We start from the raw sequence: 56,626 nt of genomic DNA on the forward strand, positions 1-56,626 counted from the left end.
CCAAGATCGCCTTCACCTACACCTACCGCAACCGCATCGAGCTGGCCGAGCTGCTGGACGAGAAATTCGCCGCCGACAGCGCCAAGGCCAAGGCCGCCAAGGAGCAGGCGGAAGCCGCCGCCGAGGCCGCGCTGAACGCCGCCGAAGCCGGCGAGAAGATCGATGCCCCCCTGCCGTCGGTGGCCGAGCTGGTGCGCAAGGACGCCGAGGAGCGCGCGGAATTCACCCTGCGGCTGGCCGAGGGCTGGGACCTGGACGAGCCGTTCACCAAGGAAAAGCTGGTAGAGCTGGAATACCGGTTCCCTGGCACCCTGGGCCTGATCGAGATGACCTACCGCAAGGCGGTCATGGAGCACCGCGCAAAAAACTAGAAGCCCTGGCGCGGAAGTTGTACGAGCGCTTGCCCACGGCCGAGGAGCTGGAGGGCAGCGGTTTCGCGCCAGAGGACTACGAAACTGACCCGGTCGAAATCTGGCCGGAGAACGAGGCAGCCCTCGACCTGTTCATGTCGCTGGGCAGCCAGTGGACCATGGGCCCGAGCGGGCCCGTGGGGCTGAACTACCTGGTGCTGTACGCGACGCTCGACCGGATGGACATACCGCAGGCCGAGCGCAATGCACTGCAGCGCGACGTTCAGCTGATGGAGGCCTACGCGCTGGCCGAAACGCGCAAGAAGCACTGATGCCGCCTACGGGCGGCTTTTTTATTTGGAGTTGGGATGAGCGATACGGTCGGCACTGGCGTCATTGAGCTCTCGGTGGGCACCAGTGGCGTTGAAGCTGGAATGCAGCGGGTGGAAACTGCCTTCACGCAGGGCACCCGCACGATTACCAGCCTCGGTACCGCCGGCACCGCCGCCCTCGATGGCATCGCCGCCAGCAGCAGCACTGCCGCCGCCCGTGTCGACAACGCTACGCGCAGTCTGGCTAGTTCCGTTGAGCGAGCCACCGCTGCTCTGGAGTCCGGCAAGAAGTCGAGCGCCGACTATTTCGAGGCGCTGGCCATCCGTCGCGGCGCCAACATGGACGTGCTGGCGCCCTACATCGCCCAGTTGCGCGAGGTGGAAGTGGCCCAGCAGCGCGCCGCCCAGGCCGCCGAGCAGACCCGCGCCGCCCAGCAGGCCGCCGCCGAAACCGCCCGCACGGAGGCAGCGGCACAGCGGGAGGCTGCCCAGGCGCTGGCCGGCCGCGAATCGTTCCTGGCCGGGCTGCGTGAGCAGATTGCCCTGTACGGCCGCTCGTCCGAAGAAGTGCTGCGCTACCGCGCCGCCGTCGCCGGCGTCTCGGCCCAGGCTGATCCGCTGATCGATCAGCTCCAGAGCCTGCGCGCAGCCCACGAGCAGGTGACTGCCGCCGCCCGCGCTTCGGCCGAGGCCGAGCGCCAAGCGACCCAGGTGCAGGCTGGCCGCGACCAGTTCGTCCAGGGCCTGCAGGAGCAGGCCGAGGCCATCGGCCGCACGCGCGCAGAATTGCTGGAGCTGCGCGCCGCCCAGCTGGGCGTCAGCACGCAGGCTGCACCCTTCATCGCACGCATCCGCGAGGCGGAGCAGGGCCTAAACCGCACCGGCGTCTCGGCGGCGCAGACCGCTGCCGCGTTGCGCGGCGTGCCGGCCCAGTTCACCGACATCGTCACCTCGCTGCAGGGCGGCCAGGCGCCCCTGACCGTCTTCCTGCAGCAGGGCGGCCAGCTTCGGGACATGTTCGGCGGGGCCGGCGCCGCGGCGCGCGCGCTGGGCGGCTACATCGTTGGCCTGGTCAATCCGTTCACCGTGGCTGCCGCCGCGGCTGCGGCGCTGGCCCTAGCCTACAAGCAGGGCAGCGCTGAGGCCGACGAATACCGCCGTGCCCTCGTCATGACAGGCAACGCCGCTGGCACCACCACAGCCCAGCTCGCTGGCATGGCCCAGGCCATCTCCAAGCAGGTCGGCACCCAGGGTGATGCCGCCACCGCGCTGGCCGAGCTGGCCGCCACCGGCCAGGTGGGCGCGGATAACCTGCAGCAATTCGGCGCCACGGCCGTGCGCGCCCAGGAATCGCTGCAGGCCGCGATCAGCGATACCGTCAAGGATTTCGCCGAGTTGGGCAAGTCGCCACTGCAGACCAGCGAAAAGCTGAACGAGAAGTACCACTACCTGACCCTGGCGGTTTACGAGCAGATCAAGGCCCTGGAGCAGCAGGGCCGCAGCGAAGAAGCCGCCACGGTAGCGCAGCAAGCCTACTCCGACATGCTGAACAGCCGGTCCGGCACCATGAAGGAAAACCTGGGCACGCTGGAGAAGGCCTGGAAGGGTGTTGCCGACTTCGCAAAAGACGCCTGGGACAAGATGCTCGACGTGGGCCGCGAGGACTCGTTTGATAAGCAACTGGCCAAGGCTGAGGCCGCCCTGGAGAAGGCCAAGCGCGCCCGCTTCACGTTCGCCGGCGGCGGTGCTGATGGTAAAGCTGACCTCGATAATGCTCAAGCCGAGGTGGACCGTCTCAAGGCCAGGGCCGATGCAGAGAAGCGCTTGGCCGGCATCCAGGCTGATAAAGTCAAGCTGCAGGAGGCTGGCGCCGCTTGGGACAAGGAGGGCGACAAATACCTCACCCGTCGCGAGCAGCTGGAGCGCGACATCATCGCCAGCCGCAATAAGGGCCTAGCGGCCGGCGTCAGCGATGCCGAGATCGCCAAGCGAGAAGTCGAGATCCGCAAGCAGTACGCCGACATCTTCAACGCTGGCATCGACTCCCAGCTGGAAGCCATCAAGCGGCGTGGCACCGTCGAGGACGAGGTCGCGAACCGCTCGCGCACGCTGCTGGAATCGAATAAGGCCGCCGGTCTGGTCACGGAAGAGGACTACCTGCGCGCGGTCGAGCAACTCGACCAGGTCGCCTTCACCAAGCAGAAGGATCGCCTACAGCAGGAGCTGCGCCTGACGGCCGGCAAACAGAACAGCGAGAAGGACCTGGCGGCGCTGCGCGGCCAGATCGCGGACACGGACGAGAAGATCCTGTCCCGCAAGCTGAAGCTGCAGCAGGACCTGGACACTCTCGACACCAACAACACCCGCAAGGCCGCCAACGGCTATGCCGACCTGGTCGACAAGCAAGACGCGGTGGTGCGCTCGCTGCAGCAGCAGGTGCAGGCCCAGCGCGACGCCAATGACCAGATCGGCCTCAACGCTACCGGCGTGGCCGAGCTGACGGCAACCCGTCTGGAAGAGCTGGCGGTCGACCGGGATCTGGCAGCGATCACGGCCGACGGAATTGATCTGTCCGGACGCCTGGGGGACAAGTACCGCGAGGAAGCCAAGGCCCTGCGCGACCTGGCTACGGCCAAGCGGGAGGGCGCCGTCAAGGAGGTTGCCGTCAGCGCCGCCAAGGACGCCGCCGACGCTGCCAAGAAGATGGCGGACGACATCCAGTCTTCGCTGACCGACGCGCTGATGCGCGGATTCGAGAACGGCAAGTCCTTCGCTGAGAACCTGCGCGACACCACCATCGCCATGTTCAAGACCATGGTGCTCCAGCCGACCATCCAGGGCGTAGTGAGCGGCGGGTTCAGCGGCATCACTGGCACCGGCGCCAGCACCAACAGCGCGACGGCCGCGCTGCAGGCCGCCAGCGGCTTGGGTGGCCTGTACAACACCTTCGCCGGGTTGGGCGGCACCGTCAGCACTCTGGGCAACGTTTTTGGCTCGTCGGCCGTCGCCGCGTTCGGCGCTGGTCTGTCTGGCGGTGCCGGCGTCACCGAGGCGATCGCGGCGTACAACGCTGCAGGCCTGACCAGCGTCGGTAGCGCCATGAGCGCCGGCGCCAGCGTCTCGACCGGCATCAGCACCGCCATCGCCGCTATCCCTGGCTGGGGCTGGGCCGCCCTGGGCGCGGCAGCCATCGGCGCCTACCTGCTCAACGATGGCCCGGAACAGAACACCCGCCTCACGTTCACCTCGAACAATACCCCGGGCGCGATATCGATCAACGAGCGCGGCAACGAGGGCAAGAACAGCGACAAGTACATCGCGGGCAGCGGCACGTCCGCTTTCGGCAGCTTCGGCGTGTCGTCCACCTTCTGGGCACCGGCCGAGAGCGAGACGATCCAGTCGTTCATCAAGACCGTCAGCCAGACCGATGACGCGCTGGCCAGCTTCCTGACCACGGCCGAGAAGGCCAGCGTTAGCAGCTACCTGACCGGCAAGAACTACACGGCCAACACCGGCGCCGAGGGCAACATTGGCGCTTCCGGCGAGGAGCTGTCCAAGGTCTTCGCCCAGCGGATCAACAACATCCTGGAGGGCATCGAGCCGGGGCTAGCGTCGCTGGAGTCCGGCTTTACCGGCACGTCCCAGGAGCTGGCCAGCGAGGTCGCCGCGTTGCTGCAGTACCGCGCAGCGCTGAAGGACAGCGGAGAGGCGGTGTTCGGTACCACGGTGACCCTGCAGCAGATTGCCGCGCTCAAGACGCCCACCGAGGCCACCAGCGAGGCCCTGGCCCGCATCACCAACGAGTTTGCCGCCACCAACCAGGTGGCCGCCCTGCTGGGCAAGGACACCGCCACGGCATTCGGTGCCGCCGGCTTGGCCAGCGAGGCCGCGCGCGCCCAGATCATGCTGCTGTCGGGCGGACTGTCCACCTTCACTTCCCAGGCCAGCAGCTACGCCCAGAACTACCTGACCGAGGCCGAACGCTTGGCGCCGGTCAGCAAGGCGCTGGACGCGGCGCTGGCCAGCATGAACCTGACCACGATCCCGCAGACCCGGGACGAGTTCAAGGCCCTGGTCAGCTCCCTGGACCTGTCAAGCGAGGGCGGGCAGAAAACCTATGCCGCGCTGATGAGCGTGCAGGAGGCCTTCGCCCAAGTGCACCCGGCCGCCGAGGCCGTGGCCACCACGGTGAAATCGGCCGCCGACATCGCCAGCGAGGCAGCCGACCTACAGAAACGCCTGAACGAGGCAACGCTCACCACGGCCCAGCTGCAAGACCTAGAGCGCGCCGGCCTAGCCGAGGTCAACCGCACGCTGTACGACAGCGTCATCGCCGCCGAGGCAGCCAAGGCCGCCACCGAAGCCAAGGCGCAGGCCGACCAGGCTGCAGCGGAGGCGCTGGCCAGCACCAATGCCAGTTACCAGCAGCAGATCGACCAGCTGCTGGCGGCGCGCCAGGGCGAGGCCGGCGTGCGCGCCCTTGAGACGGCCGGCATGGCCGACAGCACCATCGCGCTGTACGACCGTCTGGCCGCCCTGAAAGCCGAAGATGCCGCTGCTTCCGCCGCGGCGCAGGCCGCCCAGTCCCTCGCGAGCGCCAATTCCGGCTATCAGCAGCAGATCGACCAGTTGCTGGCCGCCAGGGAGGGGGAGGCCGCTGTACGTGCGCTGGAAACCCGTGGTATGGCCGACAGCACCGTCGCACTGTACGACCGGCTCAAAGCGTTGCAGGCTGAAGATGCGGCCGCAGCCGCAGCCGCCTCCGCACAGCAACAGGCCGCCCAGGCACTCGCGAGCGCCAATGCCAGCTACCAGCAGCAGATCGACCAGCTGCTGGCCGCCCGAGCCGGCGAAGCGGCGGTGCGCGAGCTGGAAATCCGGGGAATGGGTGCGTCGACCGTCGCGCTGTACGACCGGCTGGCCGCGCTGAAAGCAGAGGACGCGGCGCTGGCGGCCAGCGCCGCGGCGGAGCAGAAGCTACGTGATGCTGGCGTCGCCAACGCCCAGGCCGCACAGCAGGCCGCCGCCCAGGCCGCGCAGCAGCTGGCAAGCGACATGGCATCCAAGGAATTGGAGCTGTACAACCTGACGCATACTGCCGCCGAACAGCTGGCGCACTCGCGCGAGCTCGAACTGGCCGCCATGGGCGCCGCGCTGCGCCCGATTCAGCAGCAGATCAATGCTCAGAAGGACCTGGCCAGCGCCGCCACGGCCGCCGCCGCCGAGATCGAGGCCGCCGCCCAAAAAGCCCAGGCGGTGGCCACCGAGCGCGCCGGCATCCAGAGCGCAATCTGGCAACTGACCGGCGACACGGCTGCAATACGGGCTGCCGAACTGGCCGGGCTGGACGCGAGCAACCGTGACCTGAAACAGCAGTACTACGACATGCAGGACAAACTGGCCGCCGACCAGCGGGCCGCCCAGATGGCCCAGCAGATGGCCGATGCCCAGCAGAAGGCAGCCGACGAATCGAAGCGGGCCGCCGAGGCGTTGAAATCGGCGTGGCAGTCCGCTACCGACTCCGTCATGGATGAGGTCAAGCGCATCCGCGGCCTGATCACTGGCAATAGTCCCGAGTCTCTGGCCGATGCCCAAGGCGCTTTCGCCATCGCCACAGCCAAAGCCCGCGCCGGTGATCAGGAGGCGGCCAAGACGCTGCCCGCGCTATCGCAGGCGATGCTGACCTTGGCTGAGGCGCAGGCCGTGACCGAGGCTGATATCCGCCTCGCTCGCGCCCAGGCCGCCGCCAGTCTGACGATGACGGCAGGCTTGCTGGCTGACCAGTATGCGCTGACTGTTCCGAGTTATGACGTCGGAACCGATTACGTGCCCGGCACCGGGCTGGCCCTGATTCACCAGGGCGAAAAGATCATCCCCGCCGCGTACAACAACCCATTCACCCCGCCTGCCAGTAGCGACAGCGACTCGGCCGCCGAGATTCGCGCATTGCGCGCCGTGGTGGTTGAGCTGAAGGCCGAGCTGGCGGAGTTCCGCCGGGAGAACGGAAACGGTCTGTACTCCATCGCGAAAAGTTCGATGACCACAGCGCAAGGTGTGGATGCCGCCATTTCGGGCCAAGCCCCATTTGCAGTGAAGGTAGTCACAGCATGATCATCATCGATCCGGTAGCCATCACCACGTCGGCGCTGGTCTCCACTAATGTCCCTGCCGAAAACCCGCAGTACCGCGCCGATGGCGTCTATGCGCTCGGCGAACTGGTGAACTACGACAGCGGAGAAATCCACAACGTGTATCAGCAGCTCCAAGGCGTGAGCAAAACCGTTGCGATCACGACTGGCACGCCAGCGCTGATTGTTCTGGCCTCCCACGGCCTGGCAGCCGGGCAGCCGGTGAAATTGACCACCACCGGCGGCCTACCCACCGGATTGACCGCCGGCGCGACGTACTACGTGGTCAACCCGACCACCGGTAATTTTCAGCTGGCGGCCACGCCCGGCGGCAGCGCGATTGCGGCGACAGGAGGCCAATCCGGAACCCATACGCTGACGATAAATGCTATCGGTAAGCCGGTCACGGACACGACGTACTGGGGCAAGGTGAGTGCGCGAAACGCCTGGAAGATGTTCGATGAATTCAATAACACGGCGACCGAAAACCCCGAGTCCATCACCGTCGTTCTGGCGCCAGGTGCGATCTGCAGGGGTGCGCTGCTGGTGGTCGAGGGTTCGAGCCTGGAAGTGTCTATGACCGACCCTGTCGATGGACTGGTTCATTCTCAGACGCAGAGCCTGCTGGTGTCGAACAGCGGCAGCAGCTATTACAACTGGATGTTCAACCGGATCGTGCGACGCAAGGTCGCCATCGCGCTGGGCCTGCCCCCATACGCGCGCGGCCAGATCACGATCACCATCCGAAACCCAGGTGGCATTGCCAAGTGCAGCATGTGCCGGATTGGCCCCGTGCTGGACGTGGGGCTGAGCCAATACGGCATCAGCCGCGGCATCAAGGATTACAGCGCGGTCACCATCGCGCCCACCGGTGAGGACGCCACCGTTGTGCGCGGCTTTGCCAGGACGATGAGCCTGGACATCCTGGTCCCCAACGGGGAGGTGGACACGGTAATCGAGATGCTGGAGCAGTACCGGCAGCGCTCGGTCGTCTGGGTCGGCAGCTCCCGTTTCAAGCACACCGCCGTGGTGGGGGTGTTCGAAAGCTTCCAGAACGTCATCCAGGACAACGTGTTTTCGAAATGCTCGGTGTCCATCCGAGGAAAGGTCTAAATGTTCTCTCCAATCTCCCAAATTGTGACCGCACTGCGGTCCATGTCGCAAGAGGTGTTTGACGCGGCCATCGATCAGTTCATGCGCCAGGTGCCTACCACCATCGACCAGATGAACACGCTGGGCTATCAGACCGACCAGAATCGCATTGCGGCCGGTGATAGCGCCACCCTGGCAGCCACGAAGGCCACTGCGGCCGCCGCCAGCGCCGCTGACGCCACTAGCGCAGCTGCTGCCGCCACCGTGGCCGCCAACGTCACGAAATGGGTCAGCGGCACCAACTATGCCGACGGCACCGTGGTCTGGTCTCCCATCACAGGGTATCCATACCGCCGGATCGGCGCCGGCTCCGGCACCACCGACCCGTCGCTCGACACCGCGCACTATGTGCTGCAGCTGTTCGTGCTGGGACTGGGCGGCACGATGCTCACTGGCTCGGCCACCTGGACCGCCAACTCGCGCGGCGCGTTCCACGTCACGCCGACCGAGCCGGGCCTGTACGCGGTCCTGGCCGACGCCACCACCTGCCTGAAATCGGCGCTGCAGCAGTCGGTATACAACGCTGGTGAATATGACTACGGCATCCGCGACGCCGCCGGCAATGTGCTGGGCTGGGTCCGCCCGGGCACCACGGTCATCGTTGGCCTGGCGGATAACTCTACCGTGGCCGGTGTGTGGATGATCTCCGGCATCTCGAAAACAGGGGTGACCGCCCAGGTGTCGATCCCCTCGCTGCAGAGCGGTGGCACCATCCGTCGCGTCACCATCGACAGCGCGCGCACGATGCTGGTCCTGCCGGCAACCACCGGCATCTATGCCGTGGTCTACGATTCGAGCGCTCGCACCTGGACGACCACGCTGGTGCGCACGGGCAGCGGCAATGTCAGTGCAGGCGCGGTGTTGTCAGGGCCTAATCAGGTGCTGCTGGTGAGCACCTACGGCACTGATTTCGAGGCTACGACCCTGACGGTGTCTGGCACATCGGTCACGCCAAATACCGGTGGCACCGCCGCTGTCACGCTGCCGTATTCCAGCGCTAACATCCAGAGCAATCCAGTGGCGGTGGGCTCCAGCTGGGTTCTGCCAATTTACACCGGCGCGAATTGGACAATCCGGGCAATCAGCGTGTCTGGAACCAGTGCGTATGTCGGCGCCGAGGTGGATGCCATATCTACCTTTATGGAGCCACGAATATTCGCTGTCGGTAGCGTGGCGCGCGTTATCAGCAGCACCATAGGGGCAGTGAGCTGCACACCGTACACGGTGTCTGGCACCACGCTATCGCCAGGCACTCAGGCTACGGTGTCGGCCGACACGAATGGCTGCCGTGTGACCATGAACGGCAACGGTAATATCGTCGCACTGTACAGCGCTGGCACCTTACGGGCCGCCATTTTCAAATTGACCGGGACAACCGAGGCCGTAACCAGCGCTGCCGCCGATTCAGCCGTCTATACCGGGGGCAGTGTTGGCGGATTCCTAGGTATCGAGGTAGGCGCGATTAGCGCCAACAAAACGGTGTTCTACCAGCCTGGTGATCGAGTCGGCATCATTACCGACTCTGGCGGCACCGTCAGCGTTGGCACGAACCGCGCCGTGGGCGGCGGGAGCACGTCCCGGGCATTCCTCGGCATGTCCGGCACCACTGCGCGATTTGCGCTCGAAACCCCCGCCGGTGGATCGCACCTGGTTCAGATCGATTGCTCCGGCACCTCGCCCAATGTGCTCGGAGTGGCACAGACCAACCTATCGCTGGCTTCGCCGGGTCCCACTCAGGAGGATGGTAGTCGCAGCCCATTTTTGCTGCTGGCCGGCGCCGGAGCGACCAGCGCAGCCCACACTATCGCCTCGAGCAGTGCTGCCGCCAGGCCGCAGGGCCTATTTTCAGCCAACCGCGTGCGCAGCAACCCTGCGCTTCCGATCATGCCCATGTATGGCGTTGCCGGCGCGGCGAGCAATGAATCCTGGTTCATCGGCACGCTCATTGGCATCAACATTTACCACGTGGAGGCCGCAGCATGATGTCCCTCAACACCGCCAACGGTGCCAGTTTTGGCCCATTCCAAACCGCCCAGCCTGTCGATGGCGGCTGGCTATGCGATGGGATTTTCTATCCCACCGCCGTGATCGGCCCGGCCACCATCAAGCGCGTCGCGCCGCCACCAAATCCCCAACCGGCCAACCCGGCCATTCAATGAAAGTGCCCACATGAGCGAACCCGTCACGGTCACCGCTGCCGCAGTTGCGGCTGCATTCCGCGAATACCTCCCCGGCGCCATGGGCGCGGCCCTGGCCCTGAAATTCCTGGGGCCAGCACTCACCGTCCGGCAGCGCATCACCTCGTTCGCGGCCGGCCTCGTCTGCGCCGCCTACCTGGCGCCGGCCGTCATCGAGTTTTTCCACATCGAGGGCAACCGCGTGCACGCCGGTATTCAGTTCCTGTTCGGCCTGTTCGCCATGGCCACGGCGCGCGAGCTGTTCGTGGAGATCAACAACGCGGACCTGATCGGCGCCCTCAAGCGCCGTTTCCTGGGAGGCGGCCAATGATCCACCTCGCATCCGGCGCCGTCGCCGCGGCCTGCGTCTGGGCCGTCTTGAACCCCCGCCTGCACACGCGGACCTTGGGCACCCTGGCCCTGTCCCTGCTGGGCATCCTCGCAACCATAGTGAGCCTGTCATGAACCTGTCCGAGCATTTCACCCTGGAAGAACTGGTGGCGTCGCAGATCGCAGCGCGGCGCCGAATCGACAACCGACCTGGCCCGGCCATCATCGAGAACCTGCGGCGCGTGGCCGGCGTGCTGGAGCAGGTGAGGGCGGCCGTGGGCCGACCCATCACAGTCTCCAGCGGGTACCGCTGCCCAGCGCTCAATACGGCAGTCGGCGGCGCCAGTAGCAGCGCCCACCTGCAGGGCCTGGCGGCCGACATCACCGTGAGCGGCATGGCGCCCAAGGATCTGGCCAAGGCCATCATCGCGGCCGGCGTGCAGTTCGACCAGCTGATCTACGAGGGCGCCTGGGTGCATATCGGGCTGGCGGCCGGCCCGCTGCGGCAGCAGGTGCTGACCGCGACGTTTGCGCCGGGCGGCGTGGTCTATTCAGCGGGGATTGCGTGAGCGCCCTGGGTGAGCTGGCCGGCGCCGCGGGCGGCAGCCTGGCCTGGCGCGTGGCCACGGCCGTGCTGGCGGGCCTGCTGCTGATCGTCAGCGCTGGCGCCGGTACCGGCTGGTGGCTGGCAGCCTCGGCGCGCGACCAGGCGCTGGCTGATCTGAAAGCGGAGCAGGGCACCAGTGCCGGGCTACGCGCCAGCATCGCTGTGCAGAATGCGGCGGTGGAGGGCATGGCCAGGGCGACGGCGGAGGCAGCGGCGCGCGGCCAGGCTGCCCAGGCGCAGGCCCAGGCCGCCGGCCGGCGCTACGACGCGGCGCTGGCCCAGCTGGCCGGCGCGCGGGCGACCAGCTGCGCGGATGCTATGCCGGTCGTGAATCAGCTGCTGGAGCAGGTGCGATGAGGCGCGGAATCGGCAACTTGCCCAAATTGGCAAGTTTGGCCGCCGCCTTGCTGCTGACCGGCTGCGCCACCCGGCCGCCGCAGCCGGTGGAGGTGAAGGTCCCTGTCGCCGTGCCGTGCGTGACGGCGGCACCAGGGCGGCCGGTCTACGAGTTCGACCGACTGCCGGCCACAGCCAGCGATGGGGAGAAGGTGCTGGCCTTGGCGCGAGACTGGCTGCGCGGACGGAAATACGAGGCCGCACTGGAGGCGGCACTGGCGGGCTGTCTTTGAATAATTATATACACACAAAAAGCCTTGTGCTTCAAAATAGGTGTGTATATAATTCATCCATCACAGCAGACAACCCACCGGAGAACGCCATGACAACCGCAATCGAATTTGCAAAAGACCTTGCCACCAAATTCGCCCATGAGCTCAACGCAGCTCCGCACGAAATGCAGAATTGGGGCAAGCTCGGCAAGGACGACGAACTGCCGGCTGGCGATTACGCTGCCATAGTCTCGCAATTCGGCGAGTGTGATCGTGACACCGAGGTTGCTTACAAAGATGCGTTCAACGCCACCGCCCAGTTCAAACGGGGGCGTCCCTAGCACCATGGCGAGCGGTAGGCGCGTCAACGTCTACCTCGACGCTGTCAGTCTGGCCCGGGCCGCCGAGCTAGGCGACGGCAACGTCAGCGAGGGAATCCGAGCGGCTCTCGCCCAAAGATGATGGTGGCTAAGAGGCGGCTGCGGGCCGGCGGACCAGCCTCACCGCCGCCGGCGGAAACCACTCCTCCACCAGCCCCTCCGGCGTCTCCCATTCCACGCACACCGGATTAACGATGCCCTCGTGCGTGTGATAGGTGCCGGTCGGCGATTTGAGATTGCTGGCCAAGACCACGCCGGGCCGGCCGTACAGACCACCTCATCGCCCTCTTGCAGGTCGACGTCATCCATGGATTTCCTCCCCTATAGGCCGCGCCAGCGCGGCGGCCTGGTTGCGCACGTTGCCTACAGCGCGGTCGCGACAGCCTGCTGGCCTGGAACATGGCTGGCGGCCGCCGCGTCCAGGGCCTGGCCAACCGGCGCGAGTACGAGCGGCGCATGTGCCTGGGGCTGCTGAAATGAGTGCCCTGGGCGAACTGGCCGGCGCCGCCGGCGGCAGCCTGGCCTGGCGCGTTGCCACGGCCTGCTGCTGATCGTCGGCGCCGGCGCCGGTACCGGCTGGGGGCTGGCCGCCGCGGCGCGCGACAAGGCGCTGGCCGACCTGAAGGCGGAGCAGGGCGTCAGCGCCGGCCTGCGCGCCAGCATCACGGTCCAGAACACGGCGGTCGAGGGTATGGCGAAAGCCACGGCCGAGGCGCGGGCGCGCGGGCAGGCTGCCCAGGTCCAGGCCCAAGCGGCCGGCCGGCGCTACGACGCGGCGCTGGCCCAGCTGGCCGGCGCGCGGGCGACCAGCTGCGCAGATGCCATGCCGGCCGTGAATCAGCTGCTGGAGCAGGTGCGATGATGGCGCGCCTGCGGCACCTGCAGATTTTCGCTGCACCCGCAGTTTTCTGGTGCTCCTGCATGCTGGCCGGCTGCGCCACCCGGCCGCCGGCGCCGGTCGAGGTGAAGGTGCCCGTGGTCGTGCCGTGCGTGACGACGGTGCCGGCCCGGCCGGTCTACGAGTTCGACCGGCTGCCGGCCACGGCCAGCGATGGGGAGAAGGTGCTGGCCCCGGCCAAGGACTGGCTCAGGTCGCGGAGATATGAGGCGGAGCTGGAGGCGGCGCTGGATGGGTGTAGCCAGGTGAAATGACAGCATTGTGACAACGAACCACTCAAGACCCGCACTGCGCCTCAAATATGGCGGGTTCGATTCCCGCCGACTCCACCAAATTCAAGGCCCCGGGCGCTGCCCGGGGCTTTTTGGTTTCTGCCTCCAATCAAAGCACCAGTGTCCTGCCCTCCACAGCGCTGCAAAGTCCAAGCTCCAGCAACTCAATCACCCGCGTGGCCTGCGCCGCAGTCACCGGATTAGCGCCCACCCCAAGAATCGCATCCCGCACCCCAGCATAGTAGGCCGGATAATCCCCCGGCACCGTATCGAGTTGCGTGGAATGGCTGACCCCATCTTTCCACAAGGTCAGTGTGGCGGGCGTGGTGTCGCGCCCCCAGTCCGCAGCCGGCGGCCGCCCGCCGGCCTTGAGCACATCCTCCTGCGGATCCAGCCCATGCTTGATGAAGCTGCCCAGCCGCCCATGCACGGCAAAGCGCGGTGCCGGCGCCGCCACCAGCGCGCTGGCGTGCAGCACCACCCGGCGCGCGCCATAGCGCAGCACGGCATGAAAATAATCGTCCGACTTGACCCGCTCGCGCTGGCGGGCCAGGTCCAGCGTAATCGCTTCCGGCGCCCCGAACAATTCCAGCGCCTGATCCAGCAAATGCGAGCCCAGGTCGAACCACAACCCGCTACCCGGTAAATCCTGCTCGCGCCAGCGGTCCCGGACCTCGGGCCGATAGCGGTCGAAATGCGACTCGAAGTGCATGACTTCGCCCAGCACACCGGACGCCAGCACCTGCTTCAGGGTCAGGAAATCCGAATCCCAGCGGCGGTTATGGAATACCGACAGGAACAACCCGGTCTGCTCGGCCTGGAGCCGCAAGGATTCCGCGTCATCCGCCGTCACGGTGAATGGCTTGTCGACCACCACATGCTTGCCGGCAGCCAGCGCCGCCTGGGCCAGCGGGAAGTGCGTCTCGTTCGGGGTGGGAATCACCACCAGGTCGATATCGGCCCGCGCGAACAGCGCCTCTGGAGACGAGACGGCGGCCAGCCCGGGCCAGTCGGCGGCCACCTTGGCCGGATCGCTGCTGGAGATGGCGGCGAGCCGCAATCCCTCCACGCCCGCGATCAGGGGCGCGTGGAAGGTCTTGGTGGCAAAGCCGTAGCCGACGATGCCGGCGTTGAGGGTTCTGGTCATGGATCACACCTGTGGAAGCAAGGTGCTAAGCATACTCCAACGGCAGTGCCGGGATGCGCGCCGCAGCTAGGCCGTCATCGGGCCACCGGCGTACGGCAGGCTGCAAACGCTGCCTTGCCCGGATTTACAAGCCTTTACACATGCGGCGGACACGTTTCCAAGGCGATGCGCTAACATCGCTTACCCCTTACCGAAAGCCCGCAGTGACCGCCCCGAAACTCGAATTACCCGACGTCAGCCTGGTGTGCGTGGAGACCCGCCACCCGCAACTGGCGCGCTACGCCATCGACCGCTGCCGCGCGGCCGCCAACTTCAGGGAATGCCGGCTGCTGGCGCCCAGCCGTTTCGAACTGCCGGACTACATCGAACAAGTCGCCATCGCCCCGATTAACACCGTGGAAGCCTACTCGGACTTCATGCTGCGCGAACTGGGGCGGCACTTCAGCGGCAGCCATGTGCTGGTGGTGCAGTGGGATAGCTTCATCCTGCATGGCGAGCGCTGGGACGCGCGCTTCCTGGGCTACGACTACATCGGCGCGCCGTGGGCGCACCGGCCGGCTGCGGTGGCGGTCGGCAACGGTGGCTTCTCGCTGCGCTCGCGCCGCCTGGTGGACGCCCTGGCCGGCATGGCGTTCGGCCAGGTGCACCCGGAAGACTACGTGATCTGCGAGCAGCGCCGCGCCGAACTGGAGGCGCGCGGCATGCGCTTCGCGCCGCTGGAGGTGGCGCGCCGCTTCGCCTTCGAGACCGTCAGGCCGGATGGTCCCAGCTTCGGTTTCCATGGCCTGTTCAACTTCCACCGCGCGCTGGACGACCGCCAGCTGGAGCAGTGGCTGGCCCTGTGCGACCAGGCCACGCTGCGCACGGAGCCGGCGCGCCGCCTGGTGCGCCACCTGTACCACGACGGCCGCCACGCGATGGCGCTGCGCCTGCTCAGGCGGCGCCTGGGCGGCACCCCCGGCCAGGTGGCCGAGACCCTGCTGCTGGCGGCGCGCTGCCAGTACCACCGTCTCACGGCGCGCGGTCCGGCTGGTGGCATTGCTCAATAGGGCAGGGCGCGCCGCTGACCATGGCCGCTTAGTAGCCCGGCGGCGGATCGAGCGGAATCGGATTGCGCAGGCTGACGTTGATGGCGTTCCAGCCGCGTATCACGGCGATGGCGTAGCTTAGTTCGGCGATCTCGGTGTCGTTGAAATGGTCGCGCAGCAGGGCGAAGTCGGCGTCCGACGGTACCCGCTGCGGAATCGCGTTGACGGCCTCGGCCCAGTTCAGGGCGGCCCGTTCCCGTTCGCTGAAGAATGGCGCCTCGCGCCAGCCGGCCACCGCGTTCAGGTGGCGCGGATCGGCCTCATGCTGGAGCAGGGCGCGCCAGTGCATGTCGATGCACATGCCGCAGCCGTTCTGCTGTGACACGCGCAGGAATACCAGCTCGGCCAGGCGCAGGCCGAGGCTGCTGTTCTTGACCGAGGCCGACAGGTTGATCATGGCTTGCAGCTGGGGCTGGGCCAGCTGGAAGAAGGGGAGACGTGCGCTCATGGTATTGCCTTTCAGGTTGCGGAGCGCGCCCGTTGCGCCCTCCATGCCTGTAAGACGGCCCGCTCAGGCCCCGTGTGACAGCTGCTGCGGCAAGCCCCGCAATTTGTCCGGATTGCGCACCACGTAGACCGCGCTGATGCGGCCATCCCCGATCACGAAGGACTGGGCCGACTCGATCCTGCCATCGACATAGCGCAGCAGGCCGGGCGCGCCATTGACGCGCGCGGCGCGGTACTGTACCCGTCCGGGATGCGCGTGTTCGACCGACCAGAACACGCCGGCGATGCGGGCTGCGCCGTGCAGCACCTTGTGAAAGGAGAGCACCTTGCCGCCGCCGTCCGCCACCAGGGTGACGTCATCGGCCAGCAGCGCCTTCATGGCGGCCCGGTCGCCGCCCTGGGCCGCCTGCATGAAGCTGGCCAGCAGGGCGCGCTGCGCCTGGGGCGCGGGCTGGAAGCGCGGCGTTTGCTGCTGCACGCGCTGACGGGCGCGGTGCACCATCTGGCGGCAGGCCGCTTCGCTCTTGCCCAGCAGGTCGGCCAGGTCGGCGTAATCCTGCTCGAACACCTGGCGCAGCAGGAAGGCGGCGCGCTCCTCGGGGGACAGGCGCTCCAGCACCCACAGCAGGGCGACCGACACTTCGCCGGCCAGTTCGGCGGCCGATTCCGGAGTGTGCTCATCCAGTTCCACCAGCGGTTCCGGCAGCCACCAGCCCACGTATTGTTCGCGCTCGGCCTGGCGCTGCCGCAGGCGGTCGATGGCCAGGCGGGTGGTGACGGTGACCAGCCAGGCCTCGGGCGACTGCAGCGTATCGCGCTCGGCGCCGTGCCAGCGCAGCCAGGCGTCCTGCAGCACGTCCTCGGCGTCGGCGCGGGTGCCCAGCATGCGGTAGGCCAGGGCGTACAGGCGCGGGCGGTGCAGGGTGAAAGTGGTGAGATCGGTCATGGCGGCTCCATTGTAGTGCGGACCATGACCAGACGGACCAGGCGGTCCGTTTGTGACAGCGTACCGCTACTTGTTGCCGATGGCGCGCTGCAGCTCGTCGATATTGGCCGGCTTTACCAGGTGGAAGTCGAAGCCGGCGTCGGCGCTGCGCTTGCGGTCCTGGGGGGCGCCATAGCCGGTATGGGCCACCAGCCGCACTCCGGCCAGCTCCGGCTGTTCGCGCAGCAGGCGCGCCAGGGTGTAGCCATCCATGTCCGGCAGGCCGATATCGAGCACGATGGCGTCCGGGCGCAGCTCCCGGGCCAGGCGCAGGGCCTGGGCCGAATCGGACGCCACTTCCACTTCGCAGCCGAGGGCGCGCATCAGCTCGGCCATGATCTCGACCGAATCGAGGTTGTCGTCCACCAGCAGCAGGCGGCGCTGGCCGCGCTCCGGGGCTGGCCCGGGCGCGGGCGCCGCGGCCGGCGCGGGCGGGGCGCTGGCCTGCACCCGCAGCACCGGCAGCTCGATGATGAAGGTGCTGCCCTGGTCGATGCCGGGACTTTCGGCCAGCACCTGGCCGCCGTGCAGGCGCACCAGGGTGGACACCAGCGACAAGCCTATGCCCAGGCCGTCGTGGGCGCGGTCCGGCGCAAACGCCCCTTGGGTGAACATGTTGAAGATGCGCGGCAGGTTGTAGTCGGTGATGCCGATGCCGTTGTCGTGCACCGCGATGCGCACCCTGCCCTGCTGCGCCAGCGACACCGTCAGCCGCACATGGCCACCCTGCGGGGTGAACTTGGCGGCGTTGTGCAGCAGGTTGCCGATGGCCTGGGCCAGCCGCACCGGGTCGCCGCTCAGCCACACCTGCTCGGGCGGCAGCTGCACCTCCAGCTGGTGCTGGCGCAGTTCCATCATGGGGGCGGCGGTTTCCAGCGCCGGCCCCAGCACCGACCGCAGTTCCAGTTCCACCGGCTTGAGCACCAGCTTGCCCTCGGAAATGCGGGCCACGTCCAGCAAATCGTCCACCAGCCGGCTCAGGTGGTTGACCTGGCGCGTGATCACCTGGCGCGCCTTGTCGTGCACGGCGGTGTCCTGCGGGCTGGCGTTCTGCATCAGGGTGACGGCGTTGCGGATCGGGCTGAGCGGGTTGCGCAGCTCGTGCGCCAGCGTGGCCAGGAAGGCATTCTTGTTCTGGTCGGCCGCGTGCAGCAGTCCTTCCATCTCCTTGCGCGCCGAGATATCGCTGCTGATGCGGGCCAGCCGGTACGGCTGGTCTTGCGCGTCGCGCACCACGAAGGCGCGGTCGCGCACCCAGCGGGTGGCGCCGCCGGCCAGCTGCAGCCGGTACTCCTGTTCGTAAGGCTGGCCGGCCAGGCTGGCCTGCCAGGCCGCGCCCACCGCCTCGCGCTGCTCCGGATGCACGGCTTCCAGCCAGGCGCAGGGACGGGCGCGCAGCTCGCCGTGCGGCTGGCCCCACATGGCGTCGTAGGCGGCGCTCACGTACAGCAGGCCGCCATGGTGCAGGTCGAACATCCAGAACACGTCCTCGATGTTGTCGGTCAGCTGGCGGAAGCGTTCCTCGCTGTCGCGCAGGTCGGCCTGGGTGGCGCGCAGGCGCAGCAGGGCGTTGACGTTGGCGATCAGCTCTTCGGCCTCGATGGGGGCGGCCAGGTAGTTGTCGGCGCCGCCCTCCAGGCCGCGTATCTTGTCGGCGCGCCCGGTCAGGGCGGCCGAAGTCTGCAGCACCAGCACGCTGGCGGTGGGGGCGTCGGACTTGATACGGCGGCACACCTCGATGCCGTTGATGTCCGGCAGCTTGACGTCCAGCAGAACCAGGGCCGGCATCAGGCTCTTGACCATGGCAAGGGCGTCGGTGCCGTTGATGGCTTCGGCCACCTCGAAGCCCGCGCTTTGCAGGATACGGGTCTTGACGTAGCGGGCGCCGTCGTTGTCGTCGACATTCAGGATCAGGGTCGGTTTGGCAGGCATGGCAAAGCTTTCACGTTTCCGGTTGCGCGGCGGCGCTTCCTTGGTACTGGCGCGGCACGGTCAGGAAAAAGGTCGACCCCGCGCCGGGCCGGCTTTCCACGTCCACTGAACCGCCCAGCAGGGTGGCCAGCTTGCGGCACAAGGGTAGCCCGAGTCCGGTTCCCTTGGCGCGCCGTTGCAGCGGGTGTTCGACCTGGCCGAACTCCTCGAAGATCAGGGCGATGTGGTCGGGCGCGATGCCGATGCCGGTGTCGCTCACGGCCAGCCGCAGCTGCTGTGGATCGGGGCTGTCGGCCAGGTACACGCGCACCTGGCCGCGCTCGGTGAATTTCAGGGCGTTGGAGATGAAGTTGCGCAGGATCTGGGTCAGCTTGCCCTCGTCCGACTCCAGCGCCGTATCCGGTACCGTATCCTGCGGCGGCGTGAACACCAGCTCCACCTCGGGATTGGTGGCCAGCGGGCGCAGCATGCCCTTCAATGTGCTGAACAACTCCGGCAGGTTGACCGGGGCTACCTGCACCTCGACCTTGCCGGCCTCGATCTTGGCCAGGTCCAGCAGGTCGTTGACCAGCTCGGACAGGTCGTGGGCGGCGTCGGCGATGTAGCGCACCTGGCGCTCCTGTTCCGGGCTGAGGTCGCCGTCCATGCGGTCCAGCAGCAGCTTGGCCAGGGCCCGGATCGAGCTCAGCGGCGTGCGCAGCTCGTGGCTGGTGTTGGACAGGAAGCGCGACTTCATCTCGTCGGCCTTGCGCAGGCGCTCGGCCTTGTCCTCGATTTCCGCGTACAGGGCCACCACGCCGCGGTTGGTGTCCTCCAGCTCGCGGGTCAGGGCCAGCAAGTCGTCCTGGCGCTCGCGCAGTTCGGCCAGGGCGGTGACCAGTTCGCGGTTCTGCACCTGCAGTTCGGCGTAGCTGCTGTTGCCGGGCGTGGCCACCAGCACCGCCGACATCCCGGCCAGGCGCGCGCCGTCGATGCGCACATGGGGCGGCAGCAGCTTGTGCAGCACGATGCAAAGGCCGCCGCTGTCCAGGCGCTGCACTTCGCAGTCGTCCATCAGGCGCCTGCCGGTGACGATGGCCTCGTCCTGCGCGCTGCCGGTCGCGTAGCCGGCTTCCAGTTCGCGGATGTGTACGCTCAGGGTGTCGCCGCGCGGGCCGGGCTGGATGGCGAACATGGCGCGGCGCGGACCCGCGTGGCCGCTGGCGGCGCGGCCCACGGCGCAGCGCGCCACCTCGGACACGGCGGTGGCGATACGCACCTGGTCCTGCATGCCGAAGCCCAGCAGGCTGGAGACCTGGCGCGCGCGCTGGCGCACCAGCACCACGTCCTCCTCGCCATCGAGGACGACCTGCAGCAGGCGCTGGATGGCGCTCATGGCGCCTCTCCCAGCCGCTCGACCAATACGCAGGCATCGTCGCGGCCGCGGCTGAAGTCGCGCAGCAGCACCCCGGCCGCCAGCGCCGGCGCGGCTCCGTACAGGCCCGGATACTGGGCCAGGTCCCATTGCGTGCTGATGCCGTCGCTGTGCATCACCAGCAGGTCGCCGGGCGCGGCGGCCAGGCTGAATTCCTGCACCTTGCGCATGTTGTGGCCGACGATGCCGTTGTGCGAGATCAGCTGGCGCCGCCCGTGGGCGTCCAGCAGGCAGGCAGTGATGTTGCCGATGCCGGCAAAGCGCAGCTGGCGCGCCTGCGGCTCCCACTGCGCCACCGCCACCGCCGCCCCGCGCGTGGCGCGCAGGGCCAGGTGACAGGCCTCGATGTGGGCGGCGGGCGCGCGGCCCGGCTGCTCGGCCAGGGCGTCCACGGCGGCTTGCGCGGCCTTGGCCGCTTCGCTGCCGTGGCCCAGGCCGTCCACCACCATCAGGGTGGTGGCGCGGCGCTGGCGCGCCACGGCCCAGGCGTCGCCGCTGACATTCTCACCCATCAGGGCCAGGCTGGCGGCGCCGCCGCTGCGGCCTTCCGGCGGCGCGCCGCCGGCCCGGACGCCGGGGATGGCCGGCGCCGCCGCGCCGTGGCCGTCCTGGGCCGGCCCGGTGGAGTCGGCCGGCGCCGCCGCCAGGACTGCGGCCGTCTGCGCGGCCCAGGCCAGGTGGGCCGGCGGCGCCTGCCACACCTGCAGGTGGAAGGCGGCGCCCTTGCCGCGCGGGGCGATGGCGTCGAAGTGGTCGGACAGGCGGCGCAGCGCGCCCAGGCCAGTGCCGGCCGTGCCGGCGCTGGAGACGCCGTCGCGCATGGCCAGCGCCAGGCTGGCGATGCCGGGGCCCTGGTCCAGGGCCAGCACGTCGATCCCGCGCCGCTCGCCCGCTTCGATCACGCGCAGCAGCATCAGCCCCTCGCCGGCATGCTTGACGATGTTGCTGGCGGCCTCGCTCAGCACGATGGCCAGGTGGCCGGCGCGTACCTCGTCCAGGCCGGCTTCGCGGGCCAGGGCGGCGCCTGCGCGGCGCGCCGCCGCCACGTCGCTGCCATGGGTGATGCGCAGGGCGGCGTGCGGCTGGCCGGAGTGATTCAGTTTTTCCATTTGGTGATGGCGACAGCGGTGCCCGCTCCCGCCTGGGTATCGATGTCGAAGTCGTCGACCAGGCGCTTGGCGCCGCCCAGTCCCAGTCCCAGCCCGCCGCCGCTGGTGTAGCCGTCGCGCAGGGCCAGCTGGACGTCGGCGATGCCGGGACCGTCGTCCACGAACACCAGGCGCAGGCCGCGCCGCAGGCCATCGTCCAGGGTCACCATCAGCACCTTGCCGCCGCCGCCATACTTGATGGTGTTGCGCGCCAGTTCGCTGGCGGCCGTCACCAGCTTGGTCTGGTCTACCAGGCTCAGCTTCAGTGCGATGGCGCGCTCGCGCACCAGCTTGCGCAGCCCGACCACGTGTTCGTCCAGGGTCAGCGGCAGGGTGGCGCTGTCCACCACCTGCTGCGGGCGCGGCCGCAGCAGCGGCGTATCGAAGCGTACCTCCGGAGCAGGAGCGGCCATGCCCATGGTTAGCATCATCCGCCCAGCTTCCCGAGCAGCGCCATGCCCTTCTCGACATTGAGGGCAGTCTTCACGCCGGGCAGGGTCAGGCCCAGTTCGACCAGGGTGATGGCCACCGCCGGCTGCATGCCGACCAGCACGGTCTCGGCGTCCAGCACGCGCGCCATGGCGGCCGTGTTGCTGATCATGCGGCCGATGAAGGAATCGACCAGGTCCAGCGCGGAGATGTCGATCAGCACGCCTTTGGCGTGCTCCTGCACGATGCGTTCGGTCAGGTCGTCCTGCAGCGCCATGGCCAGGCGGTCATGCATGTCGACCTGTATCGACACCAGCAAAAGCTTGCCGATGCGCAGTATGGGGATGCGTTCCATTGCCGCCTCAGGATTGCACGATGGAGGCGCCCAGGCGTCCCAGCGCCAGCGTGAAGGCGTCGGCCAGGGTGGCCTTGGTCACCACGTCTTCCAGGTTCACGCCCAGGTGCACGATGGTCTGGGCGATTTGCGGGCGGATCCCGCTGATGATGCAGTCGGCGCCCATCAGGCGGGCGGCGGCGATGGTCTTCATCAGGTGCTGGGCCACCAGGGTGTCCACGGTGGGCACGCCGGTGATGTCGATGATGGCGATGGCGGCGCCGGTCTCGACGATCTTTTCCAGCAGGCTTTCCATCACCACCTGGGTGCGCGAGCTGTCCAGGGTGCCGATCAGGGGCAGGGCCAGCACGTCCTTCCACAGCTTGACCACCGGGGTCGACAGTTCCAGCAGTTCCTGCTGCTGGCGCGCGATGATCTGGTCGCGGCTTTTCTGGAACACTTCCATGGTGTACAGGCCCAGCTTGTCGAGCAGGCTGCTGATGTGCCAGGTGCTGTCCGCCAGGCGTTCGGCCTGGCCGGCGTAGGCGCCGCGCAGCACGGCAAACAGGGCTTGCTTGAGCGAGAACACGAAGGTGGCGGTTTCCGAGGGCGTGGAGCCCTGGCGCGCGCGGGTGGTGGAAATGTCGGCCAGGAGGGCGCGCGTCTCGTCCCAGGCGCGGCCGTCGATGTCGTCCACGCCGCCGCTGCGGATGGCGTCCGGCAGCAGGGCCAGGAACTGGCGGCTGGCCTGGCGCGCGCGCTCGTCGTCGCCGCGGTGCGTGGCGGCCGCCTGGTGTTGCAGCCATTGTTCCAGGATGGCCGCTTCCTGCTGCCGTACCAGTTCGCTCAATTCGTGGGCGCTGTCGCTCATCGTGATCCCTTGTTGATGATAAATTGAAAAGTTTATTATTTTCAATGTATCACGAACGGTGGCAACAGCGGCGTCCTATTGCGTGCCGGTGTCCGTCATTTGGGCTTGATGGGGACGCGCGTGACCAGCACCTCGCCATTGAACAGCCGGCAGTCCAGCACGTGGCTGCGCGACGGCTCGGCCGCCGCCGACTGCAGCTCGTGGTAGGGGCTGCTGCTGTCCCCGGCCCGCAGGTCGATGCGCACCTCCTGCAACTGGTGCATGTCCTGCAGCTCGCGCAGGCGCTGGCGGCGCGCCGTGGTTTCCTTTTCCAGCCGGCCGCGCGGGACCGGTCCCTCGAAGTAGCGTATCAGGGCCGCTTCCGCCACTTCCATGCGGTCGCGCAGCAGGGCGTCGGCCGCCACCGCGTTCTGGTTGGCCGGCCAGGCCGAGGGATCGCCATCGGCGCACTCGATCTCGACGTTCAGGCGCTGTATCAGCAGCAGGGTGTCGTTGTCGTCGCTGACCTGCTGGTGTATCTTTTGCACCGCGGCCAGGCGCGCCTTGGCCAGGCGGCCGGACGGGTCGCGGGTCTGGCCCACGTAGTGCACGGTGCTGGGCAGCTGCAGCTGGTGCGGGTAGTTCTGCAGCACGTCGTGGATGGAAAGCGCCTCTACCAGCCCGCCCCAGTTGAGGGTGACGTAGCGCTCGCTGACCGTTACCGTGGGCTTCTTCAGGGTGGCGGCAAACGGCACCTCCAGCTCGATGGCCAGGGTGTCGCGCTTGTCCGCGCCCAGGATGATGGGCAGGGTGAGCTTGAGCGAGAAGAAGCCCCAGCTGACCTTGCCGGCCGGGTCGAAGCGCACCTTCGGCCGGCTCACCACCAAGTACAGCAGGCGCTTTTCCATGGCCGCCTCCAGGTCGAACTGCAGGCGGCGCAGCTGGCGTCCGACCGGGTCGCGGATGTCGGGCGCCTCGGGAAAGCCGGCGATCAGGTCATACCAGTGGAACTTGGCCTCGGCCACCGTGATGGTCCAGCGCTGCGGCGCCGTGCTGCGTAGCGGCAAATGGGGCAGCAGCTCCTCATGCGGCTCGGGTAGGCTCAGCTCGCCCAGTTCGGCCAGCAGGGCGGCGTCTTCCGGGTCCAGCTGGTCGGCGATGGATGCTTGATCGGGGTGCATGGCGGTCTCCCCCTGCTGGTCTGGTGTCATTGTGCTGCGCATGGGGACAGTATAGTACGCCTTGCGCGATATTTCCATGTGGAAATTGTCTTGTCCCTGTGTTCAGGCCGCCAGGGTGGCGCCGGCGGCCAGGGTTTCCCGTATCAGGGCCAACAGGTCCGCCGGGGTGTCGAGCAGGTGGTCGGCGCCCCAGTCGCGCGGCGCGATGCCGCCGCAATAGCCCCAGGCGCAGGCCACGGTGGCCATGCCGGCCGCGCGTCCGGCCTGGATGTCGCGCAGGTCGTCGCCCACGTACCAGCACTGCTGCGGCGCCAGGCCGAGGCGGCGTGCAGCCTCCAGCAGCGGCGCCGGATGCGGCTTGGGGTGGGCCGTGGTGTCGCCGGAGATGGCGCAGGCGGCGTGGCCCAGGCCGATCAACGGCAGCAGCGGCACGGTGAAGCGGGCGTGCTTGTTGGTCACCACGCCCCAGGCCAGGCCGGCTTGTTCTATGCCGGCCAGCAGTTCCGGCACGCCGTCGAACAGGCGGCTGTGCACGGCGATGGCGGCCTCGTAGTTGGCCAGGAAGGCGTCGCGCAGCTCGGCAAAGCCGTCGTCTTCCGGGCCCAGGCCGAAGGCGGCGCCTATCATGCCGCGCGCGCCGGCCGAGGCGGTGGGACGTAGCAGGGCGTAGTCGGCAGGCTCCAGCCCGCGGTCGCTGCGCAACTGGTTGACGGCGGCGGCCAGGTCGGGCGCAGTGTCGGCCAGGGTGCCGTCCAGGTCGAACAGGATGGCGCTTGGAACAGGGGGCAGGGAGGGCAGGGAAGGCAGGCTCATGCTGGGGCTCATGGTCGGGGAGCGCAGGGGAAGGCGGCGCGCGGCCGCCGGCGTATCACAGGGGACGGCGGGTCGCCATCAGGTAGTTGACGCTGGTGTCGCCGTTCAGCGAGTACACCTTGGTCAGCGGATTGTAGCCCATGCCTTTCAGGCCGGCCACCTCCAGCCCGGCGCTGCGCACGTACTGCGACAGTTCGGCCGGGGTGATGAATTTGCCGTAGTCGTGGGTGCCCTTGGGCAGCAGGCGCAGCACGTATTCGGCGCCGATCACGGCAAACAGATAGGCCTTCAGGTTGCGGTTCAGGGTGGAGAAGAACACCTGGCCGCCCGGCTTGGCCAGGGCGGCGGCCGCGCGCACCACGGCGCCCGGGTCCGGCACGTGCTCCAGCATTTCCATGCAGGTGACCACGTCGAACTGGCCCGGCTCCTGGGCCGCCATGTCCTCGGCCGAGATCAGCTTGTAGCGCACCGCCACGCCCGATTCCAGGCTGTGCAGGTCGGCCACCTTGAGCGCCTTTTCCGACAGGTCGATGCCGGTCACGGTGGCGCCCTTGCGCGCCATGGACTCGCTCAGGATGCCGCCGCCGCAGCCGATGTCGATCACGTTCTTGCCCGCCAGCGGGGCGCGCGCGTTGATCCATTCCAGGCGCAGCGGATTGATTTCGTGCAGGGGACGGAATTCCGAGGTCGGATCCCACCAGCGGTGGGCCAGTTCGGAGAATTTTTGGAGTTCGAGAGGGTCTGCGTTCATAGTCCCGCATCATAGCGGATTTTGCGCGGGGCAGGGAGCACGCGCGGGTGCCGGCCGGGACCGGCAAAAAAAATGCCGCCCGGCCACGAGGGCGCGGGCGGCATATCAGCCAGGCTGTGGATTACTTCGAGGTGCCGACCACTTCGATTTCCACGCGGCGATTCTTGGCGCGGCCTTCGGCGGTCTTGTTATCGGCCACCGGTTGCTTCTCGCCCTTGCCTTCGGTGTAGACGCGGTTGGCGTCCACGCCCTTGGAGACGATGTAGGCCTTGACGGCTTCGGCGCGGCGCACCGACAGCTTCTGGTTGTACTCGTCGGTGCCGACGGAGTCGGTGTGGCCCACGGCGATGATGACTTCCAGGTTGATGCTGCTCAGCTTGCCGGTCAGTTCGTCCAGCTTGGCCTTGCCTTCCGGTTTCAGGACGGCCTTGTCGAAGTCGAAGAAGGCGTCGGCGGCGAAGCTGACTTTCTGTGCGGTCGGGACCGGAGCCGGTTTCGGTGCCGGTGCCGGTGCCGGGGCAGGCGCCGGGGCGGGGGCCGGCGGCGGCGGCGGGGCTACGCACTTGCCGTTTTCCAGTTTCTCGGGTTCCACGCAGATCGGCAGGTCGCAACCGGGCACGGCGTCGGCCGGGGTCCAGTAGCCGGTGCGCCAGCACAGGCCGAACGGATCGCGGGCGATCACGCCGCGCGCGTCCTGCACGTAGGCGCTTTTCGGGGTCGGGGCCTTGATGTCCTGGGTCACGGGAGCGTACGGCGGGGCGGTCGGGGTTTGCGCTACGGCCGCGCCGGCGAAAGCCGCCGACACAGCGAGAATCGAAATCAGTTTATTCATATTTTTCTTCCTTTCGGGGGTGATATCTGCAGAAAACTGCGCGACGTCGTGAAACGTGGCCGGAATTCTACCACGCACCAATCTGGCGCTTGATTTCCGCTTGCGATACAAGCAATTGACTTCTGAACCATTTTGCCACATGCGCCAATTTGGCACAGAACGGACCAACCATGCCCCATTCTGTAGCTTACCAATATGTTGTTTTGTTGCAACGGTAGTCGGCATGGTAATTGACTTATATGTCATGCCGATTACAAGCCTGTCAACAGCGGCGTTCCCGGGGCCAGGAGCAAATAGTGCTGGCGTCCGGACGCCCATGATAAAATCGCCAGCTTGCCGTCCGGTGTTAACCAAGTCACAGATCGATAGTCCCGCCCATGGATCAATTCGCAAAAGAAACAATTCCAATTTCCCTCGAAGAAGAGATGCGCAAGAGCTACCTCGACTACGCCATGAGCGTGATCGTGGGCCGCGCCTTGCCGGATGTGCGCGACGGCCTCAAGCCGGTGCACCGCCGCGTGCTGTACTCCATGCACGAATCGAACTACGTGTGGAACCGCGCCTACGTGAAGTGCGCCCGCGTGGTGGGCGACACCATGGGTAAATACCACCCGCACGGCGACGCCTCGATTTACGATACCCTGGTGCGCATGGCGCAGGACTTCTCGCTGCGCTACATGCTGGTCGATGGCCAAGGCAACTTCGGCTCGGTGGACGGCGACAGCGCCGCTGCCATGCGTTATACCGAGTGCCGCCTGGACAAGATTTCCAGCGAACTGCTGGCCGACATCGAGAAGGACACGGTCGACTTCCAGCCCAACTACGACGGCAAGGAAAAAGAGCCGACGGTGCTGCCGACCCGCATTCCCAACTTGCTGATCAACGGCTCGTCCGGCATCGCGGTGGGCATGGCCACCAACATCCCGCCGCACAACCTGGGCGAAGTGGTCAACGGCGCCCTGCACGTGCTGCGCAACCCGGACTGCTCCATCGACGAGCTGATCGAACTGATCCCGGCGCCCGACTTCCCCACCGGCGGCATCATCTACGGCATTTCCGGCGTGCGTGAAGGCTACCGCACGGGACGTGGCCGCGTGGTCATGCGCGCCAAGACCCACTTCGAGGAATACGGCAAGGATGGCGGGCGCACCGCCATCATCATCGACGAGCTGCCCTACCAGGTCAACAAGAAGTCGCTGCTTGAGCGCATCGCCGAGAACGTGCGCGAGAAGAAGCTGGATGGCATCTCCGAGATCCGCGACGAGTCCGACAAGTCGGGCATGCGGGTGGTCATCGAGCTCAAGCGCGGTGAAGTGCCGGAAGTGGTGCTGAACAACCTGTATAAACAGACCCAGCTGCAGGACACCTTCGGCATGAACATGGTGGCCCTGGTCGATGGCCAGCCGCGCCTGTTGAACCTGAAGGAAATGCTGTCCTGCTTCCTGTCGCACCGCCGCGAAGTGGTGACGCGCCGCACCGTGTTCGAGCTGCGCAAGGCGCGCGAGCGCGGCCACGTGCTGGAAGGCCTGGCCGTGGCGCTGGCCAATATCGACGACTTCATCGCCATCATCAAGGCGGCGCCCACGCCGCCGGTGGCCAAGGCCGGCCTGATGGAGCGCTCCTGGGACTCGTCCCTGGTGCGCGAAATGCTGGCCCGCACCGGCGAGGACAACCCGGGCGGCGTCAACGCCTTCCGCCCCGAGCACCTGCCCAAGCACTACGGCCTGCAAGGCGATGGCATGTACAAGCTGTCCGATGAACAGGCCCAGGAAATCCTGCAGATGCGTCTGCAGCGCCTGACCGGCCTGGAACAGGACAAGATCGTCAACGAATACAAGGACGTGATGGCCGAAATCGCCGACCTGCTGGACATCCTGGCCAAGCCCGAGCGCGTGACCACCATCATCGTCGACGAAATGACGGCGATCAAGAACGAGTTCGGCGACGCCGCCAAGGACCCGCGCCGTTCCAGCATCGAGCACAACGCCACCGACCTGGGCACCGAAGACCTGATCACGCCGCAGGATATGGTGGTGACCCTGTCGCACACCGGCTACATGAAGGCCACCCCGATTTCCGAATACCGCGCCCAGAAGCGCGGCGGACGCGGCAAACAGGCCATGGCCACCAAGGACGAGGACTGGATAGACCAGCTGTTCATCGCCAACACGCACGACTACATCCTGTGCTTCTCCAACCGCGGCCGCCTGTACTGGCTGAAGGTGTGGGAAGTGCCGCAGGGCTCGCGCAACTCGCGCGGCAAGCCCATCGTGAACATGTTCCCGCTGGCCGACAACGAGAAGATCACCGTGGTGCTGCCGCTGTCGGGCGAAAACCGCACCTTCCCCGAAGACCACTACGTGTTCATGTCCACCAGCCTGGGCACCGTGAAGAAAACCCCGCTGACCGATTTCAGCAACCCGCGCAAGGCCGGCATCATCGCGGTCGACCTGGACGAGGGCGACTTCCTGATCGGCGCCGCCCTGACCGACGGCCAGCACGACGTGATGCTGTTCTCGGACGCCGGCAAGGCGGTGCGCTTCGACGAGAACGACGTGCGCCCCATGGGCCGCAACGCGCGCGGCGTGCGCGGCATGAACCTGGAAGAGGGCCAGCGCGTGATCGCACTGCTGGTGGCCGAGAACGAGCAGCAGTCGGTGCTGACCGCGACCGAGAACGGCTACGGCAAGCGCACCCCGATCACCGAGTACACCCGCCATGGACGCGGCACCAAGGGCATGATCGCGATCCAGACCTCCGAACGCAACGGCAAGGTGGTGGCGGCCACCCTGGTCGATTCGTCCGACGAGATCATGCTGATCACCACCGGCGGCGTGCTGATACGCACCCGCGTGGCCGAGATCCGCGAAATGGGCCGCGCCACCCAGGGCGTGACCCTGATCGCGGTGGAAGACGGCACCCGCCTGTCCGGCCTGCAGCGCGTGGTGGAAACCGATATCGACGAAGTCGAGCTGGAACCGGGTCCGGACGCCAGGCCGGAAGACGGCGCAGCCGAGTAAGACGGAGCCATCCCGGGCGTGAGTTCGGGCCAGCGGGGCCAGGTCTGTCGCGTCATGCGGCGCGGACTGGCCCCGTTTTTCTTTTGAGGTGATGAGATGAAAACAATCGTAGCAAGCTTGATCACGTCGCTGGCGCTGATCGGCGCCGTGCCGGCCTTGGCGCAGGCGCAGGCATCCGCACCTGCAGCCGTCGATCCGGCCGCCACCGCCGCCGCCCGGGAACTGTTCGAGGCGATGAACTACCGCACCCTCATGCTGAGCGTGATGCAGCAGATGTCGCAAAACATCGGCGCCTCCATGCGCGCCAGCGCCGAGGCTGCCATCAACAACAATCTCCAGATGAGCGCCGAAGACAAGCAGAAAGCCCTGGCGCGGATGGAAGCCTCAATGCCGCAAGCCATCAGCAGCGTGCAGGACCTGGTCAACGACCCGACGCTGGTGGACGAAATCCTGGCCGAAACCGTGCCTATCTATGCGCGCAACTTCAGTCCCGATGAGCTGAAGCAGATCGCCGCCTTCTACCGCACCCCGGTGGGCGCCAAGATGCTGGCCACCATGCCCAGGCTGATGGGCGAGGGCATGCAGGTCGGCCAGCAGGTAGTCCAGCGCCGCCTCGGCCCGATGCTGCAGAAGATGCAGCAACCAGCCAAGTAACACCTCTCTGATAAGGAATCCAACGTGACTCAGATTTATAACTTCTCCGCCGGTCCTGCCGTCCTGCCCAAGGAAGTGCTGGCCCAGGCTGCCGCCGAAATGCTGCACTGGCATGGCAGCGGCATGTCGGTGATGGAGATGAGCCACCGCGGACCGGAATTCATTTCGATCTACAAGGCAGCCGAGCGCGACCTGCGCGAGCTGCTGGCAGTACCGGACAATTACAAGATATTGTTCATGCAGGGTGGCGGTTTGTCGCAAAACGCCATCGTGCCCCTGAATCTGGTGGGCCACAAGCCGCAGCCAGCCGTCATCGATTTCATCCATACCGGTTCGTGGTCCGGCAAGTCCCTCAAGGAAGCCGCCAAGTACGCCACCGTCAACGTTGCCGCCTCCTCGCAGGCGCAGCGCTACAGCCAGGTTCCGCCGCAGTCGGACTGGAAGCTGACGCCGGGCGCGGCCTACCTGCACATGTGTACCAACGAGACCATAGACGGGGTCGAGTTCGACCTCGACGAGCCCATCGCCACGGACACGCTGCTGGTGGCCGACATGAGCTCGCACATCCTGTCGCGCGTGATCGACGTCTCGAAATACGGTGTGATCTTCGCCGGGGCCCAGAAGAACATTGGCCCGGCCGGGGTCACCATCGTCATCGTGCGCGAGGACTTGCTGGGCAAGGCCTTGCCGGTGTGTCCGTCGGCCTTCGACTGGAAGCTGGTGGCCGATAACGACTCCATGTACAACACCCCGCCCACCTACGGCATCTACATTGCCGGCCTGGTGTTCCAGTGGCTCAAGCGCCAGGGCGGCGTGGCCGAGATGGAGCGCCGCGCCAAACAGAAGGCGGCGCTGCTGTACGCCTGCCTGGACCAGGACGATTTTTACCAGAACCGCGTCGCGCCGGCCAACCGCTCGCGCATGAACGTGCCCTTCTACCTGAAGGATGAAAGCAGGAACGAGGAATTCCTGGCCGGCGCCAAGGCGCGCGGCCTGCTGCAACTGAAGGGCCACAAGTCCGTCGGCGGCATGCGTGCATCGATCTACAACGCCATGCCGCTGGAAGGCGTGCAGGCGCTGGTCGACTACCTGAACGAATTTGCCGGACGCTGACCCATGACAGACAAACTCAAACCGCTGCGCGAACAGATCGACAGCATAGACGCGCAGATCCTGGACCTGCTGAACCGCCGCGCCAGGGTGGCGCAGGAAGTGGGCCACGTGAAGGCCGAGACCAATGCGCCCGTGTTCCGCCCCGAGCGGGAGGCCCAGGTGCTGCGCGGCGTAGCCGAGCGCAACCCCGGCCCCATGGGCGACACGGAAGTGCAGACCATCTTCCGCGAAATCATGTCGGCCTGCCGCTCGCTGGAAAAGCGCGTCACGGTGGCCTTCCTGGGCCCGGCCGGCACCTACAGCGAGCAGGCCGTGTACCAGCAGTTCGGCAGCGCCGTCGACGTGCTGGCCTGCGGTAACATCGACGAAGTGTTCCGCGCCACCGAGGCCGGCACCGCCGAATTCGGCGTGGTCCCGGTGGAAAATTCCACCGAGGGCGCCATCGGCCGCACCCTGGACCTGCTGCTGCACACGCCGCTCAGCATCAGCGGCGAAGTGGCCATCGCGGTGCGCCACAGCCTGCTGACCGGCACCGGCAACATGGAGGGCGTGACCGCCATCTGCGCCCACGCCCAGGCCCTGGCCCAGTGCCAGATCTGGCTCAACAATAACTACCCCGACATCGAGCGCCGCGCCGTGTCGTCCAATGCCGAGGCGGCGCGCATGGCACGCGACGACCATACCATCGCCGCGATTGCCGGCGAGCGGGCCGGGGTGCGCTACGGCCTGGGCACCATCAAGGCCAACATCCAGGACGATCCGCACAACCGCACCCGTTTTGCCGTGATCGGCCAGCTGCAGCCCGGGCCATCCGGCAAGGACCGCACCTCGATCGCGCTGGCCGCCCCGCACAAGGCCGGTTCCGTGTACCGCCTGCTGGAATCGCTTGCGCTGAACAATGTGTCGATGACGCGCTTCGAATCGCGCCCGGCCCGCAACGGCAACTGGGAATACTATTTCTACGTCGACGTGGAAGGCCATGTGCAGGATGCCTCGGTTGCCAAAGCACTGGAGCAGCTGCAAGGCAACGCCGCCTTCTTCAAGGTGCTGGGTTCCTATCCCGTCAGCCTCACTTAACTTATACGGAGACACCATGTCCAACAACTACGGCCCTGACTACGTCCGCGCCATCGCCCCCTATCAGGCCGGCAAACCGATCGCCGAAGTGGCGCGCGAATTCGGCCTGGAGGAGGCCAGCATCGTCAAGCTGGCCTCCAACGAAAATCCGTTCGGCGTGCCGCAATCGGCCCAGCGCGCCATGGCGGCCGCCGCCGCCGAGCTGGGGCGCTACCCGGACGCCAACGGCTTCGACCTGAAAGGCGCGCTGTCGCAGCGCTACGACGTGCCGGCCGACTGGCTCACGCTGGGCAACGGCAGCAACGACATCCTGGAAATCGCCGCCCATGCCTTCGTCGAGCGCGGCCAGTCGGTGGTGTATTCGCAGTATTCGTTTGCCGTGTACGCGCTGGCCACCCAGGGCGTGGGCGCGCGCCACATCGTGGTGCCGGCCAAGAACCATGGCCACGACCTGCCGGCCATGCTGGCCGCCATCGCGGACGATACCCGTTTGCTGTTCATCGCCAATCCGAACAACCCGACCGGCACCTTCATCCCGGCCGCCGAGATCGAGGACTTCCTGTCCAAAGTGCCGGCCCGCGTGGTGGTGGTGCTGGACGAGGCCTACAACGAATTCCTGTCCAAGGAGGATCAGTTCGAGTCGGCCGCGTGGGTCAAGAAGTATTCCAACCTGCTGGTCTCGCGCACCTTCTCCAAGGCCTACGGCCTGGCCGGCCTGCGGGTCGGCTACGCCATTGCCCAGCCGGCGCTGACCGATCTGATGAACCGCATCCGCCAGCCCTTCAACGTCAATTCGCTGGCCCAGGCGGCCGCCATCGCGGCCCTGAACGACAGCGAGTTCCTGGAGCGCGGCGCCGCCAACAACCAGGCCGGCTACCGGCAGCTGGTGGCGGCCTTCGAGCAGCTGGGCCTGGAATATGTGCCTTCGTATGGCAACTTCGTGCTGGTCAAGGTCGGCAATGACCTGGCGGCCGGCGCCCGCGTCAACCTGGCGCTGCTCAAGCAGGGCGTGATCGTGCGCCCGGTCGGCAACTACGGCTTGCCCGAGTGGCTGCGCATCTCCATCGGCCTGCCGGAAGAAAACGCAGCCTTCATCGCGGCCCTGCGCAAGGCGCTGGACCAGGCCCCGGCATGACGCCAGTGCTGAACAAGGTCGTCATCTTCGGCGTCGGCCTGATAGGCGGCTCGTTTGCGCGCGCCCTCAAGCAGGCCGGCGCCGTGCGCACCGTGGTCGGCATGGGCCGCTCCGCTGCTTCCCTGCACAAGGCGCTGGAACTGGGCATCATCGACCAGATCGGCGACGGCATGGCCGCCGCCCTGGACGGCGCCGACCTGGTGCTGCTGGCCGCGCCGGTGGCGCAGACCGGCCGCATCCTGGAAGCCATCGCCCCGCACCTGCAGCCGGGCACGGTGGTCACCGACGCCGGCAGCACCAAGTCCGACGTGGTGGCCGCCGCGCGCGCCGCCCTGGGCGCCAGGGTCGGCCAGTTCGTGCCTGGCCATCCGATTGCCGGGCGCGAGACCAACGGCCCGGAAGCGGCCATCGTCGACCTCTACATCGGCAAGAAGACCGTGATCACGGCGCTGCCGGAAAACAGCGAAGCCGACGTCGAACGGGTGGCGGCCGCCTGGCGCGCCTGCGGCGCCATCATCCACCGCCTGGCGCCGCAGGAGCACGACCAGGTGTTTGCCGCCGTCAGCCATTTGCCGCACTTGCTGGCCTACGGCCTGGTGGACGACATCGCACGCAAGCCGCACGCCGATTTGCTGTTCCAGTACGCGGCCAGCGGCTTCCGCGATTTCACCCGCATTGCCGGTTCCTCGCCGGAGATGTGGCGCGACATCAGCCTGGCCAACCAGGGCGCGCTGCTGAACGAGCTGGATGACTACCTGGCGCAGCTGGGGCGCCTGCGCGCGCTGCTGGCGGCCGGCGACGGCGCCGGGCTGGAAGCCGTGTACGGCAACGCCCAGCGCGCGCGCCACCAGTGGATCAGCGCCATCGAGGCGGCCGAAGCGCCGCAGAACAAGGACCAGGCGGACTAGCCGCCGTCCAAGGAAACCATCATGAACCAACACGAATACCTGGACCTGCAACCGGTCCCCCGCGTGCAGGGCGCCGTGCGCCTGCCCGGCTCCAAGAGCATCTCCAACCGCATCCTGCTGCTGTCGGCCCTGGCGCAGGGCGAGACCGCCATCGTCGACTTGCTGGCGTCGGACGACACCGCCGTCATGCTGGCCGCGCTGCGCTCCCTGGGCGTGCAGTGGACCGAAGAGAAAACCGCCAGCGGCACCATCCACCACGTCAGCGGCGTGGCGGGCGTGCTGCCGAACCGGTCGGCCGACCTGTTCATGGGCAACGCCGGCACCGCCATCCGCCCGCTGACCGCGGCCCTGGCCGTGATCGGCGGCGACTATACCCTGCACGGCGTGCCGCGCATGCACGAGCGCCCCATCGGCGACCTGGTGGACGCCCTGAACGCGGCCGGCACCCGCATCGAGTACACGGGCAACCCGGGCTATCCGCCGCTGCACATCAAACAGGGCAGCATCCATGCGCAGCGCCTGTCGGTGCGCGGCGACGTCTCCAGCCAGTTCCTGACCGCGCTGCTGATGGTGGCGCCGCTGATGGCGCGCGAACACGCCATCACCATCAACGTGACCGGCGAACTGATTTCCAAGCCCTATATCGAGATCACCCTGAACCTGATACGCCGCTACGGCGTCCAGGTGGAGCAGGACGGCTGGGCCGCTTTCACCATACAGCCCGGCCAGGTGTACCAGTCGCCCGGCACCATCCACGTCGAGGGCGATGCTTCCTCGGCCTCCTACTTCCTGGCGGCCGGCGCCATTGCCGGCGGCCCGGTGCGGGTCGAGGGCGTGGGCCGGGACAGCATCCAGGGCGACGTGCGCTTTGCCGCCGCGCTGGAGCAGATGGGCGCCACCATCACCATGGGCGACAACTGGATAGAAGCCAGCGCCAGCGCGCCGCTGAAGGCCATCGACGCCGACTTCAACCACATCCCGGATGCGGCCATGACCATTGCCATTGCCGCCCTGTACGCGGACGGGACCAGCACCCTGCGCAACATCGCCAGCTGGCGTGTCAAGGAAACCGACCGCATCGCGGCCATGGCCACCGAGCTGCGCAAGCTGGGCGCCACGGTGGAGGAGGGACCCGATTACCTGCGTGTCACGCCCCCCGCAACGCTCACGCCTGCTACCATAGACACTTACGACGACCACCGCATGGCGATGTGTTTCTCCCTCGCATCGCTGGATGGCGCATTGCGCAAGGGCACGGCAGTGCGCATCAACGATCCCAAGTGCGTGGGTAAGACCTTCCCCGAGTATTTCGCGGCCTTTGCCGCCATTGCAAAATAGACTACATGGTAACTTCCCAGATCCCCGTCATTGCCATCGACGGCCCCACCGCTTCCGGCAAGGGCACCGTCGCGCACCGGGTGGCCGACAAGCTCGGCTTCCACTACCTGGATTCCGGTGCGCTGTACCGCTTGACGGCGCTGCAGGCCCTGCGGCGCGGCACGGCGCTCAATGACGAGCACGCCCTGGCCAAGCTGGCCGAACACCTGCCGTGCAGTTTCGAGGGCGGCAATATCCTGTTGTCGCAGGAAAACGTCAATGACGCCATCCGGGCCGAGGAAGTGGGCAACACGGCATCGAAAATCGCCACCCTGCCGGCCGTGCGCCATGCGCTGACCGGGTTGCAGCTGAGCTTCCGCCGGGCCCCGGGCCTGGTGGCGGACGGGCGCGACATGGGCTCGGTGATCTTCCCGCACGCACCGCTCAAGGTGTTTTTGACTGCCAGTGTGGCCGCCAGGGCGGGCCGCCGCTATAAGCAATTGATAGACAAGGGATTTTCTGCTAATATGGAAGACCTGCTGATGGATTTGCAGGCGCGGGACGACCGGGATACGAACCGGGCCATCGCGCCGCTGGTCCCCGCAGAGGGGGCGCATGTGCTGGATACCTCGAATATGAACGCCGACGAGGCGGTCGATCAGGTGTTGCGGTGGTATGCGGCCATCGGCAAATAGTTGGTGTTTTCGCAAAGCCTCTGCGTGCGGAAACGTGTGATCAACCTCAACCCAGTTGAAGTCGCATCGTGCGAGCCTTACTGGATAACTTGGAAGTGTTTTTAATATGGAAAGTTTTGCAGCCCTTTTTGAAGAGTCCCTGTCGCGTCAAGACATGCGCTCTGGCGAAGTAATTTCGGCTGAAGTCGTTCGTCTGGATCACAACTTCGTGATCGTCAACGCCGGCCTGAAATCGGAAGCTTTCATCCCCGTCGAAGAATTCAAGAATGACCAGGGCGAACTGGAAGTCAAAGTAGGCGACTTCGTTTCCGTGGCCATCGAATCGCTGGAAAATGGTTTCGGCGATACCATCCTGTCGCGCGACAAGGCCAAGCGCCTGGCTTCGTGGCTGGCTCTGGAAAAAGCAATGGAATCCGGCGAGATCGTCGTCGGTACCGTGAACGGCAAAGTCAAAGGCGGCCTGACCGTCCTGACCAACGGCATCCGCGCCTTCCTGCCGGGTTCGCTGGTCGACACCCGTCCCGTGAAAGACACCACCCCGTTCGAGGGCAAGACCCTGGAATTCAAGGTCATCAAGCTGGATCGCAAGCGTAACAACGTGGTGCTGTCGCGCCGCGCCGTGATCGAAGCTTCCATGGGCGAAGAGCGCCAGAAGCTGATGGAAACCCTGAAAGAAGGCACCGTGGTGACCGGCGTCGTGAAGAACATCACCGACTACGGCGCGTTCGTGGACCTGGGCGGCATCGACGGCCTGCTGCACATCACCGACCTGGCATGGCGCCGCGTGCGTCACCCGTCGGAAGTGCTGACCGTGGGTCAAGAGATCACCGCCAAAGTGCTGAAATACGACCAAGAGAAGAACCGTGTTTCGCTGGGCGTGAAGCAGCTGGGCGACGATCCCTGGACCGGCCTGTCGCGTCGCTACCCGCAAGGCACCCGCCTGTTCGGTAAAGTGACCAACCTGACCGACTACGGCGCGTTCGTGGAAGTGGAACAAGGCATCGAAGGCCTGGTCCACGTGTCGGAAATGGACTGGACCAACAAGAACGTGGCCCCGAACAAGGTCGTGCAGCTGGGCGACGAAGTCGAAGTCATGGTCCTGGAGATCGACGAAGAGCGTCGCCGTATCTCCCTGGGCATGAAGCAGTGCAAGGCCAATCCTTGGGACGACTTCGGCGTGACCCACAAGAAAGGCGACAAAGTGAAGGGCGCCATCAAGTCGATCACCGACTTCGGCGTGTTCATCGGCCTGGCTGGCAACATCGACGGCCTGGTGCACCTGTCCGACCTGTCGTGGACCGAGCCGGGCGAAGAAGCCGTGCGCAAGTTCAAGAAAGGCGACGAGCTGGAAGCCGTGGTCCTGGCCATCGACGTCGAGCGCGAGCGCGTGTCCCTGGGCGTGAAGCAGCTGGAAGGCGACCCGTTCAACAACTTCGCCGCCCTGAACGACAAAGGCTCGCTGGTCTCCGGCACCGTGAAATCGGTGGAGCCGAAAGGCGCCGTGATCCAGCTGTCCGATGAAGTCGAAGGCTACCTGCGCGCTTCGGAAATCTCGCGCGACCGCGTGGAAGATGCCGGCACCCACCTGAAAGTGGGCGACACCGTGGAAGCCCTGGTGATCAACATCGATCGCAAAGCCCGCAGCATCCAGCTGTCGATCAAAGCGAAAGACAATGCTGAAACCGCGGAAGCCATGCAGAAGATGGCCGCCACCGACAGCAACGCCGCCTCCGGCACCACCAGCCTGGGCGCGCTGCTGAAAGCCAAGTTCGACAACAAGAACTAATTCGGCGGCCGCCAGATGACCAAGTCCGAATTGATCAACCGCCTGGCTGAGCGTTACTCTCAGCTGGTGGCCAAAGATGCGGAATACGCCGTCAAGACCATCCTTGATGCGATGACCAACGCCCTGGCGAGCGGTCAGCGCATCGAGATCCGCGGCTTCGGCAGCTTTGCCCTCAACAGCAGGCCGCCGCGCATCGGGCGCAACCCGAAATCGGGCGACAAGGTGATGGTGCCGGAAAAACGGGTACCGCACTTCAAGCCCGGCAAGCAGTTGCGCGAACGGGTAGATGCGATGGTGGGCCAGCCCATCATCGAGGACTGAAGCATCTGGCAGCATCGAGACAAAAAAGCGGCGTCCCTGGATGCCGCTTTTTTTTTGCCGTATTGAGGTTCTGGTGCCATACTGGCGCTCTTCGGAAACAACTGAACAGGAAGCAGGCTAATGAAAGTGATCTCCACCCTGATCGGGTTCGTTCTTTTCGTCTTGTTTTTTGGTTTTGCCCTGAAAAATACGCAGGAAGTGGACCTGCACCTGTTCCTCCACTATGACTTGCGCGGCCCCCTGGTGCTGATGCTGCTGGGCTTTTTCGTGGCCGGCGCCGCCCTCGGCGTACTGGCGCTGACCCCTACCGTGTTCCGCCACCGGCGCGAAACCAGCAAGCACAAGACCACCATCCATACGCTGCAGGCATCGGCCCTGCAAGCCCAGGCGCAGCCGCAGCCGGACGGCGTCAACGCCCAGTGATGGCGGCATCTCCCGTAACACAATCAATAAAACAGCATGGAATTTGAACTCTGGTGGTTATTGGGCATCCCGGTCTTTTTCGGCCTGGGATGGATCGCGGCGCGCGTCGACATACGCCAACTGGTGTCGGAATCGCGCAGCCTGCCGCGCGGCTATTTCAAGGGCCTGAACTTCCTGCTCAACGACCAGCCCGACAAGGCGGTGGACGCCTTCATCGAGATCGTACGCCTGGACCCGGAAACGGCCGATATGCACTTCGCGCTCGGCAACCTGTTCCGCCGCCGCGGCGAGACCGAGCGCGCCATCCGCGTGCACCAGAACCTGCTGGCGCGTCCCGACCTGCCGCAGGAGCAGCACGACCACGCCATGTACGAACTGGGCATGGACTACCTGAAGGCCGGCCTGCTGGACCGCGCCGAGGAAACCTTCAACCGCCTGACCGAGAGCCAGTACGGGGTGCAGGCGCGGCGCGCGTTATTGGAGATCTTCCAGCGCGAGAAGGAGTGGACGCGCGCCATCGACGCCGCCCACGGGCTGCAGGAAGCCGGCGCCGGCTCGCGCCAGAAGGAAATCGCCCAGTTCTACTGCGAGCTGGCGCAGGACGCGCTGGTGCACATGCACCCGGAGCAGGCCAAGCCGCTGCTGGAGAAATCGCTGCAGGCCGACCGCACCAATGTGCGCGCCACCATCCTCACTGGCGACACCCAGCTGGCCGAGGGTGACGTCGAGGGCGCGCTGTTGACCTGGCGCCGCGTCGAGCAGCAAAGCGTGCCGCACGTGGCGCTGGTGGCGCAGCGCCTGATGGATGGCTATCGCAAGGTGGGCCGCCCGCAGGAAGGCGTCAACCTCTTGAAATCCTACCTGGAGCAGGCATCTTCCATCGACCTGATCGAGGTGGTGTACAAGGCCGTGCTGGAACTCGATGGCGTGAGCGCCGCCAAGCAGCTGGTCAGCGAGGAGCTGCGCCGCACGCCGACCCTGCTGGGACTGGACAAGCTGCTGGAAGCGCGCCTGATGGATGCGCCGGCCGCCGTGGTGCCGGAACTGACCATGGTGAAAAACCTGGTGCACGGCTACACCCAGAAGCTGGCGCGCTACCAGTGCAGCCACTGCGGCTTCAAGGCGCGCCAGTTTTACTGGCATTGCCCTGGTTGCAGCCGCTGGGAGACTTACCCGCCGCGCCGCACCGAAGAATTGAATGTGATGAATTAACCCGGTTTTACGCCGCATGGGTAGCTGCCAGATGCCCGTTGCGGTGTAATACCACCTGCGGCCGCCGCGCCGGTGGCCGAGCTCTCTTGTAGGCGACACTATGAAAATCACCATCATTGGCACCGGCTATGTAGGCCTGGTGACCGGGGCCTGCCTGGCCGAACTGGGCAACGACGTGTTCTGCCTGGACGTCGACCAGGCCAAGGTCGACCTGCTCAACAGCGGCGGCATCCCGATCCACGAACCCGGCCTGGCCGACATCGTGGCGCGCAACCGCGCCGCCGGCCGCATGCAGTTCTCCACCGATGTGGCGGCCTCGGTGGCGCACGGCGAGCTGCAGTTCATCGCGGTCGGCACTCCGCCGGACGAGGACGGCTCGGCCGACCTGCAATACGTGCTGGCTGCCGCGCGCAGCATCGGCCGCCACATGACGGGCTTCAAGGTCATCGTCGACAAGTCCACCGTGCCGGTCGGCACCGGCGACCGCGTCAAGGCTGCCGTGCAGGCCGAACTCGATGCGCGCGGCGAGCGCAGCAGCTTTGCCGTGGTGTCCAATCCCGAGTTCCTGAAAGAGGGCGCGGCAGTCGAGGACTTCATGCGTCCGGACCGCATCGTGATTGGCTGCGACTACACGCCCGAGGGTGAACGCGCGCACGCCCTGATGCGCAAGCTGTACAAGCCCTTCAACCGCAACCACGAACGCACCCACTGGATGGATGTGCGCTCGGCCGAATTCACCAAGTATGCGGCCAACGCCATGCTGGCCACCCGCATCTCCTTCATGAACGAGCTGGCCAACCTGGCCGACCGCGTCGGCGTGGACATCGAGGCGGTGCGGCATGGCATCGGTTCCGACCCGCGCATCGGCCACAGCTTCCTGTACGCCGGCGCCGGCTATGGCGGCTCCTGCTTCCCCAAGGACGTGCAGGCGCTGGAGCGCACCGCGCGCCAGTACGACCAGGACTTGCTGATACTGCGCGCGGTGGAAGCCGTCAACGACCGCCAGAAGCTGGTGCTGGGCCAGAAAGTGGCCAAGCGCTTCGGCGAGGACTTGAGCGGCCAGCACTTCGCCCTGTGGGGCCTGGCCTTCAAGCCGAACACCGACGACATGCGCGAAGCGCCGTCGCGCGTGCTGCTGCGCCAGCTGATCGACGCCGGCGCCACGGTGGCGGTGTACGACCCGGTCGCCATGGAAGAAGCCCGGCGCGTGCTGGCGCTGGACTTCACGCCCGATGAGCTGGCGCGCATCCGTTTCGCCGCCGCGCCCATGGATGCGCTGGAGGGCGCCGAGGCGCTCATCATCGTCACCGAATGGAAGGCCTTCCGCAGCCCGGACTTCGACAAGATCAAGGCTGCCCTCAAGCACGCCGTCATCATCGACGGGCGCAACCTGTTCGAGCCGCAGGTGATGGCGGAAGCCGGCTTTGAATACCACGGCATTGGCCGTTCCATTCTCACCCGCGAAGCATGACCATGAGCCCAGCCGTCATTTCCTATACCGCCCCGGCGCTGGACCGGGTGCGCATCCTGGTGGTGGGCGACGTCATGCTGGACCGCTACTGGTTCGGCGATGTCTCGCGCATCTCGCCGGAGGCCCCGGTGCCCATCGTGCGCATCGAGAAGCGCGAGGCGCGCCTGGGCGGCGCCGCCAACGTGGCGCGCAACGCCGCCGCGCTGGGCGCGCACGCGGGCCTCTTGGGCGTGGTCGGCAACGACGAGGCCGGGACCGAGGTGGAGCAGCTGCTGGCCGGCGGCGGCATCCACAGCTACCTCAAGCGCGACGAAGCCATCTCCACCATCATCAAGCTGCGCGTGATCGGGCGCCAGCAGCAGATGGTGCGCATCGACTTCGAGGAAGCGCCCACCGACACCGTGCTGCGCGACAAACTGCTGCAGTTCAAGGCGCTGCTGGCGGACTACGACGTGATCGTCTTGTCCGACTATGCCAAGGGCAGCCTGGTCAACGTGGCCGACATGATCGCCTCGGCCCGCGCGGCCGGCAAGGTGGTGATGGTCGATCCCAAGGGCGACGATTTCTCGCGCTACGCCGGCGCCACCGTGCTGACGCCCAACAAGTCCGAGCTGCGCCGCATCGTGGGTGGCTGGAACAGCGAGGAACAGCTGACCGCCAAGGCCCGGCAGCTGCGCGCCGAGCTGAAACTGGACGCGCTGCTGCTGACCCGCTCGGAAGAGGGCATGACGCTGTACACGGAACAGGACATCTTCCACATCCCGACCGAGGCGCGCGAAGTGTTCGACGTGTCCGGCGCGGGCGACACTGTGATCGCCACCATGGCCGCCATGCTGGGCGCGGGCGCCGGCTGGAACGAGGCGGTGCAGACCGCCAACCGGGCCGGCGGCATCGTGGTCGGCAAGCTGGGCACGGCCACCGTCACGCGCGAAGAACTGTTCGGCTGAGCTGGCGCAACACGGCCTGTTCTTTCGTCGGCCATGCTGTTGGATACGCAGGTCCAGGACGCGCCGCGTCCTGCCTGTTGCCAACCGTTATTGGAGACGACTCATGCTGAAAAAACTGATGCTGGCCGTGGTCACGCTGGTGGCCGCCATGAACCTGGCTTTTGCCCAGGTGGACGTCAACAAGGCCGATGCGGCCGCGCTGGACAGCGTGCGCGGCATCGGCCCGGCCAAGTCCAAGGCCATCCTGGAGGCGCGCGGCAAGGGCGAGTTCAAGGACTGGGCCGACCTGGAAGCGCGTGTCAAAGGCATAGGCGGCAAGAATGCCCCCCGCCTGTCCGAAGCCGGCCTGACGGTCAACGGCAAGTCCAAGGAAGGCGCAGCCCCGGCTGAGGCCAAGGTCAGGAAATAAGTTTGATGCTGTACGGGGAGGGGGCGCTTGTTCCCTCCCTCCGCAACAACCTTACAATCTGATACTTCCCGCATTCCGCTTCGTGAGAAGATAGCCAGTTCAGCAACTGACTTTCACGAGAAGGATGTCCATGACCCCTACCTTTGTTCCACGTCTGCTGGCCGGCGCGCTGACCGCCGCCGCCTTCGCCGCCCAGGCCGCGCCATCCGAACCGGACCCCAACCGCCGCCAGGCCCAGATAGAGCAGATCGTCGCCCAGGTGTCGCCGCAGCGCATCGAGGCCTATATCCGCAAGCTGGTCGGCTTCAAGACCCGCCACACCATGTCCGACACCGTCTCCGACACCGAGGGCATAGGCGCCGCGCGGCGCTGGATCAAGAGCGAGCTGGAACGCTGCGGCGCGGCCCAGGGCGGCCGCCTGCAGGTGACCTTCGATAGCCATATCGCGCCGGTCTCGGCCCGCATCAGCCGCCCAACCGAGATCGTCAACGTGGTCGCCACCCTGCCCGGCGCCCAGGCTGCCTCGGTGGAGCGCATGTACGTGGTCAGCGGCCACTACGATTCGCGCAATACCGACATCATGGACGCCACCGGCTTCGCCCCCGGCGCCAACGACGATGCCTCCGGCACCGCCGCCGTGATGGAAATGGCCTGCGTCATGGCCAAGTACCAGTTCGACGCCACCATCGTGTTCATGGCCGTGGCGGCCGAGGAGCAGGGCTTGCTGGGCGCCGCCCACTGGGCCGAGCAGGCCAGGCAGAAAAATCTGAACATCGCCGGCATGTTCACCAACGATATCATCGGCAGCTCGCGCGACGAGCATGGCAGGGTGGACGACAGCCAGGTGCGCCTGTTTGCCGAAGCCCTGCCGGTGCAGAAAGAAAACAGCGACACCGTGCGCACCCTGGTGCAGACCGGCGGCGAGAACGATTCCCTGTCGCGCCAGCTGGCGCGCGCCGTCAAGGCGGCCGGCGAGCGCTATGTGCCCAACTTCAAGGTCAGCATCATCCAGCGCCGCGACCGCTACCTGCGCGGCGGCGACCATATGCCCTTCCTGGAACGTGGCTATGCGGCCCTGCGCTTCACCGAGCCCAACGAGGACTTCAACCACCAGCACCAGAACGTGCGCACCGAAAACGGCGTGGTGATCGGCGACATGATCGAGTACGACGACTTCAACTACATCGCCAGGGTGGCGCGCGTGAACGCGGCGGCGCTGGCCTCGCTGGCGCTGGCGCCGGCCTCGCCGCAAAAGGTGCAGGTGCGCACGGCCCAGCTGGAAAACGACACCTCGCTGCTGTGGCAGCCCAACACCGAACCCGACCTGGCAGGCTACCGCGTGGTGTGGCGCGAAACCACGGCGGCCGACTGGCAGGGCAGCAAATTCGTCGGCAATGTCACCGAGGTGAAGATGCCGCTGTCGAAGGACAACTACTTCTTCGGCGTGCAGGCGGTCGACAAGGATGGCAACGTCAGCCCCGCAAGCTATCCCACGCCGCTGCGCTGAGCGCAGCCTGGCGTGGCGCGTAGGGCGCGCAGGCGTCAGTCCGGCACGATGCGCCAGATGGTGCCGCTGGCGTCATCGTCCACCAGCAGCGCGCCGTCGGCAGCCACCAGCACGGATGAGGGCCGGCCCCAGACTTCCTTGTCGCTGACGATCCAGCCGGTCACGAAGTCCTGGTAAGCGCCGGTCGGTACGCCATTCTTCATCATCAGGCGCACCACCTTGGAGCCGGTGCGGGTGGCGGCGTTCCAGGAGCCGTGCAGCGCCAGGAACACATCGCTTTCATACTCCTTGGGAAAGGCGTGGCGAGCGCCCGCCGGCGGCAGATAGGGCGCCATGCCCAGCGGCGCCGAGTGCGCCTGCAGCAGCACGTCCGGCGTGCTGACCTTGGCCTTCAGGTCGGGACGCTTGCCCGCCAGGCGCGGATCCTCGTTGGCGCCGATGTAGTACCACGGCCAGCCGTAGAAGCTGCCCGGCGCCACGCGCGTCACGTAATCGGGAGGCAGGCGGTCGCCCAATTCATCGCGCTCGTTCACGCTGCACAGCAACTCGCGCGTGGGCGGGTAGGGCACCATGCCGACGCAGTTGCGCAGGCCGGTGGCGTAGGTGCGGCGCGCGCCGCCTTCGGGATCGAAGGCCAGCACCACGGCGCGGTCCAGTTCATCGCCCCAGGCCGCCCCCACCGCGTATTTGCGCTCCCATTCAGGCAGCGGCAGCGGCGGGGCCGGCGTCATGGTGTCGGCCACATTGGTGGCCGAGCCTATCGAGACGAACATCAGCTTGTCGTCGCTGGAGAACACCAGCGTGCGCGAGCTGTGCGCGCCCTTGGCCTCGGTCAGGCGCGGTACCACCACCTGCGGCGCGGCCTCCGATTTGAGCTGGCCATTTTCGTAGGGGATGCGCAGCACCTGGTTGACGGTGGCCACGTACAAATAGCGCGGTTCGCCGCTGGACGGATAGAAGGCGATGCCGAACGGGCGGTCCAGGCCGGAGGCGAACACGCTGGTGGTGTCGGCCTTCTCGCCGGTCGAGGAGCGGAATACCTTGATCAACCCCTTGCTGGGCACCGACACGAACACGTCGCCGTTGGGCGCCCGTATCATCAAACGGCCCTTGTCCGGGTCTTCGGCGTACAGGTTGATCTTGAAGCCGGGCGGCACGGCGGGCAGGGCGCCGGCGGGACGCGCCACCACCTTGGGCGAGTTGCCCGCGCTGGGCGTGGCGTAGGGCTGGTGCAGTTCGCTGGCTTTCAGGTGGTGCATCTTGCCGGGGCCGTCGTCCATCCACTCCGGGCGGGCGGCCGGCGCGGCGGCTGCCGCAGTCGGTGTCGCTTTCACGGCCTTGAGCGTGGACAGGTAGGCGACCAGCGCCTTGCGGTCGGCCGCGCTGGCGACGTTGAGCGGCATGGTGGTGCCGGGCACTACCTGGGAGGGGTTGGCCAGGAAAGCGTCCAGCGAGGCCGCGCTCCAGGTCTGGCCGGAATCGCCCGCCTTGCTCAGCGCGGCGGAGTAGTTATAACCCTCGGCGCCGCCCAGCTTGCGGCCCAGCAGGCCGCCCAGGCCGGGACCGGCGCCGTTGGCGGCCGTGGTGCTGTGGCAGATGGCGCAGTTGCGCTGGAAGTATTGCTGGCCGGTGGACACGGTGTCCGGCGCCGCGGCTTGCAGCGGGGCGGCCAACAAACCGCCCGCGAGCAAGCTTGCAGACTGCATCAGGTAAGGTTTCATGGTTTTGCAGTTGAGGAGATCAGCGCATAAATGTATGCCATCCGCATGCGGCGCAGGCGCTCAGCCGCATGATTTTTTTAGGCGGTGGCAGGAAGTACGCTACCATGGGCAGATGATCATTCGCACCACTGAAGAACAAGACTGGGAACTCCTGCGCGACGTACGCCTGGCCGCGCTACTGGATGCTCCAACGGCCTTTGGCCTGCGCCACGCCACGGCTGCCGCCTACACCGACGCGCAATGGCGCGACCGCGCCGCCGGCCGCTCGCCGGCCGAATACCTGCTGGCCTTCGTGGACGGAGCGGCGGCCGGCATGGCGGGCCACTACGTTGCCGACAACGGCGAGTGCAACCTGATCGGCATGTGGGTACGGCCTGAATACCGTGGCCATGGCGTGGCGGGCGCGCTGGTCGATCGCGTCAAGTCGCGCGTGGCGGCCTTGGGCCAGCGCCGCATCGTGCTGGACGTCTCGCCCGACAATGCCCGCGCCGCAGCCTTCTACCGCCGCCAGGGCTTCGTCTTCCTGCCGGAATGGGAGCCACTGGACAGCCACCCGCATATCATCGTGCAAAAAATGGAGTGGCTGGCGCCTGCTTAGTGCCGAGCGGTTCGCTTACCTGCACTCTATCCGGACGTCGTTTTGTCCAACATACTTCCCTTTGCGGAAAGTGAAAGAACAGGACTGGATGTGGTCAGCCAACTTCTTCGATAGCTTGACCTGATCGGATTCACCGTAGCTGCATACCAGCCACTTCCCTTGCGAGAATTTGCCATCGAGCTGATAGATGTGGGTCCAGTAGCCCTTGCCCTGGGTCTGCTTGAAGTCCACAAGCTCGCCCAGTTGCTCTGGTGGCCCGCTCATCGGCGCAGCGGAATGAAGATAGAGCGGCGCATCGACGTAAGTATTCCAGCCGGGCGGCGTCCCTGAGATATGTATCGACTTCTGCTCGATGGACTTCGGACAATCGAAAGATGAAGTGGTCGCACCAGGAGCAGCCGGCGCCATCCACAAGCACGCCATGATTCCGACACTCCAATGCGCTTTCATGTGACAAGAGGTTTTCATCCATGCCTCACTCAATAACAAAGAAGGCATCGGCGTTGTCACTCGCGCGAACATAGTTGCCCTTCTTATCTTTTCCCAGCGAGCGTATTAGGCGCACCGATATTTCGGTTTTGCCGTTAGCCTTCCATTGGTCGGCGATGTAGATTCCGTCCACTGTTTGCCCTACATAGAGCGCCGCGTGATTCCCATGGCTATGGTTGGGATAACGGCCTTTGACGAAAGTGGCGATCGCCGTACCGGGTTTGATCGTCGCATTTCCCAGCACTGTTTCGCCTTGCCGCCAATTTGAGGTGACTGGTGCGCCAGCGTAGTGCTGGACCAGTGCCACGCATTGGCGGCTGCCCACGACAGGCTGCCCTTTCAGTTCCGCTGCTTTGGAATAGATGTAAGACACGTCGAGTCTCCTTGTGGTGTGATCAAGGTCTCGAATCTATTGCGGGCCTGTCTCTGGCGCCTTAAGCCAACACAATCGCTGTCGTTGTGGGCAAGCGGCAATTGAGCCGTCTCAAATGCTGGTCAGGATAATTTGACAGACAGCTCGACATCGTCCGCGAACGGAATGGAGAGGTAGCCGGCGGCGGGCGTGTCCAGCGCGTCGCCGGCGCGTATCTCCACCAGGTCGTGCAGGCCCGCCTCTTGCGGGTGCTGGCGGGCGCACGCCACTTTGGACAGCTCGAATTCGCTGGTGATCAGCCGCCCGCCGCCGTTGTCACGCAGGGCAGCCGCCAGGTGGATGGTGGAGATGCCGAGCGAGGCGCCGAATTCTGCATTGGCGTGGTATCGGCATCGGCAAACAGGCGTTCCAGCAGCGGTGCGATGGGCGCGGTGGTCAGGGTGGGTGCAGTTCAAGTACGGCTATAATTTGAAGAATCCTTCATATTTCATATTCGCGTTCCCTGCCTCACTCATGAACACACACCCAAAGACCGTCATCTCCTCGAGCAGGCAGCCCAGGCAGGCCCGATCCGCCGGCCTGGTTTCCACCATCCTGGAATCCGCATCCATTCCGATGCGCTGGCCAAGATGCCGTGCACTTAGCTGTACCGCCTGAACGGGGAGGCCGCATGAAGATCTCGCGCATCCTGCACGCCGGCTATGTGTTCGAATGCGAGGGCACGGTGGTCGCCTTCGACCCGGTGTTCGAGAACCCGTTCAGCCGCAACTGCCACGCATTTCCCGGCGTGCGCTTCGACCAGGAGCAAATCCGCCAGTGGCGCCCGGACGCCGTGTTCATCTCGCACCTGCACGACGACCACTGCTCGCTGGAGAGCCTGGACCTGCTGGAGCGCAGCACGCCCATCTACATGTACTGCCTGTTCGAGGAATTGTTCGCCATGATACGGGCCCTGGGCTTCGCGGAAGTCCACGCGCTGGCCATCGACACGCCGGTGCAGGTGGGGCCATTCGACATCATCCCGCGCAAGGCGCTGGAGTCGGACGTGGATTCCATGTTCCACATCCGCGCCCAGGGACTGAACGTGCTCAACGTGGTCGACGCCTGGATGGACCCGGAAACCCTGCCGCTGCTGGCCGCGCACGCGCCGTGGGACATGGTGCTGTGGCCCTTCCAGACCATGCGCGAGATCGATGTCATCTCGCCCTCACGCTCACTGCCCACATTGCGTACGCTTCCAGAACTGCCGGAGGAGTGGGCAGGGCAGCTGCAGGCGCTGGCCCCGCGCTACGTGGTGCCCAGTTCCTGCCAGTTCGTGCAGGAGCCATGGTCCTGGTACAACCACGCCATGTTCCCCATCACCTACCGCCGGTTCGAACGCGAGCTGGCCGCGATCCTGCCGCGCTCGCGCGTGCTGCGCCTGAATCCCTCGGTGGCGGTGGAGCTGGACGCGCACGGCCTGCATGCGGCCGCGCCGCTGCCGTGGGTGATCCCGGTCGGCGAGCAGGATGTGGACTTCGAATACGATCCCGATACCGTGCCGCCGCCCACGGCCGATATCGCGCGCCGCTTCCCTCCGCTGACGGACGGGCAGCGCGACCGGGTGCTGGATTTCTGCGCCCACGGCCTGCTGGACACCTACCGCGACATGGAACTGCCGCCGGACAGCTACTTCGGGCAGCCGCGCATCTGGCTGCTGACCGTGTACGACCACGAAGGCGGCGCCACCAGCTTCCGTTACCGCGTGCACGGCGACCGCATCGCCCCGGCGGAGGAGGGCGAGCTTGCATGGACCACGGAAATCCCCATGGCCAAGCTGTATGCGGGACTGGCCCTGGGCGAGTCGCTGACCTCCATGTACATGCGCATCAACGACGGCTTGGTGAACGAGGACATCCTGCAGGCCGACGTGGTGGACGACCCGCTGATACGCTGCCTGTTCGATAACGCCATCGGCGCCTACCAGGCAGCGCAGCTCCGGCGCCTGCAAGCTCGGTCTTGACCGGGCCTCCGCCTCAGGCGTTCAGCAGGCGCGGCGCCTGCGCGGCGGCGCGTGCTTCGTGCTCATGGCCTGGCGCCGCGGCGCCGGTCTTGAATGACTTGACCGAATCGGACAGGAAGCTCGCCCGTTCGTCCAGAGCCATCACGGCGGCGGCGATTTCTTCCACCATGGCGGCATTCTCCTGGGTGCTGGCGTCGACTTCCGCCACGGCGCCGGCCAGGCTGCGGATCTGCTCCGACTGGACGCTCGAGGCCGCGCTGATTTGACCGACGATGTCGGACAGCTGCCGTACCGACTGCATGATGTCGCCCATGGCGCCGCCGGCCTGGTTGACGAAGCGGGCGCCATGTTCGACGCTGCCGATGGAAGTCTTGATCAGGTCGCCGATTTCCTTGGCGGCCACGGCGCAGCGCTGGGCCAGGTTGCGTACCTCGGACGCCACGACGGCGAAGCCGCGGCCCTGTTCGCCGGCGCGCGCCGCCTCCACGGCTGCATTGAGCGCCAGGATGTTGGTCTGGAAGGCGATGCCATTGATGACTTCCGTGATCTCGCCGATCAGGCGCGACGAGGCCGTGATCTCGTTCATTTTCTCCATTGCCTGCGTCGCGATGGCGGCGCCCGACTCCGCCGCCTGCAGCGCCTGGGCCGATAGTTCGGTGGCCTGGTGTGCGCTGGCCTGGTTGGACGTGACTTGCCCGGCCAGGGCTTGCATGCTGGCTGCGGTCTGCTGCACGGTGCCGGCAATGCGCGAACCGCGCGCGGCCAGGTCGCTGTTGCCTGCCGCGATTTCAGCGGTGGCGTGGCCGATGGACTCGGCCGACACGCGCACGCCCTGCACGATCACGGCCAGCGCGCCCACGCCCGTGCCGAAGCGGTTCAGCGATTCGGAAATCTCATCGGTGCCGGACGCGGCCGATGGCGGCACCAGGTCGCCCCGGCTGAGCCGCTCGACCCGTTCGGCGATGGTGCGGAAGCCGCTCTGGGCCGACAGGAAGAATGACACCAGGCAGTAGGCGGCCACTGCCAGCGCGGCGGACACGCCCAGCAGCATGCGCAAGCGGTCATTGCGCAAGTCCTGCTGGCGTTCGGCCAGCTCGGCGTCCAGCGCCGCCAGCGCCGTGTCGCGCAGCTTGACCACGTCGGCCAGGGCGGCGTCGGCGTCGTCGAACAGCGACCGGGCCTCGTTGCTGTTGCCGCTCATGATGTCGCGCCGGATGCGCGCCAGGTAGCGCTCGATGGAGGCGAAGCGCCTGGCGTCGATGCGGGCCACCAGGTCGGGACGGGCGGCGCCGGCGCGCGCAATGGCCGCCTGCGCATCCGTGCTGGCCGACTCCACCAGCGTGATGAAGCCCGCCATGCGCAGCCGCAGCGGCCCCAGTTCTTCCGGACGGGCGGCGGCGTAGGCGGCCAGCCCGCGCAGCGGCGCCAGGTGGGTGACCAGCGCAGGCAATTTGTCGGTGCCAGCAATCATCAGGTAGTAGCTGGCCACGTCCGGGTCCAGCGCCAGCTGCGAGCGTTCATCGACTTGTGCTTCGAAGGCGGCAATGGCGGCGTCCAGTTTGCCGTAGCTGGCCGTCACTTGCTCCACTGCCGTGTAGCTGGCGGAACCGGTCTGCCGCCAGTCCTGCCGGATCTGCCGTAGCTGGCCAGCCAGCTGGAATGGGTCATCCTTGGCCAGCGCCTGCTCCAGGCCGTCCAGGGCGGCATCCAGCGCGGCGCCGCTCCCGTCCTGGCCGCCGTCCGGGCCCAATCCCATCAGTGGCAGCAGGGTGTTGCCGCGATGCCGCAGGCTCAGCTCGGCAACCTTGCCGATGGCGTGGAACTGCTCGACGCCAGCGCGCTCGTTGGCCACGAATTCCAGGTCGGCATTGGTCTTGGCCACGTAGAGATAGGTGAGCATGAACAGCGGGATGAGCAGCGTGACAATGATCAATGCAAACTTGGAAGGCATGCGCAGCCTGCGCATGACACGGGTGCCGGGACGGAAGATTGATTTCAACATTGCCTTGAGCCGGCTTGTGGCCGGTCCGTTAGGCAGGCCACCCGGATGCGGTGAAACCTGCGAATTCAGGAATTCCAGGCATGGATAGCCTGGAGCCGCTCGCAGGTTTTGGGCGAGAGTGATGCGATGCCACGTCCAGGGGGGGGCGGGACAACGCATGACAGTCTACTTATAACCTTGGTTTATGGCAATAAAAAGTCACTGTGTCAAGCCTTGGCCTTGTCGGCCGGCAGGTTGGCCAGGAAGTTGTGGATCTGCGCCACCACGGCCGCGCCTTCGCCCACCGCCGCCGCCACCCGCTTGGTGGAACCGGCGCGCACGTCGCCGATGGCGAACACGCCCGGCACGCTGGTTTCCAGCGCGGCGCGCGAGGGCAGGTCGGGCGGATACACGCCTTGGGCGAAGTTGGCCTTGCACTGCGATTTGGTGACGTCGAAGCCGGTGCGGATGAAGCCGTGGCCATCCACGTCCACCCCGCAGTCGCCGAGCCAGCCCGTGTTGGGATCGGCTCCGATGAACAGGAATACGCGGCAGACGTTGTAGTCGCGCTCCTCGCCGCTCTGGTGGTGGCGCACGCGCACCTGCTGCAGGCCATCCTCGTCGCCCTCCAGCGCCACGATCTCGGTATGCGTGTGCAGCACGATGTTGGGGGTGGCGCGGATGCGCTCGATCAGGTAGGACGACATGGTGGCGGCCAGGCCCTCTCCGCGTACCAGCATGTGGATCTTGGAGGCGTGCCCGGACAGGAACACGGCCGCCTGTCCGGCCGAGTTGCCGCCGCCGACCAGGATGATTTCCTGCGTCTTGCACAGCTTGGCCTCGATGGGCGAAGCCCAGTAGTACACGCCCTTGCCCTCGAACTGCTTGAGGTTGGCCAGCGAGGGCCGGCGGTAGCGCGCGCCGCAGGACAGCACCACGGTCCTGGCCTGCAGGCGCGTCAGGCTGCCGCACATTTCCACCTGCAGCGGATAGGTGTCGCAGATCAGGCGCCCGGCCGGCGCCGGTATCGCCACCTCGACCCCGAACTTCTGCGCCTGCACGTAGGCGCGCCCGGCCAGGGCCCGGCCCGAGACCCCGGTGGGGAAGCCCAGGTAGTTCTCGATGCGGGCGCTGGCGGCGGCCTGGCCGCCGTAGGCGCGCGTTTCCAGCGCCAGCACCGACAAGCCTTCCGAGGCCGCGTACACGGCGGTGGCCAGCCCGGCCGGACCGGCGCCCACCACGATCACATCCCACACTTTCTCGCTGCTCAGTTCCGGCAGCATGCCCAGGCAGCGGCCGATATCGACCACGCTGGGATTCTTCTTCACCACGCCGTCGGGGCACACCACCAGCGGCAGTTCCTCCGGCGTCGGGTGGTAGTGCTCCAGCAGCGCGCTGGCCTGGCTGTCATCCTGCGGATCGAGCGCCAGGTAGGGATGGCCGTTGGCCGACAGGAAACTTTGCAGCGCATGGATGCGGCCGTGGCCGCGCGGCCCCACGAGCACCGGGCCGCCGGAGTTCTGCTCGATCAGGCCGACCCGGCGCAGTATCAGGGCGCGCACGATGCGCTCGCCCAGCTCGGCGTGGGCGATCAGCAGGGCGCGCAGCTGGTCGGACGGCACCACCAGCACTTCGACGTCGCCGATGGCGCGGCCATTGCCCAGCGCCGGGCGGCCGGACAGCTGGGCCACTTCGCCGCTGAACTGGCCCGGCGTGTGCACCGTGATCACGGCGGTGTTGCCCAGGCCGTCGTGGCGGCTGATCTCGACCGCGCCGGACAGCACCAGCATCAGGCCGAAGGTGTTGCGGCCGGATTCGAAGGTGGTCTCGCCATCCTTGAACTGGCGCGGGTAGCCGAACGGGCGCATGCGGCGGATGTCGGCCGCCGACAGGGTGGGGAAGATCTGGTGCTTGCGCGATTCATAGTCCAGCATGGGCGCGGGCACCTGTTCGTCGGGCGTGGTCTCGGGGAGGAATTCCAGGGTGGTGGTGGCCATGGGCTGTCCAAAGTGGAAACGGTTGCGGGATGCTGCGGTTACCGGCAGTCTAGCGCATGGCGGGGGCGGACGGCAAAGACTTGCAGGCTGCTTCTGGCCTTAGGCAGAGGGCCGCCAACACGGCGCCCGGCAAGTCGGATTAAAATGTTTACTTTCGCGACACACTCAGACTAGACGATGGCTTACAAAACTGTGGCAGACACGATAGGCAACACCCCGCTGGTGCAGCTGACTCGTATTCCGGGCGCCGCCGCCGCCGCGCGCAACAACATCATCCTCGGCAAGCTGGAGGGCAACAACCCGGCCGGTTCGGTCAAGGACCGCGCCGCCATGTCCATGCTCAAGCGCGCCGAGGAGCGCGGCGACATCAAGCCCGGCGATACCCTGATCGAAGCCACCAGCGGCAACACCGGCATTGCGCTGGCCATGGCGGCCGCCCTGCGCGGCTACAAGATGCTGCTGCTGATGCCGGAAAACCTGAGCGTGGAGCGGCGCCAGAGCATGGCGGCCTACGGCGCCCAGATCATGCTGACGCCCAAGACCGGCGGCATGGAATACGCGCGCGACATGGCCGAGCAGCTGCAGCGCGACGGCAAGGGCGTGATCCTCGACCAGTTCGCCAACCAGGACAATGCGCGCGCCCACTACGACGCCACCGGGCCGGAAATCTGGCGTGACACGGAGGGCCGGGTCACCCATTTCGTGTCGGCCATGGGCACCACCGGCACCATCATGGGCGTGTCGCGCTACCTGAAGGAGCAGAATCCGGACGTGCAGATCATCGGCGCCCAGCCCGAGGATGGCTCGCAGATACCGGGCATACGCAAATGGCCGGAAGCCTATCTGCCCAAGATCTTCGACCGCAGCCGCGTGGACCGGGTGGAATCGGTGAGCCAGGCCGCAGCCGAGCACATGGCGCGCCGCATGGCGGCCGAGGAGGGGATATTCTGCGGGATTTCGGCCGCCGGGGCCTGCGAGATTGCCTTGCGCATCTCTCAAACGGTGGAGAACGCCACCATCGTGTTCATCGTGTGCGACCGGGGCGACCGCTATTTGTCGACCGGGGTGTTCCCGGCCTGACAGGGGGGGCGCCAACGGCGCCGAGCCTGCAGGAAGCGCCGCGCGCGGCCGCCCATCCCCCGCCGGGGACAGGGCGGCCGCGCCGGCCGCCGGGCTTAGCCCTGGCTGGGTTCGCTGCCTTCCTTGGGCTTGAACTGCTTGTCGCTGATGCGGAACTTGTTGCGGCGGTCGCCCATCAGGTAGCGCAGGTCGCGGATGCTCAGGTCGCTGACCTCGTGCATGCGGATCAGCAGCGAGGCGCCGACCGGCAGGCGGTGGTGGCGGATCTTGCTGATCACGGGCGGCGCCACTTCCAGCGCGCGCGACAGGGCTGCGTCGTTTTTCAGGCGCAGGTTTTCAATCAGCGTGTCCAGCAGACGATTCGGGTTGTACTGCAGCAGATCGTCGCCTTCTCCACCTTCGTTGTTCATATCGATGCCGACTTGGTTTGTCATGCTCTGTTCCTTCTTGTAAAGTTGTCTATCTTGCGAAGTGAAACACTCGGAGCTCGCTCTTGCTGCGCTGTTCATCCTTACCAAGGAACGCATTTACACACGGACGGATTCCGGGAGGACAAGTTTCATAATATATACACAATTGTACAACATCATGCAATCTCGTACTCAAAAGCAATAAAAAAATGAGTGTACACGCAGAGTATTGTTGTCTGACTGCAACATTGTGTGAGAATTATACACCGGTTGCCATGATATGCTAGCGGCGCACCTTCTGTGTCTCAGGCAAAGTTAATTGTATTGTAACTGCTAAAAGTTGCCGCACGATTCATTGGAAGCGAACTCAAAGGCAATATTGTCCTTCCAAGTGTTATCTTCAAGATAGCGGTGGCATGGCCCCACGGCAAGATTGCTTACGCTTGCTTACACCTCTCAACCCCGCTCTCAGCCGTCCCGCGCCAGCCGGACTGCGCGTCCCAGTTCCACTACCGACATGGCGTAGAAATAGCTGCGGTTGTATTGGGTGATGGCGAAGAAATTGTCGTTCGCCAACCAGTATTCCGTGGCCTCGGCGCCGTTTTGCAAGTCCACCAGGCCATATTTGCGCTGCTCCGGCGGCGCCACCGACGCCGTCACGCCGGCCGCCGCCAGCTCGGCCGGACTGTAGCTGGCGCTCAGGCCGCGGTTCAGCATGCCTTCCCAGGCGCGGCTGGGCGACACGCTGGCGGCGTACACGACCGGGCCGCTGTGGTCGCGGTTCCAGCCATGGGCCACCAGGAAGGCCGCCACGCTGCCGATGGCGTCGCTGGCCGAGCCCAGCAGGTCGACCTGGCCGCTGCCATCGAAGTCCACCGCATACTTGAGCAGGCTGCCGGGCATGAATTGCGGCATGCCGATCGCGCCCGCGTACGAGCCGCGCAGCGACAGCGGATCGATGCCGGCCTGGCGCGCATACAGCAGGGTGGCTTCCAGTTCGCCCCGGAAGAAGGCCATGCGCTCGGCCTTTTGCGGCGTGTCGGGATAGGCGAAGGCCAGGGTGGTCAAGGCGTCCAGCACGCGGAAGCGGCCGGTATTGCGGCCATACACGGTTTCCACGCCCAGGATGCCGACGATGATTTCGGCCGGCACGCCATACAGGGATTCGGCGCGCGCCAGGGCGTCGGCGTTCTCGTTCCAGAACTTGACCCCGGCGGCGATGCGCACCGGTTCCACGAACAGCTTGCTGTAGGCTTGCCAGTTCTTGGGCTTGCCTGGCGGGGCTGGCTTGATCAGCTGCACCGCCGCGTCCACATAGCGTATCTGCGCCATCAGTGCGTCCAGCTCGGCGCGGGTAAAGCCGTCGCGGGCGGCGATCTCGTCCAGGAAAGCGCC

53 protein-coding genes and 1 pseudogene (2 of these 54 running past the window's edge) are annotated in these 56,626 nt (G+C 66.4%); 33 read left to right on the forward strand and 21 right to left on the reverse strand.

Annotated elements, in window-relative coordinates; genetic code table 11:
• From ACLB1G_RS21955 to ACLB1G_RS22015, 13 genes are all read left to right on the forward strand, one after another.
• Window positions 1–371, forward strand: the 3' portion of a protein-coding gene (locus tag ACLB1G_RS21955; RefSeq protein ID WP_491629376.1) for a phage tail assembly chaperone. Its footprint begins 82 nt before the window's first position; 371 of the gene's 453 nt are visible here — the last part of the coding sequence; its start codon lies off the left edge, out of view; the stop codon is at window positions 369–371.
• Window positions 372–400: 29 nt separating this feature from the next.
• Window positions 401–682 (forward strand): DUF1799 domain-containing protein, encoded by a 282-nt coding sequence (locus ACLB1G_RS21960; RefSeq protein WP_491629377.1) that lies wholly within the window; start codon window positions 401–403, stop codon window positions 680–682.
• A gap of 111 nt (window positions 683–793) precedes the next feature.
• Window positions 794–6,793 (forward strand): phage tail length tape measure family protein, encoded by a 6,000-nt coding sequence (locus ACLB1G_RS21965; protein WP_491629378.1) that lies wholly within the window; start codon window positions 794–796, stop codon window positions 6,791–6,793.
• Window positions 6,790–7,923: a hypothetical protein gene (locus ACLB1G_RS21970; protein WP_491629379.1), complete on the forward strand. Its 1,134-nt coding sequence runs from the start codon at window positions 6,790–6,792 to the stop codon at window positions 7,921–7,923. Before ACLB1G_RS21965 ends, ACLB1G_RS21970 begins: the two co-directional genes overlap by 4 nt.
• Complete coding sequence (locus tag ACLB1G_RS21975) at window positions 7,924–9,945, forward strand: autotransporter outer membrane beta-barrel domain-containing protein (protein WP_491629380.1); 2,022 nt, start codon at window positions 7,924–7,926, stop codon at window positions 9,943–9,945.
• A complete protein-coding gene (locus tag ACLB1G_RS21980) occupies window positions 9,942–10,121 on the forward strand; it encodes a hypothetical protein (protein ID WP_491629381.1) in 180 nt (59 codons plus the stop codon). The genes ACLB1G_RS21975 and ACLB1G_RS21980 overlap by 4 nt, the downstream gene beginning before the upstream one ends.
• Window positions 10,122–10,131: 10 nt before the next feature.
• The gene (locus ACLB1G_RS21985) at window positions 10,132–10,470 is read left to right on the forward strand and encodes a holin (RefSeq protein WP_491629382.1); all 339 of its coding nucleotides are present in this window, start codon (window positions 10,132–10,134) and stop codon (window positions 10,468–10,470) included.
• A gap of 130 nt (window positions 10,471–10,600) precedes the next feature.
• Window positions 10,601–11,038 carry a D-Ala-D-Ala carboxypeptidase family metallohydrolase gene (locus ACLB1G_RS21990; RefSeq protein WP_491629383.1) on the forward strand — a complete coding sequence of 146 codons (438 nt, stop codon included), beginning with the start codon at window positions 10,601–10,603 and terminating at the stop codon, window positions 11,036–11,038.
• The gene (locus ACLB1G_RS21995; protein WP_491629384.1) at window positions 11,035–11,433 is read left to right on the forward strand and encodes a hypothetical protein; all 399 of its coding nucleotides are present in this window, start codon (window positions 11,035–11,037) and stop codon (window positions 11,431–11,433) included. The genes ACLB1G_RS21990 and ACLB1G_RS21995 overlap by 4 nt, the downstream gene beginning before the upstream one ends.
• On the forward strand, window positions 11,430–11,705 hold the full coding sequence (locus ACLB1G_RS22000) for a hypothetical protein (RefSeq protein WP_491629385.1): 276 nt from the start codon (window positions 11,430–11,432) through the stop codon (window positions 11,703–11,705). Before ACLB1G_RS21995 ends, ACLB1G_RS22000 begins: the two co-directional genes overlap by 4 nt.
• Window positions 11,706–11,794: 89 nt before the next feature.
• Window positions 11,795–12,025 carry a hypothetical protein gene (locus ACLB1G_RS22005; protein ID WP_491629386.1) on the forward strand — a complete coding sequence of 77 codons (231 nt, stop codon included), beginning with the start codon at window positions 11,795–11,797 and terminating at the stop codon, window positions 12,023–12,025.
• A gap of 730 nt (window positions 12,026–12,755) precedes the next feature.
• Entirely contained in the window at window positions 12,756–12,926 is a 171-nt protein-coding gene (locus ACLB1G_RS22010) for a hypothetical protein (RefSeq protein WP_491629387.1), read from the forward strand.
• Complete coding sequence (locus ACLB1G_RS22015) at window positions 12,923–13,216, forward strand: hypothetical protein (protein WP_491629388.1); 294 nt, start codon at window positions 12,923–12,925, stop codon at window positions 13,214–13,216. The genes ACLB1G_RS22010 and ACLB1G_RS22015 overlap by 4 nt, the downstream gene beginning before the upstream one ends.
• A gap of 127 nt (window positions 13,217–13,343) precedes the next feature.
• On the opposite strand, the gene ACLB1G_RS22020 is transcribed toward ACLB1G_RS22015, so the two are convergent.
• Window positions 13,344–14,381, reverse strand: a complete 1,038-nt coding sequence (locus tag ACLB1G_RS22020) for an oxidoreductase (RefSeq protein ID WP_491629389.1) — start codon at window positions 14,379–14,381, stop codon at window positions 13,344–13,346.
• 203 nt (window positions 14,382–14,584) lie between these two features.
• On the opposite strand from ACLB1G_RS22020, the gene ACLB1G_RS22025 reads away from it, so the two are divergent.
• Window positions 14,585–15,430, forward strand: a complete 846-nt coding sequence (locus ACLB1G_RS22025) for a DUF5672 family protein (protein WP_491629390.1) — start codon at window positions 14,585–14,587, stop codon at window positions 15,428–15,430.
• Window positions 15,431–15,458: 28 nt separating this feature from the next.
• On the opposite strand, the gene ACLB1G_RS22030 is transcribed toward ACLB1G_RS22025, so the two are convergent.
• The 12 genes from ACLB1G_RS22030 to ompA form a co-directional block, all read right to left on the reverse strand.
• On the reverse strand, window positions 15,459–15,917 hold the full coding sequence (locus ACLB1G_RS22030; RefSeq protein WP_491629391.1) for a carboxymuconolactone decarboxylase family protein: 459 nt from the start codon (window positions 15,915–15,917) through the stop codon (window positions 15,459–15,461).
• 63 nt (window positions 15,918–15,980) lie between these two features.
• Entirely contained in the window at window positions 15,981–16,862 is an 882-nt protein-coding gene (locus ACLB1G_RS22035) for an RNA polymerase sigma-70 factor (protein ID WP_491629392.1), read from the reverse strand.
• A gap of 66 nt (window positions 16,863–16,928) precedes the next feature.
• Window positions 16,929–18,833 (reverse strand): hybrid sensor histidine kinase/response regulator, encoded by a 1,905-nt coding sequence (locus ACLB1G_RS22040; protein WP_491629393.1) that lies wholly within the window; start codon window positions 18,831–18,833, stop codon window positions 16,929–16,931.
• Window positions 18,834–18,843: 10 nt separating this feature from the next.
• Window positions 18,844–20,208 (reverse strand): ATP-binding protein, encoded by a 1,365-nt coding sequence (locus ACLB1G_RS22045; protein ID WP_491629394.1) that lies wholly within the window; start codon window positions 20,206–20,208, stop codon window positions 18,844–18,846.
• Window positions 20,205–21,356 (reverse strand): ATP-binding protein, encoded by a 1,152-nt coding sequence (locus ACLB1G_RS22050; RefSeq protein ID WP_491629395.1) that lies wholly within the window; start codon window positions 21,354–21,356, stop codon window positions 20,205–20,207. The genes ACLB1G_RS22045 and ACLB1G_RS22050 overlap by 4 nt, the downstream gene beginning before the upstream one ends.
• The gene (locus tag ACLB1G_RS22055) at window positions 21,344–21,826 is read right to left on the reverse strand and encodes an anti-sigma regulatory factor (protein ID WP_491629396.1); all 483 of its coding nucleotides are present in this window, start codon (window positions 21,824–21,826) and stop codon (window positions 21,344–21,346) included. The genes ACLB1G_RS22050 and ACLB1G_RS22055 overlap by 13 nt, the downstream gene beginning before the upstream one ends.
• On the reverse strand, window positions 21,823–22,179 hold the full coding sequence (locus tag ACLB1G_RS22060) for an STAS domain-containing protein (protein WP_491629397.1): 357 nt from the start codon (window positions 22,177–22,179) through the stop codon (window positions 21,823–21,825). The genes ACLB1G_RS22055 and ACLB1G_RS22060 overlap by 4 nt, the downstream gene beginning before the upstream one ends.
• A 7-nt stretch (window positions 22,180–22,186) precedes the next feature.
• A complete protein-coding gene (locus ACLB1G_RS22065) occupies window positions 22,187–23,029 on the reverse strand; it encodes an STAS domain-containing protein (protein ID WP_491629398.1) in 843 nt (280 codons plus the stop codon).
• Between the two features lie 95 nt (window positions 23,030–23,124).
• The gene (locus ACLB1G_RS22070; protein WP_491629399.1) at window positions 23,125–24,189 is read right to left on the reverse strand and encodes a hypothetical protein; all 1,065 of its coding nucleotides are present in this window, start codon (window positions 24,187–24,189) and stop codon (window positions 23,125–23,127) included.
• Window positions 24,190–24,291: 102 nt separating this feature from the next.
• Window positions 24,292–25,002, reverse strand: a complete 711-nt coding sequence (locus ACLB1G_RS22075; protein ID WP_491629400.1) for an HAD family hydrolase — start codon at window positions 25,000–25,002, stop codon at window positions 24,292–24,294.
• Window positions 25,003–25,057: 55 nt separating this feature from the next.
• Window positions 25,058–25,753 carry a bifunctional 2-polyprenyl-6-hydroxyphenol methylase/3-demethylubiquinol 3-O-methyltransferase UbiG gene (ubiG, locus tag ACLB1G_RS22080; protein ID WP_491629401.1) on the reverse strand — a complete coding sequence of 232 codons (696 nt, stop codon included), beginning with the start codon at window positions 25,751–25,753 and terminating at the stop codon, window positions 25,058–25,060.
• A 121-nt stretch (window positions 25,754–25,874) separates the two neighbouring features.
• The gene (ompA, locus tag ACLB1G_RS22085) at window positions 25,875–26,585 is read right to left on the reverse strand and encodes an outer membrane protein OmpA (protein ID WP_491629402.1); all 711 of its coding nucleotides are present in this window, start codon (window positions 26,583–26,585) and stop codon (window positions 25,875–25,877) included.
• 377 nt (window positions 26,586–26,962) lie between these two features.
• Between ompA and gyrA the strand changes: the two genes are divergently transcribed.
• From gyrA to ACLB1G_RS22165, 16 genes are all read left to right on the forward strand, one after another.
• Window positions 26,963–29,605: a DNA gyrase subunit A gene (gyrA, locus tag ACLB1G_RS22090; RefSeq protein WP_491629403.1), complete on the forward strand. Its 2,643-nt coding sequence runs from the start codon at window positions 26,963–26,965 to the stop codon at window positions 29,603–29,605.
• Window positions 29,606–29,701: 96 nt separating this feature from the next.
• The gene (locus ACLB1G_RS22095) at window positions 29,702–30,259 is read left to right on the forward strand and encodes a DUF2059 domain-containing protein (RefSeq protein ID WP_491629404.1); all 558 of its coding nucleotides are present in this window, start codon (window positions 29,702–29,704) and stop codon (window positions 30,257–30,259) included.
• 24 nt (window positions 30,260–30,283) lie between these two features.
• On the forward strand, window positions 30,284–31,372 hold the full coding sequence (serC, locus tag ACLB1G_RS22100) for a 3-phosphoserine/phosphohydroxythreonine transaminase (protein ID WP_491629405.1): 1,089 nt from the start codon (window positions 30,284–30,286) through the stop codon (window positions 31,370–31,372).
• A gap of 3 nt (window positions 31,373–31,375) precedes the next feature.
• The gene (gene pheA, locus ACLB1G_RS22105) at window positions 31,376–32,449 is read left to right on the forward strand and encodes a prephenate dehydratase (protein WP_491629406.1); all 1,074 of its coding nucleotides are present in this window, start codon (window positions 31,376–31,378) and stop codon (window positions 32,447–32,449) included.
• 16 nt (window positions 32,450–32,465) lie between these two features.
• Complete coding sequence (gene hisC / locus ACLB1G_RS22110) at window positions 32,466–33,584, forward strand: histidinol-phosphate transaminase (protein WP_491629407.1); 1,119 nt, start codon at window positions 32,466–32,468, stop codon at window positions 33,582–33,584.
• Window positions 33,581–34,492 carry a prephenate dehydrogenase gene (locus ACLB1G_RS22115; RefSeq protein ID WP_491629408.1) on the forward strand — a complete coding sequence of 304 codons (912 nt, stop codon included), beginning with the start codon at window positions 33,581–33,583 and terminating at the stop codon, window positions 34,490–34,492. The genes hisC and ACLB1G_RS22115 overlap by 4 nt, the downstream gene beginning before the upstream one ends.
• A 21-nt stretch (window positions 34,493–34,513) precedes the next feature.
• Window positions 34,514–35,830: a 3-phosphoshikimate 1-carboxyvinyltransferase gene (gene aroA / locus ACLB1G_RS22120; RefSeq protein ID WP_491629409.1), complete on the forward strand. Its 1,317-nt coding sequence runs from the start codon at window positions 34,514–34,516 to the stop codon at window positions 35,828–35,830.
• Between the two features lie 5 nt (window positions 35,831–35,835).
• Window positions 35,836–36,504 (forward strand): (d)CMP kinase, encoded by a 669-nt coding sequence (gene cmk / locus ACLB1G_RS22125; protein WP_491629410.1) that lies wholly within the window; start codon window positions 35,836–35,838, stop codon window positions 36,502–36,504.
• Window positions 36,505–36,610: 106 nt separating this feature from the next.
• Entirely contained in the window at window positions 36,611–38,290 is a 1,680-nt protein-coding gene (gene rpsA, locus ACLB1G_RS22130) for a 30S ribosomal protein S1 (protein ID WP_491629411.1), read from the forward strand.
• A gap of 15 nt (window positions 38,291–38,305) precedes the next feature.
• Window positions 38,306–38,611, forward strand: coding sequence for an integration host factor subunit beta (locus ACLB1G_RS22135; RefSeq protein ID WP_161036683.1), 306 nt, complete (start codon window positions 38,306–38,308; stop codon window positions 38,609–38,611).
• Window positions 38,612–38,731: 120 nt separating this feature from the next.
• A complete protein-coding gene (locus ACLB1G_RS22140) occupies window positions 38,732–39,034 on the forward strand; it encodes a LapA family protein (protein ID WP_491629412.1) in 303 nt (100 codons plus the stop codon).
• Window positions 39,035–39,070: 36 nt separating this feature from the next.
• Complete coding sequence (gene lapB, locus ACLB1G_RS22145; protein WP_491629413.1) at window positions 39,071–40,246, forward strand: lipopolysaccharide assembly protein LapB; 1,176 nt, start codon at window positions 39,071–39,073, stop codon at window positions 40,244–40,246.
• Between the two features lie 100 nt (window positions 40,247–40,346).
• Window positions 40,347–41,717 (forward strand): UDP-glucose dehydrogenase family protein, encoded by a 1,371-nt coding sequence (locus ACLB1G_RS22150; RefSeq protein ID WP_491629414.1) that lies wholly within the window; start codon window positions 40,347–40,349, stop codon window positions 41,715–41,717.
• Between the two features lie 2 nt (window positions 41,718–41,719).
• Complete coding sequence (gene rfaE1 / locus ACLB1G_RS22155) at window positions 41,720–42,664, forward strand: D-glycero-beta-D-manno-heptose-7-phosphate kinase (RefSeq protein ID WP_491629415.1); 945 nt, start codon at window positions 41,720–41,722, stop codon at window positions 42,662–42,664.
• 103 nt (window positions 42,665–42,767) lie between these two features.
• Window positions 42,768–43,073 (forward strand): ComEA family DNA-binding protein, encoded by a 306-nt coding sequence (locus ACLB1G_RS22160; protein ID WP_491629416.1) that lies wholly within the window; start codon window positions 42,768–42,770, stop codon window positions 43,071–43,073.
• Between the two features lie 130 nt (window positions 43,074–43,203).
• Window positions 43,204–44,580, forward strand: coding sequence for a M20/M25/M40 family metallo-hydrolase (locus ACLB1G_RS22165; RefSeq protein WP_491629417.1), 1,377 nt, complete (start codon window positions 43,204–43,206; stop codon window positions 44,578–44,580).
• A gap of 35 nt (window positions 44,581–44,615) precedes the next feature.
• Here ACLB1G_RS22165 and ACLB1G_RS22170 read toward each other — a convergent pair whose 3' ends face one another.
• A complete protein-coding gene (locus ACLB1G_RS22170) occupies window positions 44,616–46,301 on the reverse strand; it encodes a PQQ-dependent sugar dehydrogenase (RefSeq protein ID WP_491629418.1) in 1,686 nt (561 codons plus the stop codon).
• Window positions 46,302–46,413: 112 nt separating this feature from the next.
• Between ACLB1G_RS22170 and ACLB1G_RS22175 the strand changes: the two genes are divergently transcribed.
• Entirely contained in the window at window positions 46,414–46,899 is a 486-nt protein-coding gene (locus tag ACLB1G_RS22175; RefSeq protein ID WP_491629419.1) for a GNAT family N-acetyltransferase, read from the forward strand.
• A gap of 15 nt (window positions 46,900–46,914) precedes the next feature.
• Here ACLB1G_RS22175 and ACLB1G_RS22180 read toward each other — a convergent pair whose 3' ends face one another.
• The 3 genes and pseudogenes from ACLB1G_RS22180 to ACLB1G_RS22190 all read right to left on the reverse strand — a co-directional run.
• Complete coding sequence (locus ACLB1G_RS22180) at window positions 46,915–47,349, reverse strand: STY0301 family protein (RefSeq protein WP_491629420.1); 435 nt, start codon at window positions 47,347–47,349, stop codon at window positions 46,915–46,917.
• 25 nt (window positions 47,350–47,374) lie between these two features.
• Window positions 47,375–47,761 (reverse strand): BPSL0067 family protein, encoded by a 387-nt coding sequence (locus tag ACLB1G_RS22185; protein WP_491629421.1) that lies wholly within the window; start codon window positions 47,759–47,761, stop codon window positions 47,375–47,377.
• 122 nt (window positions 47,762–47,883) lie between these two features.
• Window positions 47,884–48,135 (reverse strand): annotated as a pseudogene (locus ACLB1G_RS22190) (O-methyltransferase); the annotation flags it as partial.
• Between the two features lie 296 nt (window positions 48,136–48,431).
• Here ACLB1G_RS22190 and ACLB1G_RS22195 point away from each other — a divergent pair.
• Window positions 48,432–49,763, forward strand: coding sequence for an MBL fold metallo-hydrolase (locus ACLB1G_RS22195; RefSeq protein ID WP_491629422.1), 1,332 nt, complete (start codon window positions 48,432–48,434; stop codon window positions 49,761–49,763).
• Between the two features lie 13 nt (window positions 49,764–49,776).
• Here ACLB1G_RS22195 and ACLB1G_RS22200 read toward each other — a convergent pair whose 3' ends face one another.
• The gene (locus ACLB1G_RS22200) at window positions 49,777–51,765 is read right to left on the reverse strand and encodes a methyl-accepting chemotaxis protein (protein ID WP_491629423.1); all 1,989 of its coding nucleotides are present in this window, start codon (window positions 51,763–51,765) and stop codon (window positions 49,777–49,779) included.
• A gap of 206 nt (window positions 51,766–51,971) precedes the next feature.
• Window positions 51,972–53,741: an FAD-dependent oxidoreductase gene (locus tag ACLB1G_RS22205; RefSeq protein ID WP_491629424.1), complete on the reverse strand. Its 1,770-nt coding sequence runs from the start codon at window positions 53,739–53,741 to the stop codon at window positions 51,972–51,974.
• Between the two features lie 177 nt (window positions 53,742–53,918).
• On the opposite strand from ACLB1G_RS22205, the gene cysM reads away from it, so the two are divergent.
• Window positions 53,919–54,821: a cysteine synthase CysM gene (cysM, locus tag ACLB1G_RS22210; RefSeq protein ID WP_491629425.1), complete on the forward strand. Its 903-nt coding sequence runs from the start codon at window positions 53,919–53,921 to the stop codon at window positions 54,819–54,821.
• A gap of 95 nt (window positions 54,822–54,916) precedes the next feature.
• Here the strand turns inward: cysM and ACLB1G_RS22215 are convergent, their stop codons facing one another.
• Both ACLB1G_RS22215 and mltB read right to left on the reverse strand, forming a co-directional pair.
• Window positions 54,917–55,255 (reverse strand): hypothetical protein, encoded by a 339-nt coding sequence (locus tag ACLB1G_RS22215; protein WP_491629426.1) that lies wholly within the window; start codon window positions 55,253–55,255, stop codon window positions 54,917–54,919.
• A 444-nt stretch (window positions 55,256–55,699) separates the two neighbouring features.
• Window positions 55,700–56,626: the 3' portion of a lytic murein transglycosylase B gene (gene mltB, locus ACLB1G_RS22220; protein ID WP_491629427.1), read on the reverse strand. Its footprint extends 237 nt past the window's final position; the window shows 927 of its 1,164 coding nt (coding positions 238–1,164); the start codon falls outside the window, past its right edge; its stop codon occupies window positions 55,700–55,702.

This window comes from Duganella kummerowiae, from assembly GCF_053572355.1.

Excerpts from the sequence above, each read along its gene's own strand:
- ACLB1G_RS22045 (WP_491629394.1), bottom strand. The coding sequence starts at position 20,208 with ATGAGCGCCATCCAGCGCCTGCTGCAGGTCGTCCTCGATGGCGAGGAG.
- ACLB1G_RS22165 (WP_491629417.1), top strand. The coding sequence starts at position 43,204 with ATGACCCCTACCTTTGTTCCACGTCTGCTGGCCGGCGCGCTGACCGCC.
- ACLB1G_RS22040 (WP_491629393.1), bottom strand. The coding sequence starts at position 18,833 with ATGCCTGCCAAACCGACCCTGATCCTGAATGTCGACGACAACGACGGC.
- ubiG (WP_491629401.1), bottom strand. The coding sequence starts at position 25,753 with ATGAACGCAGACCCTCTCGAACTCCAAAAATTCTCCGAACTGGCCCAC.
- ACLB1G_RS22070 (WP_491629399.1), bottom strand. The coding sequence starts at position 24,189 with ATGCACCCCGATCAAGCATCCATCGCCGACCAGCTGGACCCGGAAGAC.
- ACLB1G_RS22115 (WP_491629408.1), top strand. The coding sequence starts at position 33,581 with ATGACGCCAGTGCTGAACAAGGTCGTCATCTTCGGCGTCGGCCTGATA.
- ACLB1G_RS22150 (WP_491629414.1), top strand. The coding sequence starts at position 40,347 with ATGAAAATCACCATCATTGGCACCGGCTATGTAGGCCTGGTGACCGGG.
- ACLB1G_RS22075 (WP_491629400.1), bottom strand. The coding sequence starts at position 25,002 with ATGAGCCTGCCTTCCCTGCCCTCCCTGCCCCCTGTTCCAAGCGCCATC.
- ACLB1G_RS21975 (WP_491629380.1), top strand. The coding sequence starts at position 7,924 with ATGTTCTCTCCAATCTCCCAAATTGTGACCGCACTGCGGTCCATGTCG.
- gyrA (WP_491629403.1), top strand. The coding sequence starts at position 26,963 with ATGGATCAATTCGCAAAAGAAACAATTCCAATTTCCCTCGAAGAAGAG.
- ACLB1G_RS21980 (WP_491629381.1), top strand. The coding sequence starts at position 9,942 with ATGATGTCCCTCAACACCGCCAACGGTGCCAGTTTTGGCCCATTCCAA.
- ACLB1G_RS22215 (WP_491629426.1), bottom strand. The coding sequence starts at position 55,255 with ATGACAAACCAAGTCGGCATCGATATGAACAACGAAGGTGGAGAAGGC.
- ACLB1G_RS22195 (WP_491629422.1), top strand. The coding sequence starts at position 48,432 with ATGAAGATCTCGCGCATCCTGCACGCCGGCTATGTGTTCGAATGCGAG.
- ACLB1G_RS22060 (WP_491629397.1), bottom strand. The coding sequence starts at position 22,179 with ATGGAACGCATCCCCATACTGCGCATCGGCAAGCTTTTGCTGGTGTCG.
- cysM (WP_491629425.1), top strand. The coding sequence starts at position 53,919 with ATGGCTTACAAAACTGTGGCAGACACGATAGGCAACACCCCGCTGGTG.
- aroA (WP_491629409.1), top strand. The coding sequence starts at position 34,514 with ATGAACCAACACGAATACCTGGACCTGCAACCGGTCCCCCGCGTGCAG.
- ACLB1G_RS22050 (WP_491629395.1), bottom strand. The coding sequence starts at position 21,356 with ATGGAAAAACTGAATCACTCCGGCCAGCCGCACGCCGCCCTGCGCATC.
- ACLB1G_RS22000 (WP_491629385.1), top strand. The coding sequence starts at position 11,430 with ATGAGGCGCGGAATCGGCAACTTGCCCAAATTGGCAAGTTTGGCCGCC.
- rfaE1 (WP_491629415.1), top strand. The coding sequence starts at position 41,720 with ATGAGCCCAGCCGTCATTTCCTATACCGCCCCGGCGCTGGACCGGGTG.
- cmk (WP_491629410.1), top strand. The coding sequence starts at position 35,836 with ATGGTAACTTCCCAGATCCCCGTCATTGCCATCGACGGCCCCACCGCT.
- ACLB1G_RS22015 (WP_491629388.1), top strand. The coding sequence starts at position 12,923 with ATGATGGCGCGCCTGCGGCACCTGCAGATTTTCGCTGCACCCGCAGTT.
- ACLB1G_RS22030 (WP_491629391.1), bottom strand. The coding sequence starts at position 15,917 with ATGAGCGCACGTCTCCCCTTCTTCCAGCTGGCCCAGCCCCAGCTGCAA.
- ACLB1G_RS21970 (WP_491629379.1), top strand. The coding sequence starts at position 6,790 with ATGATCATCATCGATCCGGTAGCCATCACCACGTCGGCGCTGGTCTCC.
- ACLB1G_RS22065 (WP_491629398.1), bottom strand. The coding sequence starts at position 23,029 with ATGAGCGACAGCGCCCACGAATTGAGCGAACTGGTACGGCAGCAGGAA.
- ACLB1G_RS22140 (WP_491629412.1), top strand. The coding sequence starts at position 38,732 with ATGAAAGTGATCTCCACCCTGATCGGGTTCGTTCTTTTCGTCTTGTTT.
- ACLB1G_RS22200 (WP_491629423.1), bottom strand. The coding sequence starts at position 51,765 with ATGTTGAAATCAATCTTCCGTCCCGGCACCCGTGTCATGCGCAGGCTG.
- ACLB1G_RS22020 (WP_491629389.1), bottom strand. The coding sequence starts at position 14,381 with ATGACCAGAACCCTCAACGCCGGCATCGTCGGCTACGGCTTTGCCACC.
- ACLB1G_RS22095 (WP_491629404.1), top strand. The coding sequence starts at position 29,702 with ATGAAAACAATCGTAGCAAGCTTGATCACGTCGCTGGCGCTGATCGGC.
- ACLB1G_RS22055 (WP_491629396.1), bottom strand. The coding sequence starts at position 21,826 with ATGATGCTAACCATGGGCATGGCCGCTCCTGCTCCGGAGGTACGCTTC.
- ACLB1G_RS22175 (WP_491629419.1), top strand. The coding sequence starts at position 46,414 with ATGATCATTCGCACCACTGAAGAACAAGACTGGGAACTCCTGCGCGAC.
- rpsA (WP_491629411.1), top strand. The coding sequence starts at position 36,611 with ATGGAAAGTTTTGCAGCCCTTTTTGAAGAGTCCCTGTCGCGTCAAGAC.
- ACLB1G_RS22180 (WP_491629420.1), bottom strand. The coding sequence starts at position 47,349 with ATGAAAGCGCATTGGAGTGTCGGAATCATGGCGTGCTTGTGGATGGCG.
- ACLB1G_RS22010 (WP_491629387.1), top strand. The coding sequence starts at position 12,756 with ATGGCGAAAGCCACGGCCGAGGCGCGGGCGCGCGGGCAGGCTGCCCAG.
- ACLB1G_RS22205 (WP_491629424.1), bottom strand. The coding sequence starts at position 53,741 with ATGGCCACCACCACCCTGGAATTCCTCCCCGAGACCACGCCCGACGAA.
- ACLB1G_RS21985 (WP_491629382.1), top strand. The coding sequence starts at position 10,132 with ATGAGCGAACCCGTCACGGTCACCGCTGCCGCAGTTGCGGCTGCATTC.
- ompA (WP_491629402.1), bottom strand. The coding sequence starts at position 26,585 with ATGAATAAACTGATTTCGATTCTCGCTGTGTCGGCGGCTTTCGCCGGC.
- ACLB1G_RS22005 (WP_491629386.1), top strand. The coding sequence starts at position 11,795 with ATGACAACCGCAATCGAATTTGCAAAAGACCTTGCCACCAAATTCGCC.
- ACLB1G_RS22160 (WP_491629416.1), top strand. The coding sequence starts at position 42,768 with ATGCTGAAAAAACTGATGCTGGCCGTGGTCACGCTGGTGGCCGCCATG.
- ACLB1G_RS22035 (WP_491629392.1), bottom strand. The coding sequence starts at position 16,862 with ATGACCGATCTCACCACTTTCACCCTGCACCGCCCGCGCCTGTACGCC.
- ACLB1G_RS21990 (WP_491629383.1), top strand. The coding sequence starts at position 10,601 with ATGAACCTGTCCGAGCATTTCACCCTGGAAGAACTGGTGGCGTCGCAG.
- pheA (WP_491629406.1), top strand. The coding sequence starts at position 31,376 with ATGACAGACAAACTCAAACCGCTGCGCGAACAGATCGACAGCATAGAC.
- lapB (WP_491629413.1), top strand. The coding sequence starts at position 39,071 with ATGGAATTTGAACTCTGGTGGTTATTGGGCATCCCGGTCTTTTTCGGC.
- ACLB1G_RS22170 (WP_491629418.1), bottom strand. The coding sequence starts at position 46,301 with ATGAAACCTTACCTGATGCAGTCTGCAAGCTTGCTCGCGGGCGGTTTG.
- ACLB1G_RS22135 (WP_161036683.1), top strand. The coding sequence starts at position 38,306 with ATGACCAAGTCCGAATTGATCAACCGCCTGGCTGAGCGTTACTCTCAG.
- hisC (WP_491629407.1), top strand. The coding sequence starts at position 32,466 with ATGTCCAACAACTACGGCCCTGACTACGTCCGCGCCATCGCCCCCTAT.